This window comes from Ornithinibacillus xuwenensis (assembly GCF_039614845.1).
Taxonomy (GTDB): domain Bacteria; phylum Bacillota; class Bacilli; order Bacillales; family Amphibacillaceae; genus Ornithinibacillus; species Ornithinibacillus xuwenensis.
On sequence record NZ_JBDIML010000006.1, the window covers coordinates 1 to 57671 of the forward strand.

Annotated in this window: 46 protein-coding genes and 1 riboswitch (1 of these 47 running past the window's edge); of the genes, 31 read left to right on the forward strand and 15 right to left on the reverse strand. The window is 37.4% G+C overall.

The features are described 5' to 3' along the window. The first annotated feature begins 169 nt into the window (after positions 1 to 169). Positions 170 to 1234, forward strand: coding sequence for an AbrB family transcriptional regulator (locus ABC228_RS15245; RefSeq protein WP_345826024.1), 1065 nt, complete (start codon positions 170 to 172; stop codon positions 1232 to 1234). A gap of 130 nt (positions 1235 to 1364) precedes the next feature. Here ABC228_RS15245 and ABC228_RS15250 read toward each other — a convergent pair whose 3' ends face one another. Next, positions 1365 to 2156 carry an SDR family oxidoreductase gene (locus ABC228_RS15250; protein ID WP_345826025.1) on the reverse strand — a complete coding sequence of 264 codons (792 nt, stop codon included), beginning with the start codon at positions 2154 to 2156 and terminating at the stop codon, positions 1365 to 1367. Between the two features lie 191 nt (positions 2157 to 2347). Here ABC228_RS15250 and ABC228_RS15255 point away from each other — a divergent pair, with 191 nt between their 5' ends. Beyond that, positions 2348 to 2956, forward strand: coding sequence for a hypothetical protein (locus ABC228_RS15255; protein WP_345826026.1), 609 nt, complete (start codon positions 2348 to 2350; stop codon positions 2954 to 2956). A gap of 368 nt (positions 2957 to 3324) precedes the next feature. Further along, entirely contained in the window at positions 3325 to 3720 is a 396-nt protein-coding gene (locus tag ABC228_RS15260) for a VOC family protein (protein ID WP_345826027.1), read from the forward strand. Between the two features lie 182 nt (positions 3721 to 3902). Here ABC228_RS15260 and ABC228_RS15265 read toward each other — a convergent pair whose 3' ends face one another. The 3 genes from ABC228_RS15265 to ABC228_RS15275 form a co-directional block, all read right to left on the reverse strand. Continuing rightward, entirely contained in the window at positions 3903 to 4274 is a 372-nt protein-coding gene (locus ABC228_RS15265) for a VOC family protein (protein WP_345826028.1), read from the reverse strand. Positions 4275 to 4400: 126 nt separating this feature from the next. After that, positions 4401 to 4658 carry a DUF3006 domain-containing protein gene (locus ABC228_RS15270; protein ID WP_345826029.1) on the reverse strand — a complete coding sequence of 86 codons (258 nt, stop codon included), beginning with the start codon at positions 4656 to 4658 and terminating at the stop codon, positions 4401 to 4403. Between the two features lie 19 nt (positions 4659 to 4677). Then, on the reverse strand, positions 4678 to 5928 hold the full coding sequence (locus ABC228_RS15275) for an MBL fold metallo-hydrolase (RefSeq protein WP_345826030.1): 1251 nt from the start codon (positions 5926 to 5928) through the stop codon (positions 4678 to 4680). A 263-nt stretch (positions 5929 to 6191) separates the two neighbouring features. Here ABC228_RS15275 and ABC228_RS15280 point away from each other — a divergent pair, with 263 nt between their 5' ends. The 5 genes from ABC228_RS15280 to ABC228_RS15300 all read left to right on the forward strand — a co-directional run bounded on the left by ABC228_RS15280 (position 6192) and on the right by ABC228_RS15300 (position 10646). Beyond that, positions 6192 to 6569 carry a DUF3006 family protein gene (locus ABC228_RS15280; protein WP_345826031.1) on the forward strand — a complete coding sequence of 126 codons (378 nt, stop codon included), beginning with the start codon at positions 6192 to 6194 and terminating at the stop codon, positions 6567 to 6569. 155 nt (positions 6570 to 6724) lie between these two features. Continuing rightward, a complete protein-coding gene (gene galU, locus ABC228_RS15285) occupies positions 6725 to 7615 on the forward strand; it encodes a UTP--glucose-1-phosphate uridylyltransferase GalU (RefSeq protein WP_345826032.1) in 891 nt (296 codons plus the stop codon). Beyond that, entirely contained in the window at positions 7612 to 8937 is a 1326-nt protein-coding gene (locus ABC228_RS15290; RefSeq protein ID WP_345826033.1) for a UDP-glucose dehydrogenase family protein, read from the forward strand. Before galU ends, ABC228_RS15290 begins: the two co-directional genes overlap by 4 nt. A 110-nt stretch (positions 8938 to 9047) precedes the next feature. Next, on the forward strand, positions 9048 to 9644 hold the full coding sequence (locus ABC228_RS15295) for a CBO0543 family protein (protein WP_345826034.1): 597 nt from the start codon (positions 9048 to 9050) through the stop codon (positions 9642 to 9644). A gap of 246 nt (positions 9645 to 9890) precedes the next feature. Continuing rightward, positions 9891 to 10646 (forward strand): STAS domain-containing protein, encoded by a 756-nt coding sequence (locus tag ABC228_RS15300; RefSeq protein ID WP_345826035.1) that lies wholly within the window; start codon positions 9891 to 9893, stop codon positions 10644 to 10646. 150 nt (positions 10647 to 10796) lie between these two features. Here the strand turns inward: ABC228_RS15300 and ABC228_RS15305 are convergent, their stop codons facing one another. Together ABC228_RS15305 and ABC228_RS15310 are read right to left on the reverse strand one after the other, a co-directional pair. Further along, positions 10797 to 12023: an EAL-associated domain-containing protein gene (locus tag ABC228_RS15305; protein ID WP_345826036.1), complete on the reverse strand. Its 1227-nt coding sequence runs from the start codon at positions 12021 to 12023 to the stop codon at positions 10797 to 10799. A gap of 270 nt (positions 12024 to 12293) precedes the next feature. Further along, on the reverse strand, positions 12294 to 13160 hold the full coding sequence (locus ABC228_RS15310) for a YitT family protein (RefSeq protein ID WP_345826037.1): 867 nt from the start codon (positions 13158 to 13160) through the stop codon (positions 12294 to 12296). A 158-nt stretch (positions 13161 to 13318) separates the two neighbouring features. Here ABC228_RS15310 and ABC228_RS15315 point away from each other — a divergent pair, with 158 nt between their 5' ends. From ABC228_RS15315 to ABC228_RS15325, 3 genes are read left to right on the forward strand one after another with little or no spacing between them, the layout of a single operon-like run. After that, positions 13319 to 13801 (forward strand): NUDIX hydrolase, encoded by a 483-nt coding sequence (locus ABC228_RS15315; RefSeq protein ID WP_345826038.1) that lies wholly within the window; start codon positions 13319 to 13321, stop codon positions 13799 to 13801. Further along, the gene (locus tag ABC228_RS15320) at positions 13801 to 14802 is read left to right on the forward strand and encodes a phosphotransferase enzyme family protein (protein ID WP_345826039.1); all 1002 of its coding nucleotides are present in this window, start codon (positions 13801 to 13803) and stop codon (positions 14800 to 14802) included. The genes ABC228_RS15315 and ABC228_RS15320 overlap by 1 nt, the downstream gene beginning before the upstream one ends. 11 nt (positions 14803 to 14813) lie before the next feature. Then, complete coding sequence (locus ABC228_RS15325) at positions 14814 to 15428, forward strand: hypothetical protein (RefSeq protein ID WP_345826040.1); 615 nt, start codon at positions 14814 to 14816, stop codon at positions 15426 to 15428. A gap of 35 nt (positions 15429 to 15463) precedes the next feature. On the opposite strand, the gene ABC228_RS15330 is transcribed toward ABC228_RS15325, so the two are convergent. From ABC228_RS15330 to corA, 5 genes are all read right to left on the reverse strand, one after another. After that, positions 15464 to 16246, reverse strand: a complete 783-nt coding sequence (locus ABC228_RS15330; protein ID WP_345826041.1) for a hypothetical protein — start codon at positions 16244 to 16246, stop codon at positions 15464 to 15466. A gap of 256 nt (positions 16247 to 16502) precedes the next feature. Continuing rightward, the gene (locus tag ABC228_RS15335; RefSeq protein ID WP_345826043.1) at positions 16503 to 17099 is read right to left on the reverse strand and encodes a queuosine precursor transporter; all 597 of its coding nucleotides are present in this window, start codon (positions 17097 to 17099) and stop codon (positions 16503 to 16505) included. A gap of 56 nt (positions 17100 to 17155) precedes the next feature. Next, a complete protein-coding gene (gene queF / locus ABC228_RS15340) occupies positions 17156 to 17653 on the reverse strand; it encodes a preQ(1) synthase (protein WP_345826044.1) in 498 nt (165 codons plus the stop codon). A gap of 74 nt (positions 17654 to 17727) precedes the next feature. Beyond that, a riboswitch (PreQ1 riboswitch) is annotated at positions 17728 to 17774 on the reverse strand. Between the two features lie 127 nt (positions 17775 to 17901). Further along, positions 17902 to 19503, reverse strand: coding sequence for an esterase/lipase family protein (locus ABC228_RS15345; protein WP_345826045.1), 1602 nt, complete (start codon positions 19501 to 19503; stop codon positions 17902 to 17904). A 123-nt stretch (positions 19504 to 19626) separates the two neighbouring features. Further along, positions 19627 to 20577 carry a magnesium/cobalt transporter CorA gene (gene corA / locus ABC228_RS15350; RefSeq protein ID WP_345826046.1) on the reverse strand — a complete coding sequence of 317 codons (951 nt, stop codon included), beginning with the start codon at positions 20575 to 20577 and terminating at the stop codon, positions 19627 to 19629. A gap of 155 nt (positions 20578 to 20732) precedes the next feature. Between corA and glcT the strand changes: the two genes are divergently transcribed. Together glcT and ptsG are read left to right on the forward strand one after the other, a co-directional pair. Beyond that, the gene (gene glcT / locus ABC228_RS15355; protein ID WP_345826047.1) at positions 20733 to 21578 is read left to right on the forward strand and encodes a glucose PTS transporter transcription antiterminator GlcT; all 846 of its coding nucleotides are present in this window, start codon (positions 20733 to 20735) and stop codon (positions 21576 to 21578) included. Positions 21579 to 21770: 192 nt separating this feature from the next. After that, positions 21771 to 23828: a glucose-specific PTS transporter subunit IIBC gene (gene ptsG, locus ABC228_RS15360; RefSeq protein WP_345826048.1), complete on the forward strand. Its 2058-nt coding sequence runs from the start codon at positions 21771 to 21773 to the stop codon at positions 23826 to 23828. Between the two features lie 53 nt (positions 23829 to 23881). On the opposite strand, the gene ABC228_RS15365 is transcribed toward ptsG, so the two are convergent. After that, positions 23882 to 24730: a Cof-type HAD-IIB family hydrolase gene (locus ABC228_RS15365; protein ID WP_345826049.1), complete on the reverse strand. Its 849-nt coding sequence runs from the start codon at positions 24728 to 24730 to the stop codon at positions 23882 to 23884. Between the two features lie 390 nt (positions 24731 to 25120). Here ABC228_RS15365 and ABC228_RS15370 point away from each other — a divergent pair, with 390 nt between their 5' ends. The 6 genes from ABC228_RS15370 to ABC228_RS15395 all read left to right on the forward strand — a co-directional run bounded on the left by ABC228_RS15370 (position 25121) and on the right by ABC228_RS15395 (position 40716). After that, positions 25121 to 27163, forward strand: coding sequence for a BglG family transcription antiterminator (locus ABC228_RS15370; protein ID WP_345826050.1), 2043 nt, complete (start codon positions 25121 to 25123; stop codon positions 27161 to 27163). Continuing rightward, positions 27163 to 27444, forward strand: a complete 282-nt coding sequence (locus ABC228_RS15375) for a PTS sugar transporter subunit IIB (RefSeq protein WP_345826051.1) — start codon at positions 27163 to 27165, stop codon at positions 27442 to 27444. The genes ABC228_RS15370 and ABC228_RS15375 overlap by 1 nt, the downstream gene beginning before the upstream one ends. Before the next feature lie 25 nt (positions 27445 to 27469). Next, positions 27470 to 28831 (forward strand): PTS ascorbate transporter subunit IIC, encoded by a 1362-nt coding sequence (gene ulaA / locus ABC228_RS15380; protein WP_345826052.1) that lies wholly within the window; start codon positions 27470 to 27472, stop codon positions 28829 to 28831. Positions 28832 to 28870: 39 nt separating this feature from the next. Beyond that, a complete protein-coding gene (gene tkt / locus ABC228_RS15385; RefSeq protein WP_345826241.1) occupies positions 28871 to 30859 on the forward strand; it encodes a transketolase in 1989 nt (662 codons plus the stop codon). Between the two features lie 300 nt (positions 30860 to 31159). Further along, positions 31160 to 40264 (forward strand): carboxypeptidase regulatory-like domain-containing protein, encoded by a 9105-nt coding sequence (locus ABC228_RS15390; protein WP_345826053.1) that lies wholly within the window; start codon positions 31160 to 31162, stop codon positions 40262 to 40264. A gap of 122 nt (positions 40265 to 40386) precedes the next feature. After that, positions 40387 to 40716: a hypothetical protein gene (locus ABC228_RS15395; RefSeq protein WP_345826054.1), complete on the forward strand. Its 330-nt coding sequence runs from the start codon at positions 40387 to 40389 to the stop codon at positions 40714 to 40716. A gap of 80 nt (positions 40717 to 40796) precedes the next feature. Here ABC228_RS15395 and ABC228_RS15400 read toward each other — a convergent pair whose 3' ends face one another. Then, positions 40797 to 41255 carry a YndM family protein gene (locus tag ABC228_RS15400; protein ID WP_345826055.1) on the reverse strand — a complete coding sequence of 153 codons (459 nt, stop codon included), beginning with the start codon at positions 41253 to 41255 and terminating at the stop codon, positions 40797 to 40799. Between the two features lie 147 nt (positions 41256 to 41402). Between ABC228_RS15400 and ABC228_RS15405 the strand changes: the two genes are divergently transcribed. Then, entirely contained in the window at positions 41403 to 41663 is a 261-nt protein-coding gene (locus ABC228_RS15405) for a YciI family protein (protein ID WP_345826056.1), read from the forward strand. Positions 41664 to 41727: 64 nt separating this feature from the next. On the opposite strand, the gene ABC228_RS15410 is transcribed toward ABC228_RS15405, so the two are convergent. After that, positions 41728 to 42192: an SRPBCC family protein gene (locus tag ABC228_RS15410; protein WP_345826057.1), complete on the reverse strand. Its 465-nt coding sequence runs from the start codon at positions 42190 to 42192 to the stop codon at positions 41728 to 41730. A gap of 845 nt (positions 42193 to 43037) precedes the next feature. Here ABC228_RS15410 and asnB point away from each other — a divergent pair. From asnB to ABC228_RS15445, 7 genes are all read left to right on the forward strand, one after another. Continuing rightward, positions 43038 to 44912, forward strand: coding sequence for an asparagine synthase (glutamine-hydrolyzing) (gene asnB / locus ABC228_RS15415; protein ID WP_345826058.1), 1875 nt, complete (start codon positions 43038 to 43040; stop codon positions 44910 to 44912). 69 nt (positions 44913 to 44981) lie between these two features. Then, positions 44982 to 46022, forward strand: coding sequence for a C39 family peptidase (locus ABC228_RS15420; RefSeq protein WP_345826059.1), 1041 nt, complete (start codon positions 44982 to 44984; stop codon positions 46020 to 46022). 241 nt (positions 46023 to 46263) lie between these two features. Further along, positions 46264 to 46530, forward strand: a complete 267-nt coding sequence (locus tag ABC228_RS15425; RefSeq protein WP_345826060.1) for a DUF4190 domain-containing protein — start codon at positions 46264 to 46266, stop codon at positions 46528 to 46530. A 253-nt stretch (positions 46531 to 46783) separates the two neighbouring features. Beyond that, positions 46784 to 47284: a hypothetical protein gene (locus ABC228_RS15430; protein ID WP_345826061.1), complete on the forward strand. Its 501-nt coding sequence runs from the start codon at positions 46784 to 46786 to the stop codon at positions 47282 to 47284. A gap of 91 nt (positions 47285 to 47375) precedes the next feature. After that, positions 47376 to 48236: a chemotaxis protein gene (locus tag ABC228_RS15435; protein ID WP_345826062.1), complete on the forward strand. Its 861-nt coding sequence runs from the start codon at positions 47376 to 47378 to the stop codon at positions 48234 to 48236. Between the two features lie 232 nt (positions 48237 to 48468). After that, positions 48469 to 50022: a Na+/H+ antiporter NhaC family protein gene (locus ABC228_RS15440; protein WP_345826063.1), complete on the forward strand. Its 1554-nt coding sequence runs from the start codon at positions 48469 to 48471 to the stop codon at positions 50020 to 50022. A 203-nt stretch (positions 50023 to 50225) separates the two neighbouring features. Further along, positions 50226 to 51569, forward strand: coding sequence for an FAD-binding oxidoreductase (locus tag ABC228_RS15445; protein WP_345826064.1), 1344 nt, complete (start codon positions 50226 to 50228; stop codon positions 51567 to 51569). 63 nt (positions 51570 to 51632) lie between these two features. Here ABC228_RS15445 and ABC228_RS15450 read toward each other — a convergent pair whose 3' ends face one another. After that, positions 51633 to 53663 (reverse strand): LuxR C-terminal-related transcriptional regulator, encoded by a 2031-nt coding sequence (locus ABC228_RS15450; protein WP_345826065.1) that lies wholly within the window; start codon positions 53661 to 53663, stop codon positions 51633 to 51635. 181 nt (positions 53664 to 53844) lie between these two features. On the opposite strand from ABC228_RS15450, the gene ABC228_RS15455 reads away from it, so the two are divergent. From ABC228_RS15455 to ABC228_RS15470, 4 genes are all read left to right on the forward strand, one after another. Beyond that, positions 53845 to 54042 carry an alpha/beta-type small acid-soluble spore protein gene (locus tag ABC228_RS15455; protein ID WP_345826066.1) on the forward strand — a complete coding sequence of 66 codons (198 nt, stop codon included), beginning with the start codon at positions 53845 to 53847 and terminating at the stop codon, positions 54040 to 54042. Between the two features lie 201 nt (positions 54043 to 54243). Beyond that, positions 54244 to 55827, forward strand: coding sequence for an ATP-binding protein (locus tag ABC228_RS15460; RefSeq protein WP_345826067.1), 1584 nt, complete (start codon positions 54244 to 54246; stop codon positions 55825 to 55827). Between the two features lie 10 nt (positions 55828 to 55837). Beyond that, entirely contained in the window at positions 55838 to 56512 is a 675-nt protein-coding gene (locus ABC228_RS15465; RefSeq protein ID WP_345826068.1) for a response regulator, read from the forward strand. Positions 56513 to 56692: 180 nt separating this feature from the next. After that, on the forward strand, positions 56693 to 57671 hold the 5' portion of the coding sequence (locus tag ABC228_RS15470) for a tripartite tricarboxylate transporter substrate binding protein (RefSeq protein ID WP_345826069.1). It continues 29 nt past the right edge of the window; the window shows 979 of its 1008 coding nt (coding positions 1–979); its start codon is at positions 56693 to 56695; the stop codon falls past the right edge of the window.

A 57671-nucleotide genomic window follows, 5' to 3' on the forward strand; every position in this document is an offset into this window, starting at 1 on the left:
CGTAAATTATTGTGTGGTTACTTTAATTTTATCAAAAGGTGTCCTTTTTGTGTGCAAAAAAAGTGGTATTCACCGGTTTTGGTGAACACCACTTTTTATTTTACTGGGGTTTTGTCCCAGCCTCTTTATATTAGTCTTTTATTTCCTGTCTTAAAGGAGCCTACTTCGTATGAAAAACAATAGAATACTAGAAATCATGGAGTCCAGTTGTATTGCCCTTGTAGGTGGCTATTTGTTCTATATTCTAAATACACCACTCCCTTGGGTCTTAGGCTCTTTAACCTTTGTCATGCTATGGCAGGGATTTACGAAGCGAAAACTCTATATACCAGATTCAATTCGAAACGGTGGCTTTATTGTTTTGGGGATATATTTTGGGATGTATTTTACAAAGGAAACATTCCAAACCGTCCTTCCATTTCTGATTCCCTATATAATCGCTACGGTTCTACTAATTATTGCATGTATACTATTAGGTACTTACGTAACGAAATGGATTCATGTTGATAAGGTAACAAGTGTGTTTTCATGTATACCTGGTGGATTAAGCGAGATGACAATTGCAAGTGAAGCTTTAGGTGCAAAAGCTTCATTGGTCGTTATTTTTCAAACAGTACGATTAATCACAGTCTTATTTACGATCCCCCCTTTCATGACGTATGTATTAGGCGGTGCAAGTAATAATGGATTTAATATTATGGTTGGAAGTACAGTCACTGGAAGCGGATGGAGTTATCTATGGTTCATTATTCCTGTTGTTGCTGCTATTAGCTTACGGGATAAAATCCCTGCTGGCATTATTATCGGTGCTTTAGGCGTTACAGCAATGATGAATGTCAGTCCGATTGAATTAGCTTCAGTACCTACAGAAGTGATGAGTGCTGCGCAGGTTGCAGTCGGAGCGAGCTTAGGTAAAAATATCTTATTCCGAGATTTGAAGTTTGGTGGGAAGTATACCTTCATTTATTTTGGACTATCCGTAACCATCATTACAATTTCCTTTGGACTTGGCTTGCTTTTAGTGCGCTTTACCTCCCTTGATTATGCCACAGCTCTCTTAGGCATATCGCCAGGTGGTTTCTTTGAAATGGTTCTTACAGCGTATAATGTCGGGGGAGACCCGGCTATTGTTAGTGCGCTACAGCTTGTACGTATACTATTAATTGTCTTACTTGTTCCGGTTTCGTTAAAATGGTGGTTTACTAGAAAAGAAAATCGTGTATCGAGCTCGTAAGCTCTTGGAAGGAAAGGGTCTGGATGGAGAGGGTTCCCTCTATTAGTTAAACCAAGGATAGATAAGGTTATGAAATCAATCGCATATGGAGATTAGTAGAAGTCATCCCCATTCGGATGACTTCTACTGGTTATAGTGCCTTTACAAGACCACCATCAATAAGCAGGGTCTGTCCAGTCACATACGTATTCGCACTCGAGCATAGAAATACTACTTGCTTTGCAAACTCCTTTGGTAAACCGTATCGGCCAATTGGAATACTTTGTTCAGTGGTTGTTTTGACATCCTCATAAGATACCCCGAGGCTTTCAGCTCGCATTTGATCTAGTTCTTCTACACGATCAGTTGCGATTCTTCCGGGGCCAATAGTATTGATAAGGATATTATCCTTGGCAAGCTCTTGCGATAGGCTTTTTGCTAACCCAACAACTCCGGCACGAAATGTATTGGAGAGAATAAGATTATCTAGGGTCTGTTTAATCGATGATGAGGTAAAGTTGATGATATGCCCACCTTGCTGCTTCCGCATGTAGGGAAGTACTTCCCGGATTGCTCTGACATAGCTAAGTAAATTCAGTTCAAAAGCTTTCTGCCAAGCATCATCTTCAAAGCTATCAAATCCACCAGCTGGAGGTCCACCTGAATTATTCACTAAGACATCCACTGTTCCGTTTTTATTGACTGCATATTGAGTAAGTTCTTTTATCGCATTGGGATTGGTCACGTCACATGCTTTATAAAAAATATTACTGTTATGCGTACCTTCTTGAATTTCTTTTGTAGTAGCAATTAATTCTTGTTCATTTCGACTAGCAATCACTACACGTGCGCCTTCTGCTGCAAACTGATATGCTGTTGCTTTCCCTAAGCCTTTGCTAGCTGCCAACACAAGAACGGATTTATTTTCAAGTCCAAGATCCATCACAAACCCTCCTGAAAAATGCATTATTATATAAATTATAGCATGGTACCCTATTACAGAAAAAAGCAAAAAAACTATGGTTACCTTAACATCCCATGGATTTTGTCGAATTTTGTGTAATGAGATTGTAATGGAGCATATGATATTTTTAAACTGGTATTATAGATTACAACACAGAAAGGAAGTTTTTAATGATGAAGAAATGGTATTTAGTAGTTTTTGCAATTATTTTTGCTGTATTAGTTGTTGGTTGTTCAGAGGATACAGATTCTAGCGCTGATGATACGAAGTCTGCTGAAACAGGAGAAACAGAAAGTGAAGACACTAACAACTCAGAAGATAGTAATTCTGAGGGAGAAGCAGATAAGTCAAATTCCGAAGAAGAAGATAAGTCTAATTCTAAGGAAGAATCCGATAATGGTGATATAGAAGGAGAAGTTTCGGAGTCTGGTCAAGCGGCCATTGATGTTATCCACGAAAATCTGAAGTATGCTGAAGAAGAAGATATTGATCCATATGTAGATACAATTGCCTCTGCAGCTAGAGAAGCAACGAGAACACAAACTACACAGATCTTTGAATTATATGATATAGACTATGAAATTTTAAATGCTGAAGTAGTTGAAGAGCAGCCCGATAGCATCGTAGTAGAGGTTCAGCAACAATCGATAGCTACATTTGTAGCAGAGGGTTATCAGTTTAATGATAATGTTTCTGTGGCAAGACATACGTTAATAAATGAAGACGGTGAATGGAAAATTTCTGCAACTGAAATCTTAAACGTTGAGAACATTCAATAAGATGTCATAGAAACAGCAATGTGTGTGAATCATCCCCCTTAAGCATGACAAGTTCTTCGAAGAGCTTGTTCGTTAGGGGGATTTTTTATTTGACGTTATTATAAGATTTTAGCGAGGTATACGGAGGACTTTTGTTAGTGATACTAGAAGTATAGTAGCTTTAGTAGTAGGAACAAATATAGGTTATGCTTCCTATTGTTTTTGTCAATCAATAGCGCTAAAATATAAATCAATATGGACATCAACAAAGAGACAAGTGTCTTTTTAATAGAATATAACCTAGTAAGTATAGTTACTCAAACCGAATTAAAGTGAAAGCGGATACATAACAGAAGTTTGAGTTACTACAAAATAAAAAGGAGGAAATTATGGGTAGATTAGTACATTTTGAGATTCATGTAGATGATATGGACCGAGCAAAGAAGTTTTATGGAGAAGTATTTGGATGGACTTTTGAAGACTGGAGTGAATTTGCTGGTATGCCATACTTTGGTGCTGTGACAGGCACGGATGATGAGCTAGGAATTAACGGAGCTTTGATGCAGCGTCAAAGTCCTCCCCCAGAGCCTAACCAAGCTCTAAATGGCTATGCTTGTACAATGGGAGTAGAGGATTACGATACCATTGAAGAAAAAATTCTCCAAAATGGAGGAAAAGTAGCAATGCCAAAGTATGCTCTACCTGGGATGGCATGGCAAGGTTACTATATAGATTCGGAAGGAAATATATTTGGTATCCATCAACCAGATGAAAACGCTAAATAATAGAAGGACCTGTTCATTGATTAAAGAACAGGTCCGTCTGTTTGTTGAGAGAATAAAATGTTCAAAAGGCAAGCAAGGAATCTTATGATTGAAGGGTTACCAATCTTAAAAGTGAAGGAATATTACTTAATTTTCTACTGTAGTTTTTTTATGTTGATAGGTATAGTATTTAGCTGTAACGATTATCGATGTTGATCGACTAGAATAGGATTGCCGTCCGGATCTTCCATAGTAAAGAATGCTGGTCCCTCACTTGATTCATCTGCTTCGGAGAGTATCTTAATTCCGTTCTCCTTCAGCTGTTTTTGTAGTGTCCTTACATCCGTAAAATCCCCAAGATTCTCAGCATTCTCGCTCCACCCAGGATTAAATGTAAGAATGTTTTTTTCAAACATTCCTTGGAATAGCCCGATTACACAGCTATTATTTTTCATAATTAGCCAATTTTGACTTATATCTCCACCCAACTCCTCAAATCCTAGCTTTGAATAGAACTCCTTTGAACGGTGAATGTCCTTAACATTTAAGCTTACAGAAAACGCGCCAAGTTCCATTTTTTTGCACTCCTTTATGAGATGTAATTTATTATTATACTAAAGGAATTAATAGGAATATAAAAGGGAAAGTATACATATTCCGTATATTTCCCCAACAATAGGCTAATATTTTCAGCCGGATACCTATTTCCTAAATTTACTTTCAGTCTGCTTAGCACGTAGCTTTGCCAATAAATCCGATGTGGATTCTTTCATCTTTATTTCTGAATCATGATCAATTCCAATGATTTGATAATGTTCGTTTTGCTTATTTATTTTAAAAATAGTGTTTACCTTACTTCCATCGGGAAGATCTTCTTTTGCTAGTATAAGCTCCTCATTTATAGCTTCTAGTAAAATTACTGCTTGATCACCCTCAAATCGGTCTAATACACCTTTCACGATACATCCCACCAATCATTTAGTTTACGCAAGCAATTCCTTGTGATTGAATATCCGCAATTCTAGCGGGTCCGATACCACTTATTCGTTCTAAATCACTTACAGAATTATAAGGTCTTAAGTCTATTAAGTCTTGTGCACGATCTGGACCAATGTGAATGATTTGTTGAACTGCTTCATAGGAAGCGGTATTAATGTTCACACATCCATCCGTTGCAGTGTCATTTTGGTCTGCTTCGGAAGTAGTAGTACTGCCAGTTGTGTTGGAATCACTTTTTTCACCATGACTACTCGGTGTGATTGTGCCATCAGCCTTGGTTTTAACGGAATAGTCACTGCCATCCGTTGTAACAATTATTGTTCCATGTACATCCGTACCATATAACGTTATTCCCAAGTTTTCCATTAACGAAATAACCTCTGTATGGGGATGACCATAGCTATTGTCTTTTCCGGCACTATAAATCGCTATCTCCGGACTGACTTCGCGGATAAATGACTCATCACTAGAGGTGTTTGAACCATGATGTCCTAATTGGATTATATCGGCATCGATATCAATTCCAAAGTTCAACATTTGTTTTTCGCCGTTTTTATCCGCATCACCGGTAAATAAAAAATCAGTTTCCCCATAGCTGAAAAGAACTGAAATAGACTCCTCGTTTGCTTCTCCAGTTATAGACTTCGGATAAAGGACAGTAAGTTCCATCGGACCAATAGCAAATTCTTCTCCGGTTCGTGGCTCATGGTAGGTTGCGTCACTGTTTAAAATAGCTTCTAAAGCACCCTGAAAGGTTTCCGATGTACTTTCATTTCCGGATAACCATACCTCACTGACTGTAAAGGAATGCATGACATCCTCTAGCTGACCGATATGATCAGCATCCGGATGACTTCCTATTACTAAATCGAGATTGGAAATCCCTTGTGCTCGGAGGTATTCAACGACCTCATTCCCACGCCAATCACCTGTATCAAATAATATTGCATGTTCCCCGTATTGAAGTAAAGTTGCATCTGCTTGTCCGACATCAATGTAGTGAACCGAAAGTTCTGGAAGGCTTTCGGAATGATTATTATCACTTTCCCCTTTATCTCTTTCTTCTGAAGGCGAGTTAGTGGTATTCGCACTAGACTCATTATCACCTGTTTCTTGTTGTGCATTCACTGTATCCGTATTAGAAGGGATACCCCCATTGTTTTCTTCATTTTGACCGCAGGCAACTAGAAGAATAACCAATAAGAGAGGAAGTAGAATTCGTTTATACATGTATTTTCCCCCAAGAATTTGAAGCTATTTTTTATTAATCGTAACAAAATAACTAGTAGAAAGCTATTTGAACTATAGATCAGATTAGAAAAAATCTATCTTACTAAATTTAGGATATTACGAGATAACTAGTGGAAAAGTGATAATATCCCCTAGAAGAAATCGTAATCTTCCTATTATAAGTATACTAGAATTCATTTTTACTAAGATGCGTGTTCGAAGTTTTTTTGCGATACTATAGCAAACTTAAACGGGAGTAGAAGATGAAAGAAAAGAAGTATTTAAAAGTAGTCTTAGTATTGCTATTGCTTGTCGTTACCTGCAATGGGGTGGATACAAGTGCTGCGGCGAAATTATTCCCTCATGATAAGCGGCATGCTTTTTCCGCTTCTCCATTTACCTACCAAACAAAAGGAGTAGTGGATCGAATTGAAGGAAACGATATTGTTATTCTAATGGAAAAGGAACAGAAAGAAGTAACGATATCAAAGGAGGAATTTCCATTGCTGTATTCACAGGGGACTTGGCTAGATTTAGTGATAGTAGAGGGGCATATTGTGGACTTGTCAATTGATTGGGTAATGACAAATAAGAAACGCGACAGAGTAAAGGCGCTACTAGAAGTTATTAGAGCCCGGTAATAATGAAGAAGCAACCATTCATCACCATTTCCTTCAAAACCTATTTTTAAAGTCAAGAATGGAACTTTTACATAGAAATTACACCAACTTCACAGAAAGCTGATGTCGACATGTCATACTGAAAGTAGCTTCTAACCTAGATGGGAGGATTTAGAATGAAAAAAGTGAAAAAAGCGATTATCCCTGCAGCTGGATTAGGTACACGTTTTCTTCCTGCCACCAAGGCAATGCCAAAGGAAATGCTCCCCATTATTGATCGACCAACTATTGATTATATTGTGGAAGAGGCAATTCATTCTGGCATTGAAGACATTATTATCGTAACAGGTAAAGGAAAGCGTGCAATTGAAGACCATTTTGATAAGAACATTGAGCTTGAAGGGAATCTGCATAAACAGGAAAAGCTAGCATTACTCGAAAAAATAAAACCTTCATCAAATGTAGAAATTCATTATATTAGACAAAAAGAGCCTAAAGGACTTGGGCATGCAGTGTGGTGTGCACGAAAGTTTATCGGGGATGAGCCCTTTGCTGTATTGCTTGGAGATGACATTGTTCGTGCAAAGACTCCGGGTGTGAAACAACTAATGGATCAGTATGAGGATGTTAGTTCCTCTATTGTTGGCGTACAGGTTGTATCAAAGGAAGAAACACATCGTTATGGGATTGTTGAACCAGATGCTTGTGACGGTAACCTGTATGGCGTTCGCCAATTTGTTGAGAAGCCAGAGAAAGGAACTGCTCCAAGTAATCTAGCGATTATGGGAAGGTATATTTTGACTCCAAGCATCTTCAAAATCTTAGAAATTCAAGAGCCTGGTGCAGGTGGTGAGATTCAGTTAACAGATGCGATAAACCGGTTGAATGAACTGGAGCGAGTGTATGCTTTTAATATAGAAGGTAAACGGTATGACGTTGGAGAAAAGCTAGGATTTATTCAAACAACAATAGAATTTGCTTTAGAGAATCAAGAGATAGGTGATGAGGTAGCGTTATTTTTAAAGGACATTTTAGCACAGCATCTTTCTCAAGGGGCAATTCGATGAATATCGCTGTAATTGGAACAGGATATGTTGGTTTGGTAACAGGTGTTAGTTTAGCTGAGGTTGGTCATCATGTTACATGTGTGGATGTTGATAACGATAAGATTTCTAGTCTAAGAAAAGGAAATATAACGATATGGGAGCCGGGACTAGAGGAGCTGTTGCAAAAAAATATTACACATGGAAAGCTCTTCTTTACTACAGCGCATGCAATTGCTTGTGAGAATGCACAAATAATCATAATCGCTGTAGGTACACCAGAAAATGAAGATGGTTCAGCAAATCTCCGCTATGTAGAGCAAGCCATAATAGATATTGCCAATACCATCACACATCGTGTAACCATTGTTGTGAAGAGTACGGTTCCAGTCGGGACAGCACATCGAATGTGTACGATATTACAGGAGAACCTTCAGCATGGCGTATCGGTTGAACTTGTGTCAAATCCAGAATTTTTAAGGGAAGGCTCTGCAATAGAAGATGCATTTCGGGGAGACCGAATTGTCATTGGCGCAGATACATTGTCTGCTTTTGATGTGATGGAAGAGGTATATCGTCCTTTTCGCATTCCAATTTATAAGACGGATGTACGAAGTGCAGAGATGATAAAGTATGCCTCTAACGCGTTCCTAGCAACCAAGATTAGTTTTATCAATGAAATCGCAGCGATATGTGAGCAAGTAGGTGCAAATGTTGACTTGGTTGCTGCGGGTATGGGAATGGATAAAAGAATCGGAGATAAATTCTTAAAAGCAGGAATTGGTTTTGGTGGTTCATGCTTTCCAAAGGATACAAAAGCGCTCATACAAATGGCAAGAAATGTTGGCTATGATTTTGAGATTTTGAACCGTGTAGTGGAAGTAAATGAAAGACAAAAGGTCTTGTTAGTGGAGAAATTGTTGGAACGGTTTGGTTCGTTAGAGGGAAAACAGATAGCAGTTCTGGGACTATCATTTAAGCCCAATACGAATGACATTCGGGAAGCAGCTTCGATAACAATTACAGAGAGGTTAATTCGACATGGTGCCAAAGTTATTGGCTATGATCCGATAGCAATTGAGTATGCTAAAAACCGATTGAATGAGCAAATGACCTATGCAAAGGATTTAGAAGCAGCAGTTAGCGGATGTGATGCTGCCTTAATTCTCACGGAGTGGGATGAAATAAAAGAAGTAGATGTAAGGGTTTATCATGTCATGAAGACCCCGATTGTCTTGGATGGGAGGAACTGCTATCCCCCGGAAATAATGGCCCAGCACCATATTGAATATCATTCAATTGGTAGACCAAGTGCAGGTGGTCAGTATATTCAACCTTTATTGTAAAATATTACGTTTCTGAAAACGGGAACTGAAAATAGTATATTTTACTTTGTGAAGTTGTTCTATTGACGTAATAGTCCTCTAATATTGTGGAATAATAGGTAAAAATTGAGGTGAATAGCTGGGAGCTGGTTACAATTACGAAGGAACAACTTTCAACCGAAATCGAGCAATTAGATACTAGTATCATGGATCACATCCTAGAATTCTGGAATCAATATGGTCACTTTGGTACTTGGCAATTCTGGTTTAATGTAATGACCATATTATTGCCACTAGCGGTTACATTTTTCGTTATTGATCGAAAGAAGATCTTTCAGATTGCCTTCTATGGGTATACTTTTCATGCCATGTTGGTCTATTTTGATATATTTTTAACACGTAATAACTTTTGGGACCATCCTTATCACTTAATTCCTTATGTACCAGTTAGTATTCCTGTTGATGGTGTTTTGGTACCCGTTATTTTTATGCTAGCATACCAGTTTTCCTTAAATCATAGTAAGAATTTATATCTAGTCGTTTTCAGTACAGCAATTGGAGCGACGCTGTTAGCATGGGTATGGCATCTACTAGGTTTATTGGTGTTTTCTAACGGAATGAATATATTTCATATTTATCTACTTCAAATTAGTATGGCGCTGATATCCTATTGGTTCACTAAATTTTTCATTAGCTTGAAGAAGGGAAGTCAGGATGAAATGAAATAATCCCCAATGGAAGATAAGAGCACAGTAGAAATTGCTGTGCTTTTCTTGGTGGAAGGGCAATATTTACAGGTTTTATATGAATTTTTAGTATGCATAATATATTTGTATTGGTTATTGTAGAATAAAGGTTTATAGCTGAATATATAAATAACCCAACTAATAACCATATTTTTCCTTCTTTACTTGATTGTCTTTTCGTCGTACACCTATGTTATCCTTATATAAAAGAATAAATGGGGGGAGTCAATGGGTTCTATTGGTAGCCTTTCTAAAATAAAGAATTCCACAAAGATTATTGAAGCAATTGGAGAAAATATTATAGTTGCGGATGAAAATTATAATATTATTTGGATCAACCCGATAGCGGTGGACTTGTTAAATGAAGTTATCTCATTATTTGATTTAAATCATATTGAAGAATTGATTGGAATAAATATGAGTCACTTTCACAAAGATCCAGGTTATCAGATTAATATAATGAAAGAGCTAACTCACAAGTATATATCGCGTATAAATATAAAGGATACATACACAGCAGATATCCATATTAACCCAATAAAGGATGACAGGGCAATTATAGGATATGTTGTAATGCTAATGGACGTAACAACAACCGTACAAGAAGATCGAAAAAAGGAAAAAATTATTTATGCATTATCGTCCCCTATCCTTGATGTCTGGGATGACACATTAGCTATTCCACTATTAGGAATCGTAGATAAAAAACGCATTCAAACCATCTCGGAAAAATTATTGGAACATTGCGATAAAAACGAGCCAGAATATGTCATTATTGATTTTAGTGGAATGACAGAATGGTTTGATGAATTTCTTGTCAGTATACAAGAAATGATCCATATGCTTACGTTAATGGGGATTCAACCTATTTTGGCCGGGATTGGAGCTGAACTGGCGCAAAGATTACCGATCGAGCCTCTTAAAGTTCGTAAATTTACTACAACCAAAGTAGCTATTAAACATATTATCACACAGGAAGAGTAGAGTCGTACGAGCAAAATTATCGGAAATTGGAAAAGGAAGCATCGATTCTAACCCATCTTAAAAAGTTTGAAATGAGTTCAACCCTTTGGGATAAAGGTAAGTCAATCGAGCTTCCTTTTTTAATTGCAATACAACTCTTAAAGTCTAGCTTTAGAGTAATCCTTCCTGCTCATACAAATAGGTATATGGAATATCTAAATAAATATAAAGCTTATCGGAGAGTGGGTAAGCGTACGTACGAATTTGTTCGTTCTTTACAATGTCTGTATACATATCGGAAAGGATCCCTTTCTTCTCGATATTCATCCGAACAATATTTTCAAAGAAATAAGGTCGCCAGCTCCAGTTTTTCTGCTTTCCTTCTTGAAGAAGTTCCCATTCACCTTCCTTATTTTTTTCCGCGTTTGAAGAAAGCTGAATACCCTCCTCATTTGTAATATAAACCCGGAATACAAATTCATCGCATAATTGTCCAATCGTAGATACGATGGAATCATAGTCTTCATCCAAATTAATGGTAGAAAGTGATTTTTTAAATAGGTGATTAATTTGTGTCGTGAAGGTAAGCTGTGCTTCCATTCTCTTGCGTTCAAAATTAACAAATTGCTGAAAGTCACGGTTCATTCGATTCTGACATATCGTTGACTCTACCAAAGTAGGGCTTTCGTTCTTTAAATATGCTCCTTGATAATAACGAACACCATTTCGCCATGCATAGTTTAACTGATTGTAGGAGCTAATTTCTTTAAATAATAGAGTTGCTCCAATTTTACGAGAAAGCATGGTTAATGCATGATGGACGTCACGGTACAAGTGAGGTAACTCGTTTTCCTTAAGAAACCCCGCGTTTACGATAACAATATTCGGTTTAAGCAATACTAAATGATCAAGATTGCCATTACGTTGCCCGACATCATTTAAGGCAATCTGTATCCCAAGTGCATGCATATATTTTATTAGCGAGCTTATTGCTTCCATTTCTTCTGTTATTTCTTCTTCCTTTAACTGAATAACCATTTTATTTAGGGCGATACCTTTATCGGCATAAGCTTGTAAAATAGCAAGTAAGCTTTCACCATTATCGTTATATAGAAGCTTTACCTGATAATTGAAAAATAACATTGGTTTTTCCTCCAATGTTAACCATTGATCCAATACATTTTGTTGAATATATTGATTGAGCTCTAACTGAAATTCTTCTGGAATCGAGGAATCTGAGAAGAACCAGCTTAGCTCTTGGTCTTCATTTGAATCCGTGTCGTGAAAATAAGGAATGACCTCATAGCCAATTACGAGCTGAGAATCAGCACTAAATATAGGTTTATAGTATGGAATTACTTGCTCGAGAGTGAGCAATACCTTTAATGGATCCAACATTCTCGTCCACCTCCATGCAATAAATATAAAATAGTTGAATGCTAGTATAGCCAATAACAATGTAATATTTACACTAGATTTGTAAATTAGGGGCTTCATTTCCATATTTCACCTATTATAGCATAATAAGTGTATAATACATGCTGTTGAGGCATGAGATACTCGATAAAATATTCGACATAGTGAGAGGAAATTTTATGTGGATACGTTTCTATAAAAAAAGAATTGCTGCAAATAAGTGCAACAATTCTTTTTTGAATAATTTAATTGTTAATGAATGGCTGATTTGAATTTTCCACCATGAACCTCTTGGGCATCCATAATCGTGATGAATGCCTTTGGATCAGTATCATGAACAATGGATTTTAATTTGGCAATTTCGAGTCGAGTTAGCACCACAAATATAATATCCTTGTCGTGATCCATAAATCCACCTTGTCCGTGAAGCTTGGTAATCATTCGGCCAAGACGCTGTGTAACTGCATCGCCAACTTCTTCGTATTCATTCGATACAATGAGTGCTGCTTTTGTATCTCCTGAGAAGCCTTGTCCGACAATGTCAATTGCCTTTGAGGCAATAAAATACGTAATGATGGAATACATTGCTTGCTCCCAGCCAAGTACAAAGCCTGCCCACCCGAAGATAAATACATTGAAAAACATGACAAATTCACCAACAGAGAATGGAAGCTTTTTGGAAAGTAGGATGCCAAGAATTTCCGTTCCATCAAGAGCCCCTCCATTACGAATTACAATACCTACGCCAACACCTAATATCAAACCACCAAAAACGGTTGCTAATAGTTCATCATCTGTAACTGGCAGGAAGTGATGTAGAGAAGGTTCGATTAGTGCAAGCGCAATTATACTAAAAAGCGAGGATACAAAGAAGCTTTTTCCAATGTGTCGATAGCCAGAAATTAGAAATGGAATGTTGAAAAGAAAGATTAGAAATCCAAAGCTAAGGCTTGTCAGATGATTTACTAGTAGTGATATACCAATGATTCCACCGTCAATGATATTATTTGGTACTAAAAACAATTCGATCGAAATTGCAGCTAGCGTTGCTCCGATTAGCATCATGATATGGCGGAAAATTAAGTGGGCTTTTCGTTCTCTTTTATGTTGTTTTCCCATATAAGTTTCCCCTTCTATTTTAATTTAGACTCTTTCTTCATTATACGCTAAAATTCCTCGTTCATGTTGTTTTGTGTACAAGCATATTCTTTTGAACATTTGACTATTGTGAAAAATATGCAAAAATAAAAGAAGTTATTGTAGAAGGGGGAAGACAAGTGGATATATCGGTGCAGCTTGGAGAGGGGATTTTTAATTTTCGTGTTGGCGTAATCCTAATGAATCAAGAGAGGGTGCTATTACATCGAGGAGAAAATGATGATTTTTGGGCACTGCCTGGAGGACGTGTAACCATGTTTGAGAGTACTGTAGAAACGGCAGTTCGTGAAATAAAAGAGGAGATTGGAGTGGACGTTACAGTAAATCGATTACTGTGGCATACGGAGAACTTTTTTACATTCGATGAGAAGGCTTTTCATGAAATTGCGAATTATTATAAAGTAGATATCTTAAATCCGGAGTCCATCAATCTTGGACATGAGCCGTTCAAGGGAATCGAACAAGGTAGTGACTTAATATACCAATGGTTTCCGATAACTAGTTTGAGTACTATAAATTTGTATCCAGTATTTTTGCGAAATGAATTAGCTAGATTACCAGAGCATCCAAGGTTCTTAACCATCACACAGGAGAACCTGTGATGATGGATTTTTCCTATATCGATACTGTCTGTAGCGATTTTCATAAAGGGACGGTGGAGTCCTTCAGCTTATTACGGGAGATTGAAGAGAATACGATAATAACTGTTATCATCCAAAAGGAAAAGTATATTTTAAAGTTCTATCATGATAGGTATACTACTGCGAATGGGTTGCAAAAACAAGGAGAATTAAGTCTATATCTTAAAGCGAGTGGATTACCCTTTGCAGCTCGTTTCCCAACAAAAGATGGGAAATACTATGGTGAAACTCTCTACGAAGGGAAGAAATCGTTTGTTACCCTAGAAGAATATATGGATGGAGATCCCATTTCAGCTGTTACATTAGAAGATACATATGAGATTGGTAGATTATTAGGGATCCAGCATAAAGCATGTGAAGAAAGTGGAATTGATTTTGGACATGGGACATCATGGAGCATGTTTGGTGGAAATGAAACGAATCAGTTTGGAGATTATGATGAAAATGAGCTTTGTTTTCGGGAACTAATGGAAGCATTAGCAGGAGCACAATATACTCATAAGCTATTATCAGCGATTACGCAACAATATCAACTGTTACGTGAGGAAATAGCTTCTATTTGGCATGAGCTTCCGAAGGGGCCTGTTCAAGGTGATTTTTGTCCATATAATATGGCTAAGAGAAATGGAAGAATTACTGGGATTTTTGATTATAACTTAGCAGGTGATGAAGTACTGATAAACGAATGCTGTGGAGTGGCCGTATATCTAGCCTTTTCACACGAAAAAGTAGCTGGAAACGAACAGAGTCATTTACGTGTCTTTTTGGAAGCATATAGGCAGGAAAGAAACATATCAGTTCTTGAAGAGAAGATGATATCACCTTTGATAAGAGTTATTCGTCCTTTTCGGTATGATCGTGTTGAAAGCATTGTAAGATTAATTGAAGAGGGAAAGGAAGCAGCGGTATTACAGCATTTAGATGAGACTTTGAAAATGATGAATCACCATTATACATTGTAGGAGGTAAGCGGATGGAAGTCTGGTATGCCAGTTATGGGTCTAATTTACTTGAAGAGCGATTTTTAGCATATATTTATGGAAGAACGGCTACTGGTTCTGAACAGCCAGAAGCAGGATGTAAGGAAAAGAAGCCGCCAAAATCAAGTGAATTAATTGATATCAATTATCCACTGTATTTTGCCAAAGAGAGAAGTAAGTGGGGAGCAGGTGGGGTTGCTTTCATTGGTACCGAACGGTCTACATTAGAAACCACTATCGGTCGGATGTACTTAATATCAGAGGGTCAATTTATAGATGTTGTTGCACAAGAGAATAATAGACATGCTATTTCACTAGAATTGGAGTCAATCATAGCTAACGGGTATGCTGATTTAGGATTAGGCTGGTATGATAGAATTGTGTATTTGGGAGATAAGAACGGCGCTCCAATTTTCACGTTCACAAGTAGTACTCCTTTAAGTCGAGTACAATTCACCATGCCTTCTGCTGCATATCTTTCGACTATTGCCAAGGGATTGATGGAGTCAGGTTTAAGCTTGGAAGAAATTATAGAATACTTTCATGATAAAAATGGGATTTCTGGTAATTTGAATGAGAAAGAATTGCAAAAATATATAGAAGGATGATCGAAATCATGGACGATTTCAATCATCCTTTTTCATTACAACTTTACATTTATCTTAGAATTTTTCTCTCCGTTATAATAGAATATCCCTTCCAGTATAGCAGTGTCTGGAAAATCTAGGTTTTCCCAATAATATTTAAGAGCCTCGTCTTTATCTACTACTCGATTTAAGTTTGGAAGGGCAAGAATAGAGGATACGCTTAGATGATAGCCTGCGTCGAGAAATTTTAAAAAGATCCGAAGCTTCTCCAAGGTTAATCGATTTTTCTCCTGGAATACAGCACGGTAAAGGAGTGTCTTGTAGCCACGTAGTCTTGGTGTTCTACAAATCTCATTAACGATACGCTGGCGGTTGTGTTGGATAGCTAGCTCCTTATATTTATCAGGAACTGCATCATCTATTTTATACTTTAAAATCTCTTCTTTTGTACAACCAGTCTTCGCACTAATGTACTTCACATTATGATTGGTTTCCTGTAGTAGCAGGGAAATGTATTCATGTTTGATTTTGTAATAAGCCTTTTCCAAATAACAAGACTGTAGCATTTTCAACGTCCAATCAAGCTTTTTGATATTGTGCTTATCGGTTATGTACACAGGAATTATTTGATCAGATCGGACAGCTTTAATAGTGCTGTATGCTTCCATCCCTTTATATAAAAAGAGCTCTCCATTTTTACCTCGAAAAACATGTAGAAGAGGGCGATGTGATTGCTTTAAAATTCGATATTTAATCACTGCGGTTCTTCCAGTTGGAAGATAGGTATGACGGGCATTAATTTCATGAAACGGAACCCATTCAATTTTAATAAACTCCACATTCCTCAGTCCCTTTCTAAATGGTTTGTATAGGGTATGAGGCGATTGAATTGTCCTATGCATTTGTTATGTTTTTGTAACGAAGATTGGTCTTGAGGAGCTTTAGCTTTTGTGAGTGAAACTTCAGCCTTTGGCAGCAATGCTTCAGCTTCCACCAGCAGACCTTCAGCCCTCCCCCACCAATCTCCCAACAAAAAAAGCCCGGTAAGTACACCCGAGACACAAGCTCTCGTGATGTACTTCACAGGCATCTTGTTTACTTTTTAGAAAATTTAACGAGTAAATAGACGATTGGTGTATCAATGATTGCGATGATAAATTTGAAAACATATTGTGTAAGAATCATTCCGATTAATACGCTTGTTGGCATAATTCCCCAGAATGCAACGGAAATAAAAATGGTAGTATCAATGAGCTGACTAGTCATGGTTGATACATTATTACGTAGCCAAAGCTTTTTCTCACCATGTTTCTCTTTTAGTTTATGAAATAAGCTCACATCTAAATGTTGACTAGCGATGTAGGCGAATAGGCTTGCTAGAATAACGCGGAAACTTCCACCTAGAATTTGCTCGAATTCCACCTGGGATGCAAAGGTTGGGGCTGCTGGCAGTTTAATCGCAATATAAATGAAAATAAGTGCAACAACCTGTGTAATAAACCCAGCGTGTACCGTTTTTCTTGCTGTTTCTTTGCCATATACTTCACCAATTACATCGGTTATTAGATAGGTTACAACATAAACAATTGCTGCGGCAGGCAGCATAAATTCGCCAATACTAAATACTTTTACCCCTAGAATATTAGAGATTAATAGGAGTCCAACAAATAATGCATTTAAATAAATTAACAAGATTATCATGTCCTTTCCAATTGAGAAAAGGAACGCAGCTTACCCTCTGTCAGTGTTTAGCGATTATCAATCTTTTCTGGATACATATCATGATTCATCATACGATGGTCTGCCATCGCTTCATATTTTGTACCAGGTTTTCCATAATTGCAGTATGGGTCAATCGAGATACCACCACGTGGTGTGAATTTACCCCAAACCTCAATATAACGGGGATCCATTAGATTGATAAGATCATTCATAATAATGTTCATGCTATCTTCATGGAAATCACCATGGTTTCGAAAGCTAAAGAGATATAGCTTTAACGATTTACTTTCTACCATTTTCACATCTGGTATATAGCTTATATACACCGTTCCGAAATCAGGTTGACCAGTTTTCGGGCAAAGCGTGGTAAATTCAGGACAATTGAATTTAACAAAGTAGTCACGATTCGGATGTGTATTATCAAATGTTTCTAAAACTTCAGGTGTATAGTCAAAGGCATATGTGGTTCCTTGGCTACCTAATAGTGTTAGATCCGTTAAATCTTCGTCACGTCTTCCTGCCATATTATTACCTCCTTGTACCATTGAAAAAATTAAAAAAGCCATGCCCCTACGGACATGGCTTGAAATCGCGTCATCTGTCCTTAGTTTTTTATAGAGGGTTTAAGCTAAGAACCTCTTCCTGTGTATGAATAACGAATTTATCCATTTCACTCGACTAATTATATAGAGTAAGTAGTAGATTGTCAATGCTAGCTACTATACATTGAATCTCTTACTATTAAACTCTTTTCACTGTTAAAAACAATAATTTAGTTATCGTCCACAAATACAGAATCTACAATCGTTCGTTTAAATGGCTTGCCATTTTGGGTTAAACCTTCGATATCAATTGTAATATTATAGACTTGATTTTTTTCCATTAATGGTAATGTCTTTGATAGGTTTTCCGTACCACTGATGGTAATGGTTTTAGAGTTTTCTGGATTACTAGATTGCGTGATTTGGTAGGTTGCTTTTAATGTTTTTTCCTGTACTTCAGCTGTATTCGCATGAAGGTGATAGGTGAGCTGTTCGGTATTTGGTGAAGTGGATTTTTCGCTAAAGTTTATTTTTCCAGGTGCCTGATAAGTGGTTACTAATAGGTACGCATCGTCGGCTTTCGTTGTCAGTTCTAACTTCCATTCTCCAGCTTCAGGGTTAGTTAAATGGATAACATTACTGATTGCTCCTATGAAAATTCCTTCTTCTATTTTGGTTGATTGTAATGCTGGTCTTTCGATATCGCCTGATGGAGAGATAAGTCTCACATCCGATAAAGAATCAGTTGTCATAAGGTTTAGTGATAGGTCTTTCACGTTATCTTCAACGGTGATGGCTATTTGGTTTTCCTTTGCAGCACTTAATGGTCCACCTTCAATCCATTGATTAAAAGCAGGAGAGTTTTTTTCTACGGAATCATTTGTTGTGAGGATACTAGCGCTACTTAACGTACTGTCGGATAGGTAATCATCAAAAACAGGGAAGGTCTCACCAGTTCGGACTGTTGTATGGTTCCAATCCCCGATTGAAATTAGCTGGCCACCAGGTAGTCTGCTGCTCGTTGCGGTAACAACGCCGTCATTTGACCCGTACTGGGATAAATAAACACCTCCATACCAGGTGGAAGAGAAGGCAGATCCCCAATCGGTTCCTCCTATGGTGTAGTAATCATTGTAATAGGCTCTAGATTGACCGTCTATTTGTGTGCGAAAATCATCCATAAATCCTGTTTGCATTGCATATGTTCCATCTCCTGTTGCCCCTAATAAATCAGCAAGCCATCCTGCTCCCGAACTGTATGCGAGATCAGCAAGCTGTGAGCCATGATGTGGACTAGAAAGTGTAATGACATTGTCTACATATTGCCAGGCACCATAATAGGTGAGGGCTGTTTGTGTATCGACTCCGCCCTTACTATACGCAATAACGGTGATTGGTTTTCCGCCAAAATGATTGGAAATCTCCGCTATTTTATCTGCAAGTAAGGCACCATTATCCCACATATCCGCAGAAGCTCCTCCTGCATCATGTAATTGTACAAATGCAGTCTGATACCCTGCATCTACAGCAGTTTGATACATGTTATTATCATCCCAGAATACTTGTGCAATATTATTTAATCCAGGAACGAACAGTAGAATAGGGGCATTTGGATCTAAATTTGAAGGTGTTGTACCAATATACCATTCACCAGGGGTTTCCGTATTTCCGTTACTTGCTTTACCTGTGATTGTATGTAGTGGTTCGGATGGTTTAATTGGAATAGGATCTGGGATATTTTGCGGGGATACATTTTTGGAAGCAGAAATAGGAATGGATAGAATAAGAACAAGAAACCCAATCAGCAATAATACCGACAAACGTTTAAGCATGATTTTCCTCCTCGAATTTTATTCCTTCTGATTGTATTCTTGTGTAAGGGGATTCATGAAGAAATGAGGTTGGGAAAGTTAAAAAGTCAGGCAACACGAAAAAATAGGTGCCTGACATGCTATTTAACGAAACCATCCCTTCTTTTTAAACCAGAGAATCATTAGGGTACTAATAAACACCATGACTGCGATGATAAGAAAGTAACCGTAATGCCAGTTAAGTTCTGGCATGTTCGCAAAATTCATTCCATATATTCCGGCTATAAAGGTTAGCGGTGCAAAGATGGAGGTGATGACGGTTAATATTTGAATAACTTTGTTTTGTTGATAAGAATTTAATGAAATAAAATTATCACGAATATCATTCGCAATATCTCGATTTGAATTAACCATTTCTGCAAGCTTTAGCAAGTGATCATATATATCTGTAAAATATTCTTTCCTCTCCTCGATGCCGTCTAGATGGTGGGAATTAAGTATTCGATAAAGTAGATCTCGTATCGGATGAATCGCATGCCTGAGTTTCAGTAGCTGATGCCGTAATTCGAAGAGCGTATCCAAGAGAATATTCATGGATACCTGGCGAGGATTTTGCTCAACCTCATTGATTTTGTCCTCTAGTTCGTAAATGATTGGAAAAAAGTTATCGACTACTTTATCAAATATCTCATAAAAAATACGATATTCATCCCAATCATCAAGCTTTTCTAGCTTAATAAATGTATTCCAAACCTGGTTGACTTCATTTAAATTATGCTTGTGAAATGTGACAATATAGTTCTCACCAATAAAGAAATTGATTTCAAATTGATCAAAGTCTTTTGGCCCTAGTGTATGCGTCACAACTAAGGCATAGTCATCATAATAATCCATTTTAGGACGTTGTTGGCCATGGATACAATCTTCAATTGCTAGCTGGTGAAAATGAAGAACGGTATCTAATTTATTGATTTCTTCCTCTGTTGGATTGTTAAAATCTATCCACCACCAAAGGTATTGATCGAAATTTACATCATCAATACTTAGATTCGTAATTCTTTTTTTATGTTCAGTAATTGCGATAACTTGAATCAACAGTTTTACCCCTTTAGTAAAAGACTTCTCACTTTCTTAGCTTGGGCTGTAATGGGTAAAAATATGTTTATCGTGGAAATGCTAGATTGGACTTTTTAATATGTTTGGTGTAATGATATAATATTGGTTGTATTTTTTTTAAGGAGACATCAGGTTTGAAAACATACTCGGTGATAAAGGCATTAAATAATAATGTGATTATAGCGTTAGATAAGGAAAAAGAAGAAGTAGTCTTAATAGGCAAAGGAATAGGCTTTAATAAGAAACGAAATGATTTAATACAAGAGAATACGATTGAAAAACTATTTGTTCTTCGGAATAAAAAGGAACAGGAAAGCTACCTGAAGCTACTTCCTAATATTGATGAATCAACACTTGAGGCAATCATCACAGCGATTGAATTGATTAAACGAAGATCCAATACGATCTTAAATGAAAACGTTCACGTAGCGTTGACAGATCACATCCTATTTGCAATTACTCGATTAATGCGGGGCATGCAAATTAAAAATCCATTTTTAACGGAAACAAAAGTGTTATATCCATTTGAATATGAAATTGCTGCAGAGGTCGTCGACTTTATTAATCATTCCCTTCAGATTCAGCTACCGGAAGGAGAAGTTGGTTTTATTGCGTTACATGTTCATAGCGCAATAACTGAAAAGTCGGTATCGGAATTAAGCACTTATTCTAATCTTCTTGCTCAATTAGTGGATACCATTGAAGAACAGCTTATGATTACGATAGATCGGGAAGGTATTGATTATTCAAGGTTAATAAGACATATTCGTTATACAATTGAACGAGTCCAAAAGGATGAAAAAATGGATGAGCCTATGAAATTAGCAATCCTATTGAAAAGTGAATATCCAGTGTGCTATAATCTTGCTTGGAAACTTATAAAGATAATGCAGCAAACATTAAAAAAACCTGTCTATGATGCTGAAGCCGTTTACTTAACGATGCATCTTCAGCGATTAGTCGTCAAATACAATTCATAAATAATTACGTGTTACTGATTCGATCAGGCATGAGTAGAGATTTTATGAAATTAGAAGATAAGGGAAAGCTATCCCTATCTTCTAATTTCTGTATCTTCTATTCATGCCTTTTTTGTTTGTATGAAGGATATGACATTAGCAGTATGTTTGTTGCCCATATATAAGTTTGAAAATAAATAGAGGAGGATCTACATGTTTAAAAAAGCTTTTGGTGTTTTACAGAAGATTGGTAAAGCACTTATGCTACCAGTTGCGTTACTGCCTGCTGCAGGTCTATTGCTAGGTTTTGGGAATGCAGCACAGCAGGAAACAACACTTAATTATTTACCTTTTTTAAATGCTGATTGGATTCAGCTAACAGCTTCTGTTATGGAGGACGCTGGAAATGTTATCTTTAGTAACCTTGCCTTAATTTTTGCGGTTGGGGTTGCGATTGGCTTAGCAAGCGATGGAGCAGCAGGTCTTGCAGCGCTTGTTGGTTATTTAGTACTAAATCAAGTGATGGGATCATGGTTAGGGGTTACACCTGAGATGATCGAAGCTGATCCAAGCTATGCAAGCGTTTTAGGAATTCCTACCCTACAAACTGGGGTGTTTGGCGGGATTATAGTCGGACTAATAGCGGCGTTTGCCTATAATCGATACCATAATATCGAAATGCCATCGTTCTTAGGATTCTTTGCAGGTAAGCGCTTTGTTCCGATTGCTACTGCAGCATTTTCATTAATAGCAGGTTTACTACTTCTATTAATATGGCCACCAATTCAGAGTGCGATGAATAGTGCATCTCATTGGCTAATTGAAGAAGGAACATACCTGGCTGTGTTTTTCTTTGGTTTTATTAAACGTTTACTTATTCCATTTGGATTACATCATATCTTCCATGCGCCATTCTGGTATGAGTTTGGTTCTTACACAACCGCTGCAGGTGATATTGTACGTGGAGATATGACAATCTTTTTTGCACAATTACGTGATAATGTGGAGATTACTGCAGGTAACTTCATGGCAGGGGAATTTCCAATTATGATGTTTGGTCTTCCAGCTGCAGCCCTTGCAATGTATCATGCAGCTAGACCAGAAAGAAAGAAATTAGTGGCAGGGTTGCTTGTATCTGGTGCGCTTACATCTTTCTTAACGGGTATAACCGAACCACTTGAGTTTTCATTTATGTTTATCTCACCATTACTATTTTTAATTCATGCTATCTTAGACGGTCTTTCCTTTATGATTATGACCGCATTAAGTGTCAATATTGGTTACACCTTCTCAGGTGGATTTATTGACTTTGCATTATTCGGTATCTTACCTGGTAAAGAACCGTGGTGGCTAGCAATATTAGTCGGTATCGCCTTTGGTGTCCTGTACTACTTCTTATTTAGATTCTTTATTAAGAAATTCAATTTAATGACTCCAGGCCGTGAAGCGGTTGAAGAAACGGAGTCAGAATCAAAAGGTGAGGCAGGAGATCTTGCCTATAATGTATTAGGTGCTATGGGTGGACAAGAAAACATTTCTCATCTTGATGCATGTATTACAAGACTCCGTGTTTCCGTCAATGATATTAAACAGGTTGACAAAAACGAATTGAAAAATCTTGGAGCAGCAGGCGTCCTTGAAGTGGGCAATAATATTCAAGCAATATTTGGTCCTCGTTCAGAGATTATTAAAGGGCAAATGCAGGATATTATATCTGGGAAAAAACCTCGTCCAGCTGAAAAAGTTGATCAGGATGGAGAAATTAAGCAACAAATCGAAGAGGTTAATCCAGATGCGTTACGAAATGAATTCGAAAATGAAGAAATCTTAGCACCAATTACAGGTGAAATTCTTCCGATTACAGAAGTACCTGACCAAGTGTTTGCAGGGAAAATGATGGGAGACGGATTTGCGATTAAACCACAGGAAGGTTTAATTGTATCGCCTGTTAATGGAAAAATTATCAATGCATTCCCGACAAAGCATGCACTTGGTATACAATCCGATGGTGGTAGAGAAATTCTAATCCATGTTGGAATTGACACCGTCAACTTAAAAGGTGAAGGGTTTGAATTATTGGTAAATGAAGGAGATACAGTAAAAGCTGGTCAACCTTTATTACAAGTAGACTTAGCCTATATTGAAAAGCGCGCTACTTCAATTGTTACACCAATTGTATTTACAAACCTTAAGGCTGATGAGAAGATTTCCATCCAAAAACAGGGAAATGTACAACGTGAAGAAAAAGATATTGTGAAAATTGATAACTAAATCCAAAACACCGGAATAAGCTTTATTCCGGTGTTTTTGTTAAGGATTTATTTTCAGTCGAATCTTGATAGTAAGTAATAAAATAGTCCGTTTTGTTCGTATGTAAGCGAAGTTATTTCATTTGCTTCTGATTTTACGTTCTCTTCGGCATTTTTCATGGCAACTGCGTGTGCTGCGAGTTGAAACATTGGGATATCATTTTCGCCATCGCCAACAACTAGAAGATTGTCTTTTATAAGTCCATATTCTTTTAGTAATAATTCGATTCCGGTCGCTTTAGAAACATTAGAAACCATGATTTCTACATTATGTAGGGAAGAGGATGACATCGAAAAATCTCTTTCCTGTTTAAACGTATTTAGTCTAGCTTTCCAATCATTAATTTTCTTCGGGCTCATACTAAAGAAATACACTTTAACAATGTCTTGGAAGTTTAGTTCTTGAACCCATTGAATTTTCTTATCGATAGCAGCTGTCCTAGAATTAAATTCATTCGTTAACAATGTTTCGGGTGCCATCGTATGTATTACTTCATTTGTGAAGTATTCCTTATCTAATTCCAATGCAAAACGAGATTCCTGCAGCGGATGTACCTCATAATAGAGTTTTGCTTCTCTTGCTTCAGACAGAACTTGTTGGAGGAGTTGTTTATGAAGAGCATGTTGTGCAAGCGGCTTGGAATCGGTATATGCCCCCATCCCGTTTGCTGTTACATAACCATCCAGCTTTACATGGCTAGGTAGCACGTCTGCAATCTCCTTTTGTGTTCTACCTGTAGCGACAAAGATTTTAATACCTTGTTTTCGTAAATTACTTAGTAAACTTAATAGCTTATCATCTATTGAACCGCTGGGGTCTAATAGTGTACCATCCATATCTAATGCGATTGCTTTGATTTCCATCAGACATTCCTACCTTTCTTATTCAATATACGAGTGCGGCCGCATGTAACTGGCAGAAGTATCCTACGTCAAACTTTTTTATAAAATCGGAGCGTAAGGTTTGAACTGCCGTATAAGTTTCTGTTCAACTAACAGTCAGTGGAAAAGAAATCTCCAGAAGAATGAAGTTCCATCCATTATGTAGTTGTCTTGACTTGGCACTTTTTACATAAACAACTATTTTCAGCATGTATGTGTAGCCATAGTAATAGTATAAGAAAAAAGTAGGTGAATTAGGTGGATTGATGAGCACAATTCATGATGGAATTAGATACATAGATTGGGTTCAAATGTCATTGAAGGCCGTATGAAAGCGTTTTATACTTTAGTTAAGAAGTGGGGGGCAACAACGTGTTTGACCAACGATCTTATTTATTGTTTAAAGAAATCACTTCGAATCATCAGATTTCCAAATCAGAAGTGATGCGCAAATTAGAGTTGACGGAAAGACAGTTTCATTATGATTTGGATAAAATTAATGCTGCATTAACAAGTCTTAATTTACCGGAGGTGGCACTGAATCATCACGTATTTCATATTCCTGAGGAAGTAAGTGGAATGATGAAATCTGGTATTTTATCAGAACTCAATTCCAATATTTTCATTATTTCAGAGCAGGATCGGATATTTGCAATTTATTTATATACCTTTATACGCAAGGAGCCAGTGTCAAACTATCATTATCAGCTGTTGCTTGGTGTCAGTAAAAACACTGCGCTAGCGGATGTGAAAAGGGTAAAGGAACTTTGTCTAGAGTGGAATATGGAATGGATTTATACAAGAGTGGATGGTTATCATGTAAATGGAAGTGAGATGGATAAGCGAAGACTTGCTTCCTATTGTATTGATACCTTGTTAACACAGCCACTTGGAAAGGAAGTCCTACTATTAATCCTGAAAAGCTGGGGCTATGAAAATCGATTAGTTGAAACAAAGGAAATAATTGATGAATTTCTCGAGGAATCTTCAATTGAATTGGTTAAGAGCCGAAAAAATGAAATGATTACAAGACTTACTTATATTTGCTCACGGACAAATATCGGCGAAATATTCTTTAAGGACTATGAGAAGAATATTATTGAAAGGCAAAGTATCTATAAAACCGGTAGTTTGTTGGCGAAACAATTGTTTCCTCAGCGTCATCAAATGGAAAGCTACTTCGTTACCTTGCAGCTATTAATTACCTTACAGGAAGTAGGGAAGGATGAAAATCCAACCTTAAGTGAGTTGGCAGAACGAATTATTAATGAGTTTGAAAAGATCACTTTGTTGCCAATAGAAAGTAAGCAGTTCTTACAGAAGAGCTTATACAATCATTTAGTTCCTGCATTCTTTCGGATTTCATTTAATATTCCACTTATAAATCCACTAAAAGAAAGGATTCAGGAGGAATATCCGGATTTATTTAAATTTGTTCGGCAAGCATTAGCACCATTATCAATGTGGACAGGTCAAATAATAAGTGAAGAGGAAATTGGCTACTTTACCCTTCACTTTGGTGGTCATTTGAAAATTGATAAAGGTCAATCTCAGGAGAAGTTACGGGCAGTCATTATCTGCTCGAATGGAATAAGCTCCTCCATGATGCTAAAGGCACAGTTAAGTGAAATGTTCTCAGATGTGAAATTTTTAAGTGTTCATTCGTTAAATAAATTATCGGATTTGCCAACTAGTGAATACGATATGATTTTTTCAACAGTAGAAGCTACTTCTGTGAAGCCTATCTATGTTGTAAAACCCATTTTATCGCAAGTAGAAAAAAATTATCTAATACAACAAGTTGCCTCTGATTTTCCAAGGTTAAATGTTAAAAACCTATCAGTTGACCGGTTGATGGAGGTTATCTCAAAGTACGCAGACATAAAAGAGGAAGAAAAATTATTTTCCGAGCTAGTAAACGTACTTTACTTTAAAAACACAGATAAAGGGAGATTTTCACCAATGCTTTCAGAATTATTAACAGAAGACATGATTCATTTTACAGATGCTGAATGGAATTGGAAGGATGCGATAGCGAATGCATCAGCTCCATTATTAGAAACAGGAAAAATTGAACAATCCTATATCGATGCGATGATTCATAACGTAGAAGAAGTAGGGACCTATATTCATATTGGGAAAGGAATCGCGATTCCTCACGCAAGACCTGAATCGGGCGTTAATCGAATCGGGATGTCATTTCTAAGGACAAAGCGTCCGGTACGATTATTGGATAAAGAAGAGCATGCCATTGATATCTTTATCTGTATTGCAGCAATTGATAATGAGGCTCATCTTAAAGCATTATCTCATTTAACGAGAATTCTAGCAGATGATAAGAAGCTTCAGCTATTAAAAGAAGCTCAATCAGCTGCTGAAGTTATCAATTTAATTAAAGAAGGGGAAGAGAACTAATGAAAATAATGACTGTATGTGGACACGGATTAGGAACTAGCTTCATGGTAGAAATGAATATTAAACAAGTATTACAAGATTTAGGGGTTACAGGTGTTGAAGTCGAGCATTCTGATTTAAGCTCCGTTGCACCTGGAGATGCCGATGTGTTTTTCCTTGCAAAGGATATTGCAGATGGTGGATCCCATTTAGGTGAAGTAGTGGTATTAAATAATATTATTGATATGGATGAATTAAGAGAAAAAGTAACGAACCTAATGAAAGAAAAAAACCTAATCTAATTAATCACAAATAGGGGGAAGTACAATGAATTCATTTTTAAGTACATTAGTTGATATTTTAAGTGAACCAGCGATTCTTGTTGCGATAATCGCATTAGTTGGATTGTTATTGCAACGCAAAAAGCTTCCAGACACCATTAAAGGTACTACCAAAACCTTTGTTGGTTTCCTAGTAATTTCAGCTGGTGCTGGAATTCTACAAACTGCATTAGCACCGTTTGGTTCCATGTTCCAGGAAGCATTTAATGTTTCTGGGGTAGTTCCAAATAATGAAGCAATCGTAGGCTTAGCACTTACAGAGTATGGTACAAACACTGCACTTATTATGTTCTTTGGTATGATTGTTAATATTTTAATTGCTCGTTTTACTCGCTTTAAATATATTTTCTTAACTGGTCACCATACACTATATATGGCTTGTATGCTAGCTGTAATCATGGCGGTTGCTGGCTTTGACACAGTAGGATTAATTGCAGCTGGTGCTGTTGCATTAGGTATTATCATGACATTATCTCCAGCGATTCTACAGCCATTTATGCGTAAACTGACAGGTAATGATAACGTAGCACTTGGTCACTTCAGTGCTGTAGGTTATGCGGTAAGTGGATTAGTTGGTAAAGCAGTTAAAGGTAAAAAAGAACCTGTTTCAACTGAAAAGATTAATTTTCCGCAAGGACTTGGATTCTTACGTGATAGTACGGTAAGTATTGCACTTACGATGGCATTAATTTATATCATCGTTGCATTATTTGCTGGTCCAACTTTTATTGAAAGTGAATTAAGTGGAGGTACGAATTATCTTGTATTCTCACTAATCCAAGCTGGTAATTTTGCAGCTGGTGTATTTATCATCCTTGCAGGTGTACGTCTCGTATTAGCGGAAATTGTTCCTGCTTTCCAAGGAATATCTACGAAACTAGTACCTAATGCAAAACCTGCACTTGATGTTCCAATTGTATTTACGTATGCTCCAAATGCTGTATTAATTGGTTTCTTCTCAAGCTTTGTAGGCGGTATTGTATCTATGGTCGTAATGGCCTTTACGGGAAGTGTCATTATCTTACCGGGAGTTGTTCCACACTTCTTTACAGGTGCAGCAGCTGGTGTGTTTGGTAACGCAACTGGCGGTGTGCGAGGTGCCGTACTAGGTGCATTTGTCAACGGTATTATCATATCATTCTTACCGGTATTCTTAATGCCAGTACTAGGAGATCTAGGATTTGCAAACTCTACATTCTCTGATGCAGACTTCGGTGTTTCTGGAATCTTCTTTGGTAGTCTAGCAAATTATGCTGGTCCAATTGCTATTGTCGTAAGCATCGTTGTAATCCTTGTTCTAATGGCAATTCCTTTTGGGAAAAAGAAGAAAGCAGAAGTAAATAACTAATAAAATCTAGCGATATGGAGGATGAATGTTATGGCAGCAATGACGAAAGCAATATCCGAACTATCCATTAATACCATCCGTACGCTAACCATTGATAGTGTAGAAGCAGCACAGCATGGGCATGCAGGTATGCCCATGGGTGCTGCTCCAATGGCGTATGCATTATGGAAAAATCATTTAACCATTAACCCAAATAATCCAGATTGGTTTAATCGTGATCGCTTTGTACTATCTGCTGGGCACGGGTCTAATTTACTGTATAATCTTCTTCACCTTTCTGGCTTTGATGTTTCCATAGAGGATTTAAAAACTACTAGACAATGGGGAAGTAAAACACCTGGGCATCCTGAATATGGTCATACACCTGGCGTTGAAGCGACAACAGGACCTCTGGGACAAGGGATTCCAGTGAGTGTCGGTATGGCGCTTGCGGAAAGATACTTAGCAGAAACATATAACCGTAAAAATTATTCGGTTGTGGATCATTATACGTATACGATTTGTGGTGACGGTGATTTAATGGAAGGTGTTTCCTATGAGGCGGCGTCGCTGGCTGGTCACCTTGGATTAGGGCGCCTGATAGTACTATATGATTCGAATGATATAAGTTTAGACGGTGATTTAAACATCTCCTTCTCAGAAGATATGAAAAAGCGCTTTGAGTCCATGAAATGGCAATACCTACGAGTTGATGATGGAAATGATTATAGAGCAATTGAAACGGCAATACAAGAGGCAAAGCAGGAAGAAAATCGTCCAACACTTATTGAAGTAAAAACGACCATCGGCTATGGTTCTCCAAAACTTCAAGGAACACATAAAGCACATAGTAATCCGTTAGGTGAAGAAGAAATTAAGCACACGAAGAATTTTCTAGGCTGGGAATATGCAGAAGAGTTCTATGTACCAGAAGCGGTTTATGAAGATTTCAGTAGTATTCGTGAAAATGGGAAGCAAAAAGAGCAGGAATGGAATGCTCGGTTCACGCAATATGAATTAGAATATCCAGAAGAAGCTTATGAACTTAAACGGATTATTTCTGGTGATCTTCCTGAACATTGGGACAGCAACCTTCCTTTCTTTACTGAGGGAGAGGTACTAGCAACAAGAGCATCAGCAAGTAAAGTGCTTAATGCATTAGCTGATGTATTTCCAGAATTAGTTGGTGGTGCTGCAGACTTAAACTCCTCTACCCAAGCAAAATTAAACGAATATGGTGATATGAAATCAGGGGCTTATAATGGTAGAAATGTATGGTTTGGTGTACGTGAGTTTGCAATGGGAGCGATTGCGAACGGAATGGCATTACATCAGGTAAAGCCATTTGTCAGTACTTTCTTTGTATTTTCCGATTATCTACGTCCTGCAATTCGTCTAGCCTCATTAATGAAATTACCTGTGACCTATGTTTTTACACATGATAGTGTTGCAGTTGGTGCTGATGGACCAACCCATCAACCAGTTGAACATTTAGCTTCATTTCGAGCAATGCCAGGGCTATCCGTCATTCGTCCTGCTGATGCTAATGAGGCGAAGGAAGCTTGGAAGCTTGCAATTACACAGAAGAATAATCCAACAATGCTCGTATTAGGACGACAAGGACTTCCAACCCTTGCGGAGACTACTAAGCTTGCTGCTGAAGGCGTGGCAAAGGGCGCCTATGTTCTCTCAGAATCAATAGAAAAGGCAACTGGTATATTAATAGCCACAGGGTCTGAAGTTGTGCTTGCGCTTCATGCACAAAAGGAGCTAGCAAAGGAAGATATTCATGTGAATGTTGTTAGCATGCCATCATGGGATTTATTTGAACAACAATCGGAAGCTTATAAGGAATCGGTTCTTCCGAAGCATATCGCAAGACGTCTATCAATCGAAATGGGATCTAAGCTAGGTTGGAGCGAATATGTTGGTCGAAATGGAGCTGTGATGAGCATTGACACATTTGGAGCATCCGCACCTGGAGACGAGGTTATCGAAAAGTATGGTTTTACAGTAGAAAATGTCGTTAAATCTTATAAAAAATTATGATAAAGCGACGAAACTTTTATGGATTTTGTCGAAAGATATGGATGTTCTAGTAGTTTTCTATACTATTTTCGCAAAACACCGGTGTTAAAACCGGTGTTTTTTTCTGTGCTTACATCCTTTAGCAATTATCGACAATACCATATAAATACTGGGTTAACGAGTGGTAGGTTACTATTTTACTATCTTTATAGGTTGATTTTCTCATTTCTATCATGGGTTATTGTTTCGTTTTTTTATAAATGTTAACATAATTTAAATTATTAGTAAAAATCTGATTATTTTGCGAAGGTGGGGTCGTTCATGCGATTATATCGAAAAAAACATCGCAGAATTTGGGTAATTTTTGCGATAGTACTAATGGTAATTTCTTTATTTACACCGACAGCATCGCTTGCGGAGGGTTCGCAAGAATTAGACATTAATACCCTTGAAGAAGATTTACAAATAGAAAAGAAGCTGGAGCAGTCAAACTCAAAATCAGTAGATGATTATGAGCTTGAGGTTTCTGGTGAGGATGGGCTGCCTAGGCTACATGATGGTCTTGAAATAGACAAGCCATCCTATGCGGAAAATGAAGCAAAAGAAACTGCCGTAGAAGATAAAATAGTCCTGGATGGGAAGGTGGAGCAAAAGATTTACCAGTCTCTTGAAAAAGAGGATAAGGTAAATGTCATCATTCACATGAAAGACACCACTGCTTCCATGGAAACTAGCAATAGTATTTTCTCAGAGGCAGCAAAAGAAACCAATCGTGAAGAACGTTTAATGATGGTGCAAAATCACTTGCAAAGTGTTGCCGAGAAGTCACAGTCAGAAGTACTGCGTCAATTGGATAGTTTTTCACAAAAAGGTCTGGCACAAGAAATAAAACCACTATGGATCGTGAATGGGATTGCTGCAAGTGTTACACAAGAAGCATTAGATAGTTTATCAAAACGTGATGATGTCGAAAAAATTGTTTTAGAAAAAGTATTCGAGGTTCCAGCGGTATCTGTAAGCGAAACTTCCCCCCGTTTACCAGAATGGGGTCTGGAAAAAGTGAATGCCACAGATGTGTGGGGACGTTACGGAATTGATGGAGAAGGAATTGTAGTTGGTATTATGGATAGTGGTGTTGAAGCTAGTCATGAGGCACTTGCAGGTAATTATCGTGGCCGTGATGGAAATCATCAATATTCATGGGCAGATTTTTCAGGTGATGGCTATGAGATTCCACATGATGGCAATGGACACGGAACACATGTTACCGGTACTGCTGTCGGTGGAGGCGAAGGGGAGCCAATTGGAGTAGCCCCAGGTGCTGAATGGATTGCTGCCAAAATATTTAATGATAATGGTTTTGCATCTGAATCTGGAATTCATGAGGCATTTCAATGGTTTATGGCTCCAGGTGGAGATCCATCCATGGCACCACAGGTAGTCAATAACTCATGGGGTAATTCCAATACAGGTGATACTACTTTTCAGCAGGATGTACAAGCATGGGTTGCAGCAGGTATTTTTCCATTATTCGCCGCAGGTAATGATGGACCAATCTCAAATTCTATTGGGGCACCAGCTAGCTTTCCAGAATCATTTGCAATCGGTGCTACCGATAGTAACGACCAAATTGCTTATTTTTCAAGTAGAGGACCTGTTTATTGGGGAGATAACCGTATAATAAAGCCAGATGTATCAGCTCCGGGTCAGGAGATTTATTCAGCTTGGCCTGGTAATGGCTACCACACAATTAGTGGAACTTCAATGGCAACTCCTCATGTTGCGGGGGTTATCGCCTTAATACTTCAAGCAGATCCTGAGCTGACCGATGATGAGCTAAAGGCGCTATTAAAAGATACTACTAGAACAGAAATTCATATGGGACAATTGCCAAATGGTTTATATGGAACAGGTATTGTGGATGCTTATCAAGCTGTTACGACAGCAGCTTTTGCAGGAGAAGTACACGGTACGATTACAGATGAAAATGGCAACCCAATAGGAGCTACTATTCGAGTTGAAGAAGAGAATTTAGAAGTAGAGGTTCCGGACGATGGTACTTTCCAATTTATCCTCCGAGAAGGGACACATACGGTAACAGTAGAGTCCTTTGGTTATGGAACAGAAGAATTTACGATAACAGTAGAAAAGGATCAAATAGCTGAAGTTACTTGGCAACTACCAGCATCTAATCAATATTCTATTGATGGGGTGGTAGAGACAGCGGATGGTAATCCGGTATCCTTTGCATATGTTCGAGTACAAAATACACCAATTGGTTATGTCCGTACAAATGAAAATGGGGAGTTTACGATTCCAGGTGTTCCAGAGGGGGATTATCAGCTACTTATAACGGGTAAAGGCATAGCTAGTCAAAACAAATCTATTTCCATATCCTCCAATTTAGATATTTCTGTTACCGTATCAGAAAGCAACTTTCAGACGGAGGAAGAATGGAAAACCGGAAACAATAATCATACAAGAAATCCGATATCCAATGAAGACATATCAGTTGAGCATTTAGAAGAAGCATGGAACATTTCTGTTAGTGGGAATGTTGTCTTTTCTTCACCTGTCGTGAATGCGGATACCGTTATCATCGTAACCGAATCAGGCTACGTACAAGCCTTTGATCTAGATACGGGGGATGAAAAATGGACTTTCCGAACTGGGGGCTCTAATAGAAGTACACCAACCATTACGGAAGATTATGTGTACGTAGCAGGTGGTGGTGATCAAATGCTGTATGCATTAGACATCAGTAGTGGTGTCGTTCATTGGAGTATTAACACAGAAAATTTTCCAGTATATGAATCTCCTATCTATGAAGATGGCATTCTATACGTGACATCTAGCATAGATGAGATGACGAAGGTACGTGCATTAGATGCAACCAATGGTAGAACGCTATGGTCTACAACAATTGGGTCTAGCAGTTATTCTGGTGCTTCATTACTTGGTGAACAATTATTTATTGGTAGTGTGGAAACCGGCAATCTTTACGCTCTTTCCAAACAGGATGGAGCGGTTAACTGGACCTTTGAAGCTACAGGTGGAGGTTTCGCTTCGTTCCCAGTAGTGGTTGAAGATACCGTTTATGCATTTAGTACAAACTTCGAAAGTAGTGGCACCTTATGGGCGATAAATGCCGAAACCGGAGAAGAGCGTTGGCATGCGGAGGGTATTGGTGATACACAGGCAGCTTCTCCTGTTGTGTACGAAGATACTATCCTGGTAAGCTCTGCTTCTGCACCGGTATTAAAAGCATTCGATCGCCAGACGGGAGAATTGCGATGGGAAAACAAAAATGTGACGACAACCGTTAACAACGGTGTTGTTTCTAGTAATGGAGTATTCTTCATCATTGATAGCACTTTTTCATTGAAAGCTATTGATGTGTTAAGTGGGGAGCTTTTGGATCAGTGGGCCTTGAGTGGGTCAAGCTCTTCTACACCAGCAATTACGAATGGCCAGGTAGTTGTTGCAACACAAAATGGCTTACAAGTCTATTCTGCTCCGGGTATATTTACTGGAACCATTCAAGATGAGGAAGGCAATCCAGTTTCAGGAACGGTTCGAATAGTCGGAACAGAGGTTAAAGCGGATGCAGACGAAAATGGTAGATTTGAGCTTTCACTTCTCCCAGGTAGTTATCAGGTTAGAGTGGGGAATTATGGCTTAGAGCAAGTTCATGAGGAGCTCGTTATTCAGTCAGGATATCAGGTTGATAAGAACTACCAGCTAGCCCCAGTACAGGAGGGACAGCTTGGGGGGACTGTAGTCGATAGTAGAAGTGGCGAGGCATTGGCTGGTGTTGAAGTAACGGTTCAAGATACGCCATTAAAAACAACAACAGATGAAGATGGTAACTTCCGTTTTGAATCTATATTCGCTGGTAACTATGATGTACGATTCAATGCTAGTGGTTATGTCGATAGTCAGGTGGCAGTCACCGTTCAATCAGGAGAACAGACAGATGCATCTACAGCATTAAACCCTATTGATGTAGCTGTTCTAAATGACTATGAAGCTACCATAACGAATCTATTAAATGTAAATGGAATCCCAGCAGAAGAACGTGATTGGGAGGACTTGCAAGGCGAAGTTTCGAATTACCAAGTTCTCTATCTAAACGGTGCCTACACATCATCAGGCTGGAAGCCAGAAAGATCGGATATGGATGCGCTACTGAACGAGGCTCGTGAAGCGGATGTGAGTATTGTATTTACCGATGTATGGGGACCAAGCTATGGTTCCATTACAGACCTTGTAACACACTATCAGGATCCAGCTTCATTACAGAGTGATTATTCTGATGCCGCCATATCACTCCAACTAAATGAGGAGCATCCAATCTTTGAAGGTTTTCATTCAGGTGATCAGATTCCGATTATGAACGAAGGCAAGGGCTCATGGTTTAATGGATTTTCTGGTCGGAATTTAGCAACAGTATCTAGTAGCCGTCTTGGTGAGGTAGGAACAGGGGTTGCTTATAAAGCTGTTTCGCAAAACAGTGCTCATTTATTACTCGCTAATAATGCAACTGCCTCATGGAATTTACCAACTCAAAACTGGTTACAAGCGCAGCATGATTTATTAGTAAATAGTGTCCAGTACTTGTTAGAGGATGCTTCCTATGGGCAACTAAACGGACAAATCGTGGACCAATCAGGGAATCCACTACAAGCAAGGGTAGAGGTGCTGGAAACAGGTGTATACACTGCTGCGGATGAAAGTGGCCAGTTTGAGCTATTCCATGATGAAGGAACCTTTGAACTAGAGGTTCGCTTAACTGGTTATGAAACACAAGTGATAGAAGTGAGTTTTGAAAATGGGCAACCTGTTACGGAAGAAATTCAATTAGTTTCATCAACTGAAGGGAAATTATCGGGAATTGTTTCCGACTCTATCTCAACAAATCCAATTTCAGATGTACAAGTTATACTTAAAGATACATCCGGTGAAACCGTTCTGGAAACAACTACTGGTAGTAATGGAATTTACGAATTGGAAGGACTTTCTGCAGCGAATTACACCTTGGAGTTTGTTCATGAGGATTATATACTTGAAAAAAACGAAGTAGAAATAAGTGGTCCACCAGTTGAAGTTAATCAAGAGCTTATACCTGAGCCAAGCTTAGCGATTTTAGGAGACCGTTCCTATGGATATAATTTAAAGGAAATATTTGGAGCATATAATATTGATACAACTGATTATCAATCGATTGAATCGTTAACAGAGGAAATTTCCTTCTATGATGTTGTATTTTTCAATGATGAAAGTGGTGTAACATCTGAAAGTCTTCAGGCGCTTGAAAATGCTGCTGATGAACATGGTGTAAGTATTATTTATGGGGACGCTTATTTTTCAGGAGGCGGAATTTATGCATTAAATGCTGCACGACAAGATCCGGTAATTCGAGAGAGTGTGAATGTCAGAACAAGCGCTGCGCAATACGTTATTCGACAAGAGAACCCTATGTTTGGTGAGTATGAGGTTGGGGAGACAATTGATTTGTTAGTCCCAGATGCTAGTCGCGTTGCTATGTTTGATGAGTACTCTGGTTTTGTTTTAGCAGACATTAAGCATGCTGGTAGCGAGGAAGTACATGGTGGTGGTGTTGCCTTTAAACCTCGTACAGCTGATAGCATGGAGCTTCTGTTAAGTGCCCATAGCACAGAAATTGCCCATGATGGTGAGGATTATACAGATGCAGGCCTACAACTGTTTATTGATTCCGTCATTTGGGCTGCTTATGAGGACTTTAATGTATTTCGTGGAAGTGTTCTTGGTGAAAATGGAGAGGCAATTGATGCAACTGTCAATCTTGAAATGGATGGTGTGAATTTAACAGCTGAAACAACAAAGGATAACCCTGATTTTAACATCGCATCAATCGATGGTGATGCACTTGTAACTGTTTCTGCCCATGGCTATGTAACACAAACATTTAACTTATCAATCAATGATTCATTGGAGCCTTTTTCGATTCAGATGCCGTTAAAGGATGATGTTGGGCAGCTCAAAGGGCATATAACGAATAAGACACAATTTGATGCACTTGAGGATGTTCATGTCAAAATCGTAGGCTATCCAAGAGAATCATATACAGATGAATTAGGCTACTATCAGATTGACAATCTAGAACCTGGTACCTATGAAGTAGAAATTACGAAAGATGACTTTTTAGAGGAAGTCCTAACGGTTGAAATTGGACCAAGTGAAGTAAAAACATATGATACAGCGTTACGACCATCACCAACAATTGGTATTATCGTCGATGTTCAATCCTCCTCCTATACGAGCTTAGAAGAATATTTAGGAAGTAAAGGATATCATACTGTATCGATGTTCTATGATGACGTAGATATGCTTCCGGAAGTTGATCTAGTATTCGCAAATTCAGATTATAACAATAGTCTTATTCCGGATGAGGAAACCTTTAAGCGGTTTGTGGAAGCTCTTGATGAGACGGAAACCTCCGTCATCTGGACTGGCCAGTATGGAGGAAAGGGTAGTATTCGTTATCTCTATGAATACTTGGAGGATCCAAAAGAAGAGTATCGTGGAAGTGGAGATGGAAAGCAGACTGCCTATGTAGTAGAAGAACACCCGATATTTGAAGGCGTTCCAGATACCTTTGAATTCCAGCCAGATCGGGGCTACTATTACGGTTTTGATGGTTATTCTGGTACTATATTGGCTGATTATGATAAAGAAGGTATTGAAGAAGACGGCTATATGATTGGATTTAAAGGCCGGACCGTTAATAGTGTAGAAGTATTACTAGGTGGAATGACTTTCGGATATGGATTCCATCCTGGAGACGAGTCATTTGACGAAAATCGAGAAAAAATAATCAATAATGCAATTCTATGGGCAATTGACCATGAAGATAGCTATGCAGGTGAAATACGAGGACAGGTTATGAATAATTTTGATGTGCCAATACAAGCAGAAGTAACGGTTGTGGAAACCGGACAAACAGTGCCAACAGATAATGAAGGTAAATTTGTTGTTGCTTTAGCTGAAGGGACGTATACATTAGCTATTGAAGGCTATGGTCATCAGGAAGCTGAATTTGAAGTCCAAGTTATTAATGGAGAAATTACGGAAGAAAGCTTCGCACTACAAGCGTTATCTGTTGGAGAACTATCGGGTGTAATTCGAGCGAGCTCGACTGGGAATTTAATTCCAGGAGCGATTATTGAGATTCTTGGTACACCTCTTAAAGCTGAAGCAGATGAAAACGGAGCGTTTCATATTGTCGTTCCGGAAGGCTCCTATGAAGTGCGAGTTACAGCTAGTGGCTATCAACCGCAAACTAATACCGTAACCGTTACAACCGGGCAAACCTCAAGTCTTAACCTGATGTTGAATGAATCTCAGGCAATTGCTGTCATTGCCTCCTCATCAAATCACGGTAGATTAACGCCTTTCTTAGAGGAGAATGGTTATGAGGTCGTGGAATTTGACCGTGATGAGCAGGCTCTGGTGAAGGAAAATATTGAGGATTTTGCGCTTGTGATATTTAATGATTCAGGTACAAGTATGAGTGAAGCGGACTTCCAAGGACTAATTGATGCCGCAGACGAAGAACAAGTAAGTATGATCTTTTCCAATCAAATGGGATATGGTTCTATCAATCATTTAAGGGATTATTTAGAGGATCCAAGTGTCACTGATACTGACTTTTTACCAAATGCAATTAAATATGAGGTATTGGAAGAACATCCAATTTTCAGAGGGTATGAGGTAGGAGATCAAATCACAATACTACAAAGACCAGATAGTAACCAACAATATGGTGTATTTGATAACTATAGTGGTACGACAATTGCAGACCTTGTCCATGATGAGGAAGGGCGACTAGGAAGTGGTATTGCCTATGATTTCAGGTCTAGTGGACATGTTCATTTATTACTAAGTAGCTTGTCCGTGAGCTTATATGGTAATCCGGATGACCGCTGGACGGAGGACACAAGGAACCTTTATATTAATGCAGTAGACTGGGCGATTAACGCATCGCTAGGAGAAATAACAGGTACCGTTCAAACAGAAGATGGTGAGCCAATAGCTGGGGCAACTGTACGAGTTGAAAATGAAAATATTTCCGTACAAACGAACGATCAAGGGCGTTATTCCGTTGGTGTAAGTACAGGAGAGCATGTCGTATCCATCTCTGCAATTGGATATGAAACCGCGGAAGAAACCGTTGTTGTTGAAAATATTGGTGATGTGGTTAACTTGAATGTCAACTTGCAAGCATCAGACCGGATGTCTATTTACGGGCAGGTAATAAATCCATCAACAGGTGAAGGTGTACAAGATGTTACGGTAACAGCAAAAGATGAATCAGGCTTAGTAGAATTTTCTACGATAACAGATGAAGATGGTCAATATCTGCTTAACGAGCTTTTAGCAGGAACCTATCAAGTCACCTTTGAAAAAGAGGGCTACCTTCCAATTACGGAAACCGTAGACATTACGACTGGGGAAAACATTGAAGTTAATGTATCCATGAGCTCTTACAATATTGCCGTTCTTGGAGATTATAAAGGCGAAATAAGTAATCTCCTAAATGAAGAAGGTGTAGCAACTGAACAAGTTGATTGGAGTATTATCGACCACGTAGACCTTTATGAAACAATCATTGTAAATGCAAGTGAAGCGGAACCTGCTGATGTAGACGCCCTAATTGCCGCAAGTGATGAGCACCATACGAGTCTTGTGTTCCTAGATACTTGGGGAAATACTGGCTCAATAGCATTATTAGAAGAAGCGTTGGGATATCCAGTATTGAATAATCAAAGCTATGATGAAGGAGAGGTTTTTGTAGATATTGGCAAGTCAGAACATCCGATATACGAAGGGTTTGAAGAGGGAAGAATTCAAATCTTAGCAGAAAGAAGCCCATATGCAACGTTTAAGGATTATCCTGGTACTGTACTTGGCAATCTGACAGTGGATGAGGAAGATAAAGGTGCTTCTATTGCCTATTCATTTAGAAGTAATGAACATATGCATCTACTATTATCACCATTTGCTGTTAATAACATGGTTGGACCGGAAAGAGGCTGGACTGAGGATGGCAAAAAGCTATTCATTCAAGCAATTAAATGGGCTAGAGATGGAGTAGGGCAGCTTCCAGAACCACCAGTATGGAAAAAAGAATATGAGGAGCATCGTTCTGGAAATTCTGTAGTTGTTGGTGGATTTGCAGAGCCAGGAGTAACAATTCGAATTTATCATGGAGAAACGTTGCTTCATGAAACAACAACAAACCCTGGAGGTGTATTCTTAGCGAAGCTATCCTTACCTGAAGGATCCTACACATTAGATGCAGAAGCTGTCAACGAAGACGGAATCGTTAGAAACGAAGAGCCACTAGAACTAGAAATTAGTTCCAAGCAACCTGTACGTTAACAGATGGTGCCAGACGCTATCCAGTCATTATTGGATAGCGTCTGGCATTCTTATGTATATTCTGTCCAATTTAGGTAAAGATTCTAAGGATACAAATTCTTGATTTAGCGTGGTGATACTTGTTGAAATTTATCATTCGGTCTGGAATTAGTCTGCTAACCGTAATGATTATGGCCGGAACTGGATCTGTATTTGCTCAAGTGGAGAATTTTGAGAGGATACCGACTAGCTTAGAGGAGCATAACTGGCAAGAGTATAGTGTCGATTATGACATTATTGAAGTTGGTTCACATGAATATAATTATTGGAAGAATTTTATGAAACGAACTCGAACCTGCCATATTTCTCATCGAATTAAGACGGTAGTATATTATTGTGATATTCATGATCATACAAAATCAGAGACAATACTGGATGAAATAATCCATAGTGAAAAGCATCGTGATGATTAATTTAAGTCAAATCTGCTAGCTAGCGGTGTAATGGAATGCTAGTAACATATGATGAAAACCCAAGAGTTAAGTCTCTTGGGCTATTTTTGTGGATCTCTTCTTGGATCTTTTTCCTCTATAAAACGCTGCCCCTCTGTTTCTTCTCCAAATTCGGTTTGGAAATGCTGCGAGGTAATTGTTTTAAAATGACGTTTGTCTTCCTCGCCTTTTTCTTTCATATAAGCGTGCAATAACGGTTCACACAGTGCGATGAAAAAGGCAGTAAATAAAGAGGTTGTAACGATTGGCATGTCTGTTTGAATGAATAGCGACCCTAACAGGGCAAGTGATAGGAAGGCTAGTCCAAAATCAGCGATTGTTGCGATGGTATTGCCTACACGGGGTAAAATAAGTAAATCCCCAATAAAGTAAGTAATAGCTGTTGTAAGAATACTAACCCAAAATAAATTCATTAAAGAAGCATTATAAAAAATGCCAAAGATTGAAAACACAATAATAATATTGACAATTAGTTTTATTCCAAGTGCCTTAAAATTCATGCGAGGTTAACGTCCCTTCTTGGATAGTTGCGAGGCATTTATATAGGTGCTTATTTAAATGCCAAGATTTCTATTAGTATTTGGCATTTTCTCGAAAAATATGATATCAATACTATAGGATTTTAAAATGAACTAGGGGGATTATAAATGAAATATTTCGCAGTATTTTTACCGATGAAGGATGAAGAAAAAAGTATTCAATATCGTTCAGAGCATCTTTCCTATTTACAAAAGCTACAGGATGAAGGGTATATTTTTGCTAAAGGACGTTTTGTAGATGGGGCAGGCGGATTAGTCATTTATCTAGCAGATAGCCTAGAGAAAGCAGAAGGTATGGTAAAACAGGATCCTTATGTTCAAACCGGTGCAAGAGGTTTTGAAATCCATGAATGGGAAATGAAGCAGTAATAAAACAAGCCAAAACAATGTCCTACATTGTCTTGGCTTTATCCTTGTTAGATTATCGATTCAGCTAATACCCTCTCGCCATTACTCGTTGGTTTTCTAACATCTGACTAGCAACCGCCTCAGTCAATCGTTTTGCTGTTTTGGGAATTAATGATTTTAATACAGGGTTAACCATTGGTCCCATAATACCTTTTGCTGTCACATCTAGATTACCTGTCATATTCGTTTGGTATTTGGTGATGCTTTTAGCCTCAAAATATCCATTACCGGTTACATTTTCACTGATTCCAGTCAACGTAAAATTAACGCGCGTTGGTTCTTTCCATTCAGTAATATCAATTCGCATGCTCACTGTTTTATGAATTTTACCTAAATCACCTTTAAATTTCCATGTTGATTGTCTTTCATTAACGATCTTATGTTCAATGTATCCGGGCACTAAAGGTGCCCAATTGTTCATGTCACTTACAAAATCCCATATTGTTTCTATCGGTAAATCCAATTCCGTAGAAAATGTACCTCCAGGCATCTAACATCCTCCTAAATTTCTGACTAAACGTGTAGTGGCTTTCTATTGATATTAGACAAGCTACTGAATTCGCAAAATTCACGTTAAAGCCTTGGTTCGTTACACATTAATTCATGTTAATCAGTATATTAGTCATTCGTAAATATATTCGATAAAACTTTGTGAATTTACTGTAACACTTAGCTTTCAAACGTGTCATAGTGGTGTTGTCGAATTTTGTTGAACGAAAATAAATAAATCTATTTCTTTATCATTTATCCCTTCAAAATATCAAAACACAATAAAATTTACTGCGATTTTTAATGTTTATCTTAATATTGCTGTCGAAAATAGGCGGAAAATCTAAAAATGGAAAGTAGTCTAATAAAAATTTCCATGTTATATATAGTAGCAAGGGTTTGGAAGGGAGGTAAAAGCGATGACTTTTTATGATTTTCATGAGATTAAGAGGAAATTGGAGCAACATGAAATGACAATTGTGCAATTAATGGGAATTATCGCTGCAACAAATCGACGATTATCAGAACTAAAAAGCTAATCCTAAGTTCTGAGGAAACTCTTTCTTTATTTCTTCTTTTATCCTCTTGTATCCACGCAAGACCCCTTCAAAGTCAAAGAGCAGTCTATCCTCAGACTGCTCTTGTTTTTTTTATGTAAGTGATTTCTTTTTCAATTACAAAGAAAAAGTGCCGAATCATAGCGAAAGTTGTCACGATTCTTCTTGAGATTGTTGAAGTTACTTGGTAAAATTAGTAGGTATGAATTTAAGGTGATAATGCCTAAACTACTAGTTTTGTTAACTTGTAGAATAACGGTATTAAAGCCACTTAAGAGGAGATAATGCTATGTGCGGTATTGTTGGATTTTCAACCAATACAATTGAAATAGATAAATCAAGTATTATACAAGATATGATGAATACAATTGGACACCGTGGACCTGATAGTGATGGCTATTTTGTCGATGGTAATGTTACGTTAGGTTTTAGACGATTACAAATTATTGATTTAACAACGGATGCAAGCCAGCCAATGTTTAATGAAGATGACTCGATTTCATTAATATTTAATGGTGAAATCTATAATTATCAATCATTAATGGATGAATTAAAAGAAAAAGGTCATGTATTTAAAAGTCAAAGTGACACTGAGGTTATTATCCATGGTTATGAAGAATATGGTGTAGATATTCTGCAGAAATTACGTGGAATGTTTGCCTTTGCTTTATGGGATAAAAAAACAGAGACCTTGTTAATTGCTCGTGACTTTTTTGGCATTAAACCACTTTATTATACACAAAATACTACGGATAACTCATTGTTATTCGGTTCTGAAATTAAATCATTTTTAAAGTTTCCAGGCTTTCAAAAAGAGTTGAACAAAAAAGCATTAAAACCTTATTTGACATTCCAATACTCTGCTCTTGATGAAACATTCTTTAAGGGTGTATACAAGCTACGTCCTGGTCATTATATGATTTTCAAAAATGGGGAAATGGATATTAAACCATATTGGGATGTTAACTTTGAAACAGAAGAAAACACTTTGGAATTTTATGTGGAAAAAATTAAAGAAACCATGCAAGAATCGGTGAATTACCACCGTATTAGTGATGTGAAAGTAGGTTCTTTCCTTTCAGGTGGAGTAGATTCAAGTTATATAACAGCCTTGCTTAAGCCAGATAAAACGTTCTCTGTTGGTTTTGAAGATTATGAAGGTATATTTAATGAAACCAATATTGCTGCGGATCTATCGAAGCAATTAGGCATTGAAAATCATAAGAAAATTATTAGTGCTGATGAGTTTTTTGATGTCATCCCAACGGTACAATACCATATGGATGAACCACAATCTAATCTTTCCTCTGTACCATTGTATTTCTTAGCAGAGCTTGCAAGCAAGCATGCAACTGTACTACTCTCTGGCGAAGGTGCGGATGAGATTTTCGGTGGATATGCATGGTACGAGACTTCAAAGAAAATGCGTGCTTATGAGAAGGTGCCATTTTTCTTACGTCGTGTCGTTTCTAATATCTTTAAGGCACTTCCAGAGAATCGCTTGACTAGCTTCTTTATAAAAGGTGGTCAGAAGGTTGAAGAAAAATTTATTGGACAAGCAAAGGTATTTGAAGAAAAAGATGCATTGAAGATTTTACGAGATGACTTTCAAGATGCCCCAACTCCAGTTGATATCGTTCGCGAATCATACAAAAAGGTTGCCGGCAAAGATAATGTTAGTAAAATGCAATATGTAGATATGAAGCATTGGTTACCAGGAGATATTCTACTAAAAGCAGATAAAATGAGTTCAGCACACTCCATTGAGCTTCGTGTACCGTTTTTAGATAAAGAAGTTATGGAAATGGCAGGGAAGATTCCTGCTCACCTAAAAGTAAATGATATCGATACGAAATATGTATTACGCAAAGCTGCAAATGAAGTGTTACCAGATGAATGGGCGAATCGTCCTAAAGTAGGATTTCCAGTTCCGTTCCGTGATTGGATTAAGCAAGCTAAATATTACAATCGTGTAAGAGAAGTATTCGAATCAGATATTGCTAAAGAATTTTTCCAAGTTGATGAACTTATCAAATTCTTAGATGAACATTATCATGGGCAAGAAAATCGCGCTCGTTATATCTGGACCGTTTATGTATTTTTAGTATGGTATAAGCGATTTTTTGTAGATGTGGATAATGCTGGTGAAGATAAGGCTGTGTGATGAATACGATCATTGTTTCAACTTGTTTGCTTTTGAATTACTGTAACCATAGTAGGGAGTGAACGGACAATGAAATTGATATTACGAAATTCATTCCTTCTATTTCTTTTATTTGCGACGGTCATTATTCTAACAACTCAGGGTGATAGAATATATGCGTTCATCTATGAGCTTTTTGATAAAGATGAGGGAAGACTTACGATAATAAGTGTCGATGCCCAAAATGGTTATCCAATTGTAAACAGTAAATTTCAACTAATTGATGTAGAATCAAATGAGGTAATGCAGGAAATTAGCACGGATAGCGATGGTCTTGTTGAATCGGATGCCTTACCATTAGATTCTAGCGTTAAAATCGTTCAAATTGATGTTGAAGAACCTTATCAATTAAATACAGAATCTCAAATTATTGAAATGAAATCGGAAAAAGAGACAATAAAAATCGAAAATGAGATTCATTCTTCCATCACTGCATTTAAGCGTACAGAAGATAAGCGGATTATCCCAATAGAGATGAATTTGCCGGTGGATGTTAACCTACAAAATCCGGAGCTTCCGAATGGGTGTGAGGTTACCGCACTAGCCTCTGTACTTCAGTACTATGGTTATGATGCTGATAAAAAGGTTTTAGCAACGAAATATCTTCCGAAGGTATCGTTTGAGGTAATCGATGGAAAGCTATACGGTGCTAATCCGAATGAGGCCTATGCGGGAGATCCTAGCAGTGAGAATCAAGGATTCTTCAGCTATGCGCCTCCTATAGCAGAGACAGTAAATCAGTATATGAAAGCAGTGAATGGAAATCATCAACCAGACGATATTAGTGGAAGTAATGCAGAAGAATTACTTGATTATATTAAGCAAGGAGTTCCTGTAATCGTTTGGATTACAATTGATTTAAAAGACCCGTTGTTAAATTATTCTTGGTATCTTAATGAAACAGATAAACGTATTGAAGTACCACGAAATTCTCACACCGTTGTCTTAACAGGATTTAGTGACAACGAAGTTTATGTGATGGATCCATTAAAAGGAAACGTCACTTATCCGAAAGAAACGTTCTTTGATATCTATAAGAAAGCGGGAAGTCACGCGTTGCTTATTCGATGATAAATATATCATAATAGGAAACCTAAACGAAGGTTTCCTATTTTTTATATAGCTTGAGGGCCTTCATCAATGAACTTCAGGTTCAATAACTCAAGGTAATATCAACCACGTTTGGTTAATTATGGTAAATTATTTAAATTTTTTTACTAAACACGCAATAATCAAGTAAAATGTATTTACGAAGCAATATGATATATTATATAATCCTAATGTACTATGACAAAAGAAGGAGGGAATTGCTTTGGAAACAAATCATAATGTACCTATTCAAGATCAAGCAAACGGATTAGCAGTAACATCAATGGTTCTAGGAATTGTTGGTTTAGTATTAGTACTTGTACCATTCTTACCATATCCACTTGGAATTCTAGCTATTATTTTTGGTCTTATTTCTATGAAGAGTCCTTTTAAAAAAGGATTTGCTGTAACTGGATTGATTACTGGTATTGTTACTATCTTATTAAAAGTTTTATTCTGGATTGGTTTTGCTTCTTTATTTGGAATCTAATTTATTACGTAACCATAAAATCTTCCCTATTTATTGATGGGAAGATTTTTTTTGTTCCAATTCAGTTATATTTTGTCTACATACAGCGTAACTGTAAAAGTAACCGTCATTTTAGTAGTATTAGTTAACTATTTATAAGATGGTTTGATATTAAAAGTTTTCATATACTCCTTAAACAGAGTAATGTCTAATAATTCTTCTCTTAAACGAATATTATTATAGTATTCCAATTATACAGAGAAGAGGGATACTTATGAAACGTAATCATAACAAGAAGCTATTATTTAGTATATTCGCGATAATCCTTGTTTTATGTCTGGTCCTATACTTCGTTTATTTTTATATAATAAACTCTCCCTCCAATCAGGCTGAGGAAGCAGTAGAGGCATTCTATACATATGAACAAGACGGTGCATTCTCAGAGTCCTGGGAAATGTTTCACCCACTAATGAAGGAGCGCTTTGAAAAAGGACATTACCTACAAGACAGGGTACATGTGTTTTTTAATCATTTCGATGTTAACACCTTTACATTTACAATAGAAGATTCGGAGTTAATCCGAAATTGGCAAATAGAAGAGGATGCAGAACCCCTTGAGGAAGTATATCGAGTTCCTGTGTCACAATATTTTGAAGGGAAATATGGAAACTTTCAAATCATACAAAATGTTTACGTGACGAATCTAGATGGAGAATGGAAAGTACTCTGGGACTATAAAAAGTCAGAGACTTCTACGGAAAGTGAAGAAAATTAGGTAATCTTCACCTTACCATATCTAAGAATATTTCGTATGATGATTAAAAATAGTTTGTCTACTTTCGATTTTATTTTGAGGAAGGAGGAAAATGATGAGTCAAAAGGTTGCCATATTGATTCTTCATGGTGCTGGAACTCCTGAAAGGAATTTTGCTGAAAAATTAATTGAGAAAATTAAAGCAGGATTTAACAGAAAGCTTCCTCGGAAAAAAGCAGAGCTAGAGCTAGTCTTTGAGCCAGTTTATTGGTCGGCTATTTTTGCTCCAGAGCAGACAAAATTATGGGAGCAGCTTCGGGAATATCGTGAGTTAGATTTCGGGAGGTTAAGAAGATTTGTGTTAGAGTTTTTAGCGGATGCTGTTGCCTATCAACCTACCAGGCTTAAAGATCAAAACTATGATAAAGTACATGCCCTCATTGCCAAATCAATTCAGAAGCTCCGTGAAAAAGCAGGAAATGATGCGCCACTTTGTGTCATTAGTCACAGTCTTGGAACCATTATTGCTAGTAATTATTTTTATGATTTACAGTTTAAGTATCATAATATTGGTCCCGAAACAAAATGGTGTACAAGTAACAATCCACTAGAACAATGCCAGACATTGACCTTATTTTATACAATGGGAAGTCCAATGGCATTGTGGTCTCTGCGTTATATTGATTTTGGTTCTCCTATCTCTGTACCTTCTCCAAGAATAAAAGAATACTATCCCAATTTACATGGTGAATGGTTAAACTTCTATGATAAGGATGATATTCTTGCATTTCCCTTAAAGGGTATTAATGACGCATATGATGATGCTGTTACGAAGGATATTGAAGTAAATGCAGGTGGATTATTCACAAGCTGGAACCCACTATCTCATTTGAAATATGACACGGATAAGCAAGTCATTAAACCAATTGTAAATGGGTTAGTACGTACGTGGAATATTGTTAATAATCGATGACTTTATAAAATGTCCTTTCAAATAAGAAGGGACATTTTTAAATTTTGATTGACAAAAGATAGAGACATATTAAAATATAGATATAAATACAATACTGAATATTCTATCTATTTTGACTTTGATTAACTAGGATTTCACAAAAAGTCTTGCTCAATGACATAGGAAGGAGGGTGTTAGGGGGATTGGCTTCGTTCAAGTAAATAAAAGAAACCTTTGAGAGAGGAGTAACGTAATGGAATTTGGAATTTTGTCCCTTTTGCCACCTGTTCTTGCAATTGTACTCGCGCTCGTAACGAGAAACGTTATCCCTGCTTTATTCGCAGGAGTATGGTTAGGCGCAACGATGGTGCACGATTGGAATCCATTAATGGGTATTTATTCTAGCTTTAGTGAGTTCATATTGCCAAACTTAGGTGATGAATGGAGTGCAACGGTCTTATTATATTGCGGATTATTTGGTGTTTTAGTTGCATTTTTACAGAAAACAGGCGGTGCACAGGCGATTGCACATTCTATTTCAAGACGAGTAAAATCTGATCGAGGTGCACAGGGCTCAACGATGTTATTTGGGATTATTATATTTTTTGAAGATTACTTTAACGCCTTAACTGTCGGAAGTGTAATGCGATCGGTAACAGATAAAATGCGTGTATCACGAGAGAAACTTGCTTATATTGTAGATTCAACCTCTGCACCACTATGCTTATTAGCACCCGTATCAACATGGGTTGTTTTTGTGATGGGACTGATAGGGGCGCAATTTGTAGAGCTTGGGATATCACGTTCCGAGTATGTGACGTATTTAGCAACCATACCTTTTAATTTTTATTCCATCCTAGCATTATTACTAGTAGCAATCGTTATCTTTAAACGATGGGATTTTGGCCCAATGGCAAAAGCGGAGTATCGTGCGAGAACTACTGGAAAGGTATTACGTGATGGAGCAGAACCTCCGTCAGATGATTCCATGCTAGAGGTAGAAATGGTAGAAGGCCAAGAATTGAAAAAACGCAATTTAATTGTACCTATTGTAGTACTTCTTGTCATGATACCACCATTGTTTTTATGGACAGGTGGATTTCCAGAGAATGATTTTGTAACAGCAATTGGAGAATCTAATGGCGGACTATCAATATTAATTGCAGCATTTTCTGCTATAATTGTTGCGATGTTCATGGGAATGCAGCAGAAGTTATTCAAATTCAAAGAAGCAATGCAATTAATTGTAACCGGTTTCAAGAGTATGATGCTTGTCTATATTATTCTAACACTTGCTTGGTCTATCGGAAGTGTAACGTCTGAGTTAGGCACAGCGGATTATATTGTTGGATTAGCAGAGCAAACGACAACTCCTGCTATAATACCAGTATTGCTATTTTTAGTGGCATGTGTCGTAGCATATACCACAGGAACCTCATATGGTACGTTCGCCATTATGATTCCGATTGCCATGCCGCTTGCAGATTCCATGGATATTTCCATGCTACTTGCAATTGCCGCGGTATTAAGTGGCGGAATTTTTGGTGATCATTGTTCACCAATATCCGATACAACGATTCTATCCTCAGCAGGAAGTGCAAGTGATCACATTGACCATGTGAATACACAGATGCCATTTGCCATTACCGCTGGTATAAGTGGTATTGTATCGTTCCTAGTAGCAGGATTTACAGGTTCAGCACTGCTATCCTTAGCGGTTGGAATAGTGGTACTGGTACTTCTTGCTTATATACTCCATAAGAAGTGGGGGAAAGAATACGCAGCTGAATACAAACTCTCAGCATAATACCAAAAAAGGGGGCGGTTTTTGTCCCCTTTTGTCATGTACTATTATAAAAGTACTAACTATATACCTGCGTATACGTTACATTTGACTTAGACTGTGCTAAGCTAATCCTAGAGCTAGAAAAGCTGGTAATAGACTTCTAGTATATTGATCAACTTCGGTTTCCACCTTTTTAGTTATTCTAAAATAATGGAGGAATTTTCATGGGTCATAAAGTAAAAATGCGAAAAAGTGGCCGGAAAATTGAATGTAACGATCCGCAGTATCATTACAAACGAAAGGTTTGGAATTCACATGTTGACCGATACCCTTCCATCATTTTTGAGTGTAAAACAGAAGCTGATGTGATGGAAGCGGTTAAACATGCAAAAGAAAAAGGCTTAAAAATTTCAGTGCGAAGCGGCGGTTTTCATCCTGCTGGATTAGCTGTTCAGGATAACGCTGTACTAATTGATCTATCGAATATGAATGATATTCAGGTAGATGAGGTTAGTAAAGTTGCAACCATTGATGCTGGGGCTAAGATTTCTGAAATTGATCAAATTACCCAAGAATATGGTTTAGCAATTCCATTAGGAATGGTTTCAACGATGGGGGTTTCTGGACTAGCTCTTGGAGGTGGATTAGGTTATTTACGTGGAATGTATGGCCTAACTAGTGACAATATCGTCGGGGTAAACATTGTAACAGCAGCAGGAGATTTACAATATGTAAATCGATTTAATCATGCTGAGTTATTCTGGGCAATTCGAGGGGCAGGAACTAATTTTGGTGTTGTAACAAAATTTGAGTTTCAGCTACATCCGGTTGGTAAAACGATACTTGCACTTGATGTGATTTATGATTACAAGGATATTTATCCTATCCTAAAAAAAGCCGATCAATATAGAAGAACAGCAATTGATGAACTTTCTTTTCATTTCATCATATCCAATGGCATTACAGCTGGATCCAGTATACCGAAAAAGGGGATACGGTTAATTGGCATGTATGCAGGGGATCTAAACGTGCAAGTGGAAGAAGAAGTCATTCGGCCATTACAGGAACTGGCTAAACCAGTACTAGACAATACAGAAGTAATGTCTTATGTGGATGTACAAAAGAAATTTGATTCCTTTGTTCGGGAAGGATTAGGGATTGAAGGGATATCATTATTCTTTCAAGAATTAAGTGAAGAAGCTCTGAGTATTTTACATAAAGAGTTTGAGAAAGCAAGAATTCCAATAACAATACACTTATTAGAGCTTCACGGACAGGTAAATCGTATTTCGAAATATGATAGTGCTTTCACCATACGCGATGCTGGCTATTTACTTATTATCGAAGCGGAAATACGAAGTCATCCTCATCAAACCAAGCAGTGGATTAATAGGATTTATAAGAAGTTACTTCCCTTCTCATATAATCAAGCATCGTATTTAAATAGTGCCAACAACAATGATGAAGTTGTTCAAAATTCATATAAAAATATCTATAGTCGTCTAGTTGCCTTAAAAAAAGACTATGATCCGGAAAATCTATTCTGTTCTACTAATAATTTACTATAAAAGTGAAAAGGTAGGCTGTCCATTGAAGTGTTAGCTACACTTTAATTTTCAGCTTACCTTTTGCTATATAATCTCCATAATTCGATTCATCAATTGACTACGATTCTTTACGTTAGCCTTTTTATATATTCGACTTAAAGCCTTTTTAACTGTTATCTCGGCAAGATATAACTCATTTGCGATTTCCGTTATTCGTTTATTCTCTAGTAATAATGCCATAATTTCTTGCTCTCTATTAGTTAAGGAAAATTCCTCTATTAATAATTCCAATTCCTTTTCCTGTGAAAATCCATTAAGAAATTGTTTGAGGTATGGGATTAGTTTTGTTCCACTAATATCCAGCACATATGTAGGAGTTGATTCATGCTTACAATAATCATAATGATCTGCTCCGGGGACCTTTTGAAATCCAAATTTATGTAGGAGATCCTGAAAGAGATCCAGTGGTGTTGACGTAACAACTTTCCCGCCATGAAATAATAATGGAAATAAGCTATATAATACGTAAGAGCGGATATAGCTGTCAGAGGGATCCTTATACTCCAAATAACGAATAAAGTGCCCAGCTGTTTTATCACTTGGAACATGAAAATATGCTTTTTCTTTTTCTGTTAAGTTCTTAAAGTAAGATCGAGAAACAGGTTCGTTTTCTAATAAACTTATGGTGGATTGGTTAATAGGGACAATAATGGAAATTGCTAATGTTTCACCTTCATTGTTTTTAAGTAACCTTGTACCATCATACCCGATTTTTTGGACGTATTCCGGTCCAATCATTTCAAGTTCACGTTGGTTATGCTCTAGAGGGGCATAGAAATGAAAGGAAGTATTGGTGGTACGATGATAAAAATCAGCCTTGCTTTTTGTAAGATTTGCCTTTACATAACCAAAAAACGCTTCAACCTCATGAAAGTTATATGGACCAACCGGCTCTAAATACAACGAAGTTTCTTTAATTGAATTTTGAAAAAAGATGGATTGAATTAAGTCATCTCCAATATGGTAGAAAAACGATTCAATATCCTCTTTTTTCTGATTTTTGATTATACGGTGATAATAGAACTGAATGATTTTGTTCGTTACCATTTCAAATCGTTCCGGGTTTCTTGCTTTTAATTCTACTTGAATGGCATCACGAATTAGCTCATGAAAACTCCAGCCCTTTCTAGTTTTCTGAATAAAGGATAGGGCAATAAGATCATGAAAGAATTGATTTGATATTTCATGATTTAAAATCTCTGCTATACAATTTTGATCAAACTCATGGAATAATGCTGCAATTTCTATAATGCTATACAATTGTTCGTTTTTTACTTCGTTTAACCATCTTTTTGTTAAATTCGTTAGTATCTCAGATGTGTTTTTTAGGAAGGGTAATTCTTGATTGCTTGCAAATGTACTCATGGTTGCAAGAGATAGGGTTAGTGGATGTCCCTTTGTAAATTGCCAAACCCTCTTTGCTTCTCTTGGATTTGAAATGCCATTTTTCGATAAGTAGCTTAATGTCTGGTCATAGCTAAATGGTTTGAGTTCAATTTGCTTGGTAACCTTTCGCCAAGCAGGTGATTCAATCCATTCACCTGTAAGCGGCTTTCTACTAGCTAATATGATATAGCAATTCGAAGATAATTTACGTAAAAATGCATTTCGAAACCATCTGTCTAACTCATCCATTTGCTCATATGTATCAATTGCTATCACGACCCTCCCTGTTAAATTCTTTACGAATTCAAGGCAGTCTTGTACGGATACAGAGGGCATATTACTTTCAGAGGGTTCGAAGGTTGAAATGAGACAGGAATGAAAATATTCAATAAACGCTTGTGGTGTGTTTGAAAAATCCTGACTGTCTAAATAAATATAAGGTAGATTATAATTTGCAGTAACCCTAGAAAACTCCTGTAATAGAAATGTTTTTCCAATACCACCATTCCCATAAAAATGAATGATATTATATTCCGAATTATTTAGTTGGGTGTATTCATGAAAGAACTTCAATTCATCTTGTCTACCAATGAAATATGATTTTTCTACTTCTTGGATTACTTCGTTTATTGCTCTATTTTCTTTTGAAGCACCTTCACTTTCGGTCAATTACGTTCCTCCTTTTATGGATAAAAGATAGAAAAGTCTTACAATTAAAAATATATAGTAGGACTTTCGTAGTGTCAAGACATATGTGAAGTGTGTCTGGTTGAATAGAAAACAGATATACTCATAACCTAAAATAGAACAGAGAAATCTGTTCCATGAAACCCTCAGAGGAGTGATCAGTTTGGCAAGAAACAATAATAAATTGTTAGTGCCAGGTGCAAGAAACGCAATTGATCAGATGAAAGAAGAAATTGCAAACGAACTTGGTGTTCAACCAGGAGCGGACACAACTGCACGTGAGAACGGATCTGTGGGTGGCGAGATGGTCAAAAGAATGATCCAAATCGCTGAACAAAGTATGCAAAACGGAAATCGTTAGCATACGAAGAAAAGGCTCCTAAAGGGGCCTTTTCTTTATATATTAGAACCAGCCATTAGTCAAAAACTTCTAAAATATTTCTAGGCTCCCTATATTATAGAAGTAATGGTATGTATAGAAAGAGGTATAATAAATCCCCATTTCTATTATAAAAATAGTATGATAAATTTAAAATATGCGATAAAACAGGGAGGATACTCGTTGACTAAGATATCATTGAAAACAAAAATACTAGTACTGATAGTTGGGCTAATTATATTAATAACGATTTCCTTAACTGCTATTTTCGCGTTCTATGAGTCAAAGGATATCGAGAAACAGATTGGTGATCAGGCTTTAAATGCAGCAACTACGATATCTGTCATGCCGACTGTCATAAGGGCGTTTGAAACGGAGAATCCTTCATCAATTCTTCAGCCAATTGCTGAAGATATTCGGGAATTTATTGGTGCAGAATTTATTGTTATAGGTAATGCTGAAAGTATTCGCTATGCACATCCAGATGTTGAAAAAATTGGCTATAAAATGGTTGGTGGGGACAATGATAAGGCGTTAATTGATGGAGAATTCTATACATCGAGGGCGATAGGGAGTCTTGGACCTTCATTAAGAGGAAAAGCACCGATTTTTAATACAAATGGGGATATTATTGGAATAGTTTCAGTAGGATATATGGTCGATGATATTCAATCCATTATCTTTGATAAGCTAATTAAGATAAGTGGCTCAGCAATCATTGTAATTATATTAGGTATATTTGGTGGTGTCATGCTTGCGAGAAATATTCGGAAGGATACCTTTGGACTTGAGCCTTATCAAATCGCTGCATTATACCATGATCGTAATGCCATTCTGTCGTCTATAAAAGAAGGTATTATCGCAATTGATCCACAAGGAAGAATTACCATGATGAATGAACCTGCTAGGAAAATGCTCGGACTAGAGAATACGAGTGAAAATCAAAGAATTGAAGAAGTATTTCCGAATACGAAAATGTATGATGTATTGAAGTCTGGTAAACCAATGAAAGATGATGAGATGAAGTTACATAATCGAATGGTTATCGTGAATCGCACGTTTATACGGAATGAAGCAGATGAAATTGTTGGTGTGGTAGCTAGCTTTAGAGATAAGACCGAAATTAATGAAATGATAACCACATTGTCTGAGGTTCGAAAGTATTCTGAGGATTTGCGTGCTCAAACACATGAGTACACGAATAAGCTATATGTTTTATCAGGTTTACTTCAGCTAGGGCATTATAAGGAAGCGATTGAGTTAATTCAAATTGAGTCAAAATCTGCTTCTACTCAGAATAAGATATTACTAGAGCAAATAAAGGATCGAACCGTTCAAGCAATTCTATTAGGGAAGATAGGAAAAGCGTCTGAGAAAAAAATAGACTTTCAAATTGATCCAAATAGTTATCTCGAGGAGCTGCCTAAGCATATTGACATAGCGAAATTGATTACGATAATAGGGAATCTGATTGATAATGCAATTGAATCTGTAGAAGCCTCAGAAGTAAAGGAAGTTATCTTTTTTGGTACAGATTTAGGAGAAGATATTGTCTTTGAGATTGCAGATACAGGTGATGGGATATTGGATGAGGATATTAAGAATATCTTTGAACTAGGCTACTCGACGAAGAGTGGTAGCGAACGTGGTTATGGTCTAGCGATTGTTAAGGATACAATAGCAGATCTTGAAGGTCAGATTGAAGTTCATAATCAACCAAGTGGTGGGGCTGTATTTTCTGTGTTTATACCAAAGCTAATACGTTAGGGGGAGACGTATGATTCATGTCATGATAGTTGAAGACGACTTTCGTATCGCCAAAATACATGAAGAGTTTATAAAAAAAGTGGATGGGTTTAACGTTGTAGGTAAGGCACTAAATGGACAAGAGGCTGTTCATTTAGTTAAAACAAAAAAGGTAGATTTAGTAATTTTGGATGTATATATGCCTGATAAATTAGGTTCTGAAATAATAGAACCAATTCGTAGTCTTGATTCACAAATAGATTTTATCATGGTTACTGCTGCAACAGAAACGGATTTAGTCCGTGATATTCTTCGGAATGGTGTGTTTGATTATATCATTAAGCCTGTAAAAATGGAGCGTTTTATTGAGACGTTAGAGCATTATCGGGACATGCAGATGAAGCTGGATAAGAATATAGAAATTGATCAATCCTTTTTAGATGAATATTTTGGTCATGTATCGGAGGCGGCGATTACGAAATCAACTCCAAAAGGAATCGATCCCCTTACGCTCGATAAAGTTGCAGAGACGATTCAAACCATAGATAAAGGAATTACAGCAGAGGAAATGGGAGAGAGAATTGGCGCTTCTAGAACCACAGCAAGAAGATATTTAGAGTATTTAATTTCAACTGGAAAAGTAATAGCTGAACTTGAATATGGAATTGTAGGTAGACCTGAACGTAAATATCATGTTGTTAAATAATTTTATGGTAAACGTGCGCATAACAATGCACGTTTTTTTTAATTCCCCGTGAACAAAATGAACAAAAAGAACTTTTTAACGTTATTAGCCATTATTTTGAAAACGGTTACATAACAGACAAGTTGATTTATAGTGAAATACAAGAAATTATTATCACTTATTTAGGGGGATGGATTTAATATGAAAAAGTATGTGGTTATGATAGCCATAACGATCTTAGTTGCTATTTTAGCGGCTTGCTCATCAGATGAAACATCTGGTAATGAGAAAGCTTCAGGTGATTGGAAGCCAGAACAAGCAATTGAAATTGTTGCACCAGCTGGATCTGGTGGGGGTTGGGATACTACCGCAAGAATGGCAGCAAAGGTATTTAACGAAGCTGGAATCATTGAAGAGGATATTGGTGTTGTGAATAAGCCAGGTGGTGGCGGTGCTGTAGGCTGGGCGTATGTTGCTGGTTTTGATGGAAGCAACCATAATTTATTTGTTGCATCACCACCGATTCTATTAGTTCCTTTAAATGGGCAATCTGAGTACGGCTATGAAGATTTTACACCAATTGCGAATGTAATCGCAGATTATGGTGCATTTGCAGTTCGTGAAGATGCACCATGGGATAATTTAAATGAATTATTTGCAGATATGAAAGAAGATCCAGAAAGTATTACAGTTGTAGGGACCTCTTCTCCTGGCAGTATGGATCACATTCAGTTCGTACAAATTGCGAAGGCTTCCGGTGTTGATGTAACGAAGATTAAGTATGTAACGGATCCGGAGGGTGTTGGTTTAACCCAATTATTGAACGGAAGTGTTGAAGTCTTTTCTACAGGTGTTGCGGAAACAGTTGAGCAGGTGAAGGCGGGTACGATAAAAGTACTTGGTATAACAGCAGAAGAAAGGCTATCAGGAGAGGTATTAGAGGACTTCCCAACTGCAATGGAACAAGGAATAGATGCCTCCTTTGTAAATTGGCGTGGTTTCTTTGGACCTCCAAACATGGATGATGCTGCAGTTGCTTACTACGAAGAAAAATTTAAAGCTTTAAGTGAATCAGATGAGTTCGCAGAAATTCGAAATCAATATGGTTGGAATGAAATGTACATGAACAGTGAAGAATATCAGTCTTTCTTAGCTGAGCAAAATGAAACGATTTCAGCAT

Excerpts from the sequence above, each read along its gene's own strand:
- ABC228_RS15245 (WP_345826024.1), top strand. The coding sequence starts at position 170 with ATGAAAAACAATAGAATACTAGAAATCATGGAGTCCAGTTGTATTGCC.
- ABC228_RS15250 (WP_345826025.1), bottom strand. The coding sequence starts at position 2,156 with ATGGATCTTGGACTTGAAAATAAATCCGTTCTTGTGTTGGCAGCTAGC.
- ABC228_RS15255 (WP_345826026.1), top strand. The coding sequence starts at position 2,348 with ATGATGAAGAAATGGTATTTAGTAGTTTTTGCAATTATTTTTGCTGTA.
- ABC228_RS15260 (WP_345826027.1), top strand. The coding sequence starts at position 3,325 with ATGGGTAGATTAGTACATTTTGAGATTCATGTAGATGATATGGACCGA.
- ABC228_RS15265 (WP_345826028.1), bottom strand. The coding sequence starts at position 4,274 with ATGGAACTTGGCGCGTTTTCTGTAAGCTTAAATGTTAAGGACATTCAC.
- ABC228_RS15275 (WP_345826030.1), bottom strand. The coding sequence starts at position 5,928 with ATGTATAAACGAATTCTACTTCCTCTCTTATTGGTTATTCTTCTAGTT.
- ABC228_RS15280 (WP_345826031.1), top strand. The coding sequence starts at position 6,192 with ATGAAAGAAAAGAAGTATTTAAAAGTAGTCTTAGTATTGCTATTGCTT.
- galU (WP_345826032.1), top strand. The coding sequence starts at position 6,725 with ATGAAAAAAGTGAAAAAAGCGATTATCCCTGCAGCTGGATTAGGTACA.
- ABC228_RS15290 (WP_345826033.1), top strand. The coding sequence starts at position 7,612 with ATGAATATCGCTGTAATTGGAACAGGATATGTTGGTTTGGTAACAGGT.
- ABC228_RS15300 (WP_345826035.1), top strand. The coding sequence starts at position 9,891 with ATGGGTTCTATTGGTAGCCTTTCTAAAATAAAGAATTCCACAAAGATT.
- ABC228_RS15305 (WP_345826036.1), bottom strand. The coding sequence starts at position 12,023 with ATGTTGGATCCATTAAAGGTATTGCTCACTCTCGAGCAAGTAATTCCA.
- ABC228_RS15310 (WP_345826037.1), bottom strand. The coding sequence starts at position 13,160 with ATGGGAAAACAACATAAAAGAGAACGAAAAGCCCACTTAATTTTCCGC.
- ABC228_RS15320 (WP_345826039.1), top strand. The coding sequence starts at position 13,801 with ATGATGGATTTTTCCTATATCGATACTGTCTGTAGCGATTTTCATAAA.
- ABC228_RS15325 (WP_345826040.1), top strand. The coding sequence starts at position 14,814 with ATGGAAGTCTGGTATGCCAGTTATGGGTCTAATTTACTTGAAGAGCGA.
- queF (WP_345826044.1), bottom strand. The coding sequence starts at position 17,653 with ATGGCAGGAAGACGTGACGAAGATTTAACGGATCTAACACTATTAGGT.
- ABC228_RS15345 (WP_345826045.1), bottom strand. The coding sequence starts at position 19,503 with ATGCTTAAACGTTTGTCGGTATTATTGCTGATTGGGTTTCTTGTTCTT.
- ptsG (WP_345826048.1), top strand. The coding sequence starts at position 21,771 with ATGTTTAAAAAAGCTTTTGGTGTTTTACAGAAGATTGGTAAAGCACTT.
- ABC228_RS15365 (WP_345826049.1), bottom strand. The coding sequence starts at position 24,730 with ATGGAAATCAAAGCAATCGCATTAGATATGGATGGTACACTATTAGAC.
- ABC228_RS15375 (WP_345826051.1), top strand. The coding sequence starts at position 27,163 with ATGAAAATAATGACTGTATGTGGACACGGATTAGGAACTAGCTTCATG.
- ulaA (WP_345826052.1), top strand. The coding sequence starts at position 27,470 with ATGAATTCATTTTTAAGTACATTAGTTGATATTTTAAGTGAACCAGCG.
- tkt (WP_345826241.1), top strand. The coding sequence starts at position 28,871 with ATGACGAAAGCAATATCCGAACTATCCATTAATACCATCCGTACGCTA.
- ABC228_RS15390 (WP_345826053.1), top strand. The coding sequence starts at position 31,160 with ATGCGATTATATCGAAAAAAACATCGCAGAATTTGGGTAATTTTTGCG.
- ABC228_RS15400 (WP_345826055.1), bottom strand. The coding sequence starts at position 41,255 with ATGAATTTTAAGGCACTTGGAATAAAACTAATTGTCAATATTATTATT.
- ABC228_RS15405 (WP_345826056.1), top strand. The coding sequence starts at position 41,403 with ATGAAATATTTCGCAGTATTTTTACCGATGAAGGATGAAGAAAAAAGT.
- ABC228_RS15410 (WP_345826057.1), bottom strand. The coding sequence starts at position 42,192 with ATGCCTGGAGGTACATTTTCTACGGAATTGGATTTACCGATAGAAACA.
- asnB (WP_345826058.1), top strand. The coding sequence starts at position 43,038 with ATGTGCGGTATTGTTGGATTTTCAACCAATACAATTGAAATAGATAAA.
- ABC228_RS15420 (WP_345826059.1), top strand. The coding sequence starts at position 44,982 with ATGAAATTGATATTACGAAATTCATTCCTTCTATTTCTTTTATTTGCG.
- ABC228_RS15430 (WP_345826061.1), top strand. The coding sequence starts at position 46,784 with ATGAAACGTAATCATAACAAGAAGCTATTATTTAGTATATTCGCGATA.
- ABC228_RS15435 (WP_345826062.1), top strand. The coding sequence starts at position 47,376 with ATGATGAGTCAAAAGGTTGCCATATTGATTCTTCATGGTGCTGGAACT.
- ABC228_RS15440 (WP_345826063.1), top strand. The coding sequence starts at position 48,469 with ATGGAATTTGGAATTTTGTCCCTTTTGCCACCTGTTCTTGCAATTGTA.
- ABC228_RS15445 (WP_345826064.1), top strand. The coding sequence starts at position 50,226 with ATGGGTCATAAAGTAAAAATGCGAAAAAGTGGCCGGAAAATTGAATGT.
- ABC228_RS15465 (WP_345826068.1), top strand. The coding sequence starts at position 55,838 with ATGATTCATGTCATGATAGTTGAAGACGACTTTCGTATCGCCAAAATA.